At 56.5% G+C, this 55,972-nt stretch carries 59 protein-coding genes and 1 tRNA gene (1 of these 60 cut by a window edge); 30 read left to right on the top strand and 30 right to left on the bottom strand.

Translation table 11 applies throughout. The annotated features are described in order from the left end of the window. The 10 genes from JJO78_RS15770 to rluB form a co-directional block, all read left to right on the top strand. Positions 1–445, top strand: partial view of a succinate dehydrogenase iron-sulfur subunit gene (locus JJO78_RS15770; RefSeq protein WP_036208067.1) — the 3' portion only. It extends 260 nt beyond the left edge of the window; the window shows 445 of its 705 coding nt (coding positions 261–705); its start codon lies beyond the left edge, outside the window; its stop codon occupies positions 443–445. A 307-nt stretch (positions 446–752) separates the two neighbouring features. Continuing rightward, entirely contained in the window at positions 753–3,590 is a 2,838-nt protein-coding gene (locus tag JJO78_RS15765) for a 2-oxoglutarate dehydrogenase E1 component (RefSeq protein WP_036208482.1), read from the top strand. A gap of 25 nt (positions 3,591–3,615) precedes the next feature. Then, positions 3,616–4,866 (top strand): 2-oxoglutarate dehydrogenase complex dihydrolipoyllysine-residue succinyltransferase, encoded by a 1,251-nt coding sequence (gene odhB / locus JJO78_RS15760; RefSeq protein ID WP_091642055.1) that lies wholly within the window; start codon positions 3,616–3,618, stop codon positions 4,864–4,866. 35 nt (positions 4,867–4,901) lie between these two features. Beyond that, complete coding sequence (gene lpdA / locus JJO78_RS15755; RefSeq protein ID WP_036208061.1) at positions 4,902–6,341, top strand: dihydrolipoyl dehydrogenase; 1,440 nt, start codon at positions 4,902–4,904, stop codon at positions 6,339–6,341. Between the two features lie 175 nt (positions 6,342–6,516). Beyond that, positions 6,517–7,683: an ADP-forming succinate--CoA ligase subunit beta gene (sucC, locus tag JJO78_RS15750; RefSeq protein WP_085680833.1), complete on the top strand. Its 1,167-nt coding sequence runs from the start codon at positions 6,517–6,519 to the stop codon at positions 7,681–7,683. Continuing rightward, positions 7,683–8,555 carry a succinate--CoA ligase subunit alpha gene (gene sucD / locus JJO78_RS15745; protein ID WP_036208055.1) on the top strand — a complete coding sequence of 291 codons (873 nt, stop codon included), beginning with the start codon at positions 7,683–7,685 and terminating at the stop codon, positions 8,553–8,555. Before sucC ends, sucD begins: the two co-directional genes overlap by 1 nt. A gap of 179 nt (positions 8,556–8,734) precedes the next feature. Then, the gene (locus tag JJO78_RS15740) at positions 8,735–9,949 is read left to right on the top strand and encodes a tryptophan--tRNA ligase (RefSeq protein ID WP_174447630.1); all 1,215 of its coding nucleotides are present in this window, start codon (positions 8,735–8,737) and stop codon (positions 9,947–9,949) included. Between the two features lie 29 nt (positions 9,950–9,978). Beyond that, the gene (locus JJO78_RS15735; RefSeq protein WP_269399990.1) at positions 9,979–10,812 is read left to right on the top strand and encodes a segregation and condensation protein A; all 834 of its coding nucleotides are present in this window, start codon (positions 9,979–9,981) and stop codon (positions 10,810–10,812) included. Further along, positions 10,809–11,471, top strand: coding sequence for an SMC-Scp complex subunit ScpB (scpB, locus tag JJO78_RS15730; RefSeq protein ID WP_041333225.1), 663 nt, complete (start codon positions 10,809–10,811; stop codon positions 11,469–11,471). Before JJO78_RS15735 ends, scpB begins: the two co-directional genes overlap by 4 nt. 36 nt (positions 11,472–11,507) lie before the next feature. Further along, the gene (rluB, locus tag JJO78_RS15725) at positions 11,508–12,482 is read left to right on the top strand and encodes a 23S rRNA pseudouridine(2605) synthase RluB (RefSeq protein ID WP_041333228.1); all 975 of its coding nucleotides are present in this window, start codon (positions 11,508–11,510) and stop codon (positions 12,480–12,482) included. Here the strand turns inward: rluB and JJO78_RS15720 are convergent, their stop codons facing one another. After that, positions 12,483–13,412: a GGDEF domain-containing protein gene (locus JJO78_RS15720; protein ID WP_036208043.1), complete on the bottom strand. Its 930-nt coding sequence runs from the start codon at positions 13,410–13,412 to the stop codon at positions 12,483–12,485. Between the two features lie 271 nt (positions 13,413–13,683). Between JJO78_RS15720 and JJO78_RS15715 the strand changes: the two genes are divergently transcribed. The 5 genes from JJO78_RS15715 to JJO78_RS15695 all read left to right on the top strand — a co-directional run bounded on the left by JJO78_RS15715 (position 13,684) and on the right by JJO78_RS15695 (position 23,938). Continuing rightward, positions 13,684–14,367 carry a GntR family transcriptional regulator gene (locus tag JJO78_RS15715; protein WP_273624063.1) on the top strand — a complete coding sequence of 228 codons (684 nt, stop codon included), beginning with the start codon at positions 13,684–13,686 and terminating at the stop codon, positions 14,365–14,367. Between the two features lies 1 nt (position 14,368). Then, entirely contained in the window at positions 14,369–17,863 is a 3,495-nt protein-coding gene (smc, locus tag JJO78_RS15710; protein WP_273624062.1) for a chromosome segregation protein SMC, read from the top strand. A 141-nt stretch (positions 17,864–18,004) separates the two neighbouring features. Beyond that, positions 18,005–19,009 (top strand): cell division protein ZipA, encoded by a 1,005-nt coding sequence (zipA, locus tag JJO78_RS15705; protein WP_273624061.1) that lies wholly within the window; start codon positions 18,005–18,007, stop codon positions 19,007–19,009. Then, positions 19,006–21,036 (top strand): NAD-dependent DNA ligase LigA, encoded by a 2,031-nt coding sequence (gene ligA, locus JJO78_RS15700; protein WP_273624059.1) that lies wholly within the window; start codon positions 19,006–19,008, stop codon positions 21,034–21,036. The genes zipA and ligA overlap by 4 nt, the downstream gene beginning before the upstream one ends. 151 nt (positions 21,037–21,187) lie before the next feature. Beyond that, a complete protein-coding gene (locus tag JJO78_RS15695) occupies positions 21,188–23,938 on the top strand; it encodes a hypothetical protein (RefSeq protein ID WP_273624058.1) in 2,751 nt (916 codons plus the stop codon). Between the two features lie 25 nt (positions 23,939–23,963). Here JJO78_RS15695 and JJO78_RS15690 read toward each other — a convergent pair whose 3' ends face one another. Genes JJO78_RS15690 through JJO78_RS15680 form a run of 3 tightly spaced genes read right to left on the bottom strand, consistent with a single transcriptional unit; the run spans position 23,964 to position 27,217 of the window. Beyond that, positions 23,964–24,596 carry a CBS domain-containing protein gene (locus JJO78_RS15690; RefSeq protein WP_036208023.1) on the bottom strand — a complete coding sequence of 211 codons (633 nt, stop codon included), beginning with the start codon at positions 24,594–24,596 and terminating at the stop codon, positions 23,964–23,966. Between the two features lie 60 nt (positions 24,597–24,656). Continuing rightward, positions 24,657–26,570, bottom strand: a complete 1,914-nt coding sequence (gene mnmC, locus JJO78_RS15685; RefSeq protein WP_443094034.1) for a bifunctional tRNA (5-methylaminomethyl-2-thiouridine)(34)-methyltransferase MnmD/FAD-dependent 5-carboxymethylaminomethyl-2-thiouridine(34) oxidoreductase MnmC — start codon at positions 26,568–26,570, stop codon at positions 24,657–24,659. A 29-nt stretch (positions 26,571–26,599) separates the two neighbouring features. Then, positions 26,600–27,217 carry a peptidylprolyl isomerase gene (locus tag JJO78_RS15680; RefSeq protein ID WP_443094033.1) on the bottom strand — a complete coding sequence of 206 codons (618 nt, stop codon included), beginning with the start codon at positions 27,215–27,217 and terminating at the stop codon, positions 26,600–26,602. Positions 27,218–27,458: 241 nt separating this feature from the next. Here JJO78_RS15680 and JJO78_RS15675 point away from each other — a divergent pair, with 241 nt between their 5' ends. Next, positions 27,459–28,196 (top strand): hypothetical protein, encoded by a 738-nt coding sequence (locus JJO78_RS15675; protein WP_036208013.1) that lies wholly within the window; start codon positions 27,459–27,461, stop codon positions 28,194–28,196. A gap of 42 nt (positions 28,197–28,238) precedes the next feature. Here JJO78_RS15675 and JJO78_RS15670 read toward each other — a convergent pair whose 3' ends face one another. The 3 genes from JJO78_RS15670 to flgA all read right to left on the bottom strand — a co-directional run bounded on the left by JJO78_RS15670 (position 28,239) and on the right by flgA (position 29,928). Continuing rightward, positions 28,239–28,709, bottom strand: coding sequence for a flagella synthesis protein FlgN (locus JJO78_RS15670; RefSeq protein WP_036208010.1), 471 nt, complete (start codon positions 28,707–28,709; stop codon positions 28,239–28,241). Positions 28,710–28,716: 7 nt separating this feature from the next. Then, the gene (gene flgM, locus JJO78_RS15665; RefSeq protein ID WP_036208006.1) at positions 28,717–29,043 is read right to left on the bottom strand and encodes a flagellar biosynthesis anti-sigma factor FlgM; all 327 of its coding nucleotides are present in this window, start codon (positions 29,041–29,043) and stop codon (positions 28,717–28,719) included. Between the two features lie 180 nt (positions 29,044–29,223). Continuing rightward, positions 29,224–29,928 (bottom strand): flagellar basal body P-ring formation chaperone FlgA, encoded by a 705-nt coding sequence (gene flgA / locus JJO78_RS15660; protein WP_036208003.1) that lies wholly within the window; start codon positions 29,926–29,928, stop codon positions 29,224–29,226. Positions 29,929–30,126: 198 nt separating this feature from the next. Between flgA and JJO78_RS15655 the strand changes: the two genes are divergently transcribed. The 3 genes from JJO78_RS15655 to JJO78_RS15645 are packed head-to-tail and all read left to right on the top strand — an operon-like array spanning position 30,127 to position 33,128. Next, complete coding sequence (locus tag JJO78_RS15655; protein ID WP_036207999.1) at positions 30,127–31,059, top strand: chemotaxis protein CheV; 933 nt, start codon at positions 30,127–30,129, stop codon at positions 31,057–31,059. A gap of 41 nt (positions 31,060–31,100) precedes the next feature. After that, complete coding sequence (locus tag JJO78_RS15650) at positions 31,101–31,928, top strand: CheR family methyltransferase (RefSeq protein ID WP_036207996.1); 828 nt, start codon at positions 31,101–31,103, stop codon at positions 31,926–31,928. Between the two features lie 9 nt (positions 31,929–31,937). Then, positions 31,938–33,128: an MFS transporter gene (locus tag JJO78_RS15645; protein ID WP_273624050.1), complete on the top strand. Its 1,191-nt coding sequence runs from the start codon at positions 31,938–31,940 to the stop codon at positions 33,126–33,128. A 4-nt stretch (positions 33,129–33,132) separates the two neighbouring features. Here JJO78_RS15645 and JJO78_RS15640 read toward each other — a convergent pair whose 3' ends face one another. From JJO78_RS15640 to JJO78_RS15630, 3 genes are all read right to left on the bottom strand, one after another. Further along, complete coding sequence (locus JJO78_RS15640) at positions 33,133–34,539, bottom strand: sodium-dependent transporter (RefSeq protein WP_036207990.1); 1,407 nt, start codon at positions 34,537–34,539, stop codon at positions 33,133–33,135. A gap of 61 nt (positions 34,540–34,600) precedes the next feature. Further along, positions 34,601–35,662 carry a Glu/Leu/Phe/Val family dehydrogenase gene (locus tag JJO78_RS15635; protein ID WP_075196818.1) on the bottom strand — a complete coding sequence of 354 codons (1,062 nt, stop codon included), beginning with the start codon at positions 35,660–35,662 and terminating at the stop codon, positions 34,601–34,603. 614 nt (positions 35,663–36,276) lie between these two features. Then, positions 36,277–36,807: an isochorismatase family protein gene (locus JJO78_RS15630; protein ID WP_036207985.1), complete on the bottom strand. Its 531-nt coding sequence runs from the start codon at positions 36,805–36,807 to the stop codon at positions 36,277–36,279. A gap of 205 nt (positions 36,808–37,012) precedes the next feature. On the opposite strand from JJO78_RS15630, the gene JJO78_RS15625 reads away from it, so the two are divergent. Beyond that, positions 37,013–37,103: transfer RNA gene (locus JJO78_RS15625), tRNA-Ser, on the top strand. A gap of 40 nt (positions 37,104–37,143) precedes the next feature. On the opposite strand, the gene JJO78_RS15620 is transcribed toward JJO78_RS15625, so the two are convergent. The 6 genes from JJO78_RS15620 to JJO78_RS15595 form a co-directional block, all read right to left on the bottom strand. Continuing rightward, entirely contained in the window at positions 37,144–38,424 is a 1,281-nt protein-coding gene (locus JJO78_RS15620) for an Arm DNA-binding domain-containing protein (RefSeq protein WP_273624045.1), read from the bottom strand. Then, the gene (locus JJO78_RS15615) at positions 38,421–38,639 is read right to left on the bottom strand and encodes a DNA-binding protein (protein WP_273624044.1); all 219 of its coding nucleotides are present in this window, start codon (positions 38,637–38,639) and stop codon (positions 38,421–38,423) included. The genes JJO78_RS15620 and JJO78_RS15615 overlap by 4 nt, the downstream gene beginning before the upstream one ends. Positions 38,640–38,644: 5 nt before the next feature. Then, on the bottom strand, positions 38,645–38,917 hold the full coding sequence (locus JJO78_RS15610; protein WP_273624043.1) for a hypothetical protein: 273 nt from the start codon (positions 38,915–38,917) through the stop codon (positions 38,645–38,647). A 73-nt stretch (positions 38,918–38,990) separates the two neighbouring features. After that, on the bottom strand, positions 38,991–39,692 hold the full coding sequence (locus JJO78_RS15605) for a hypothetical protein (protein WP_273624042.1): 702 nt from the start codon (positions 39,690–39,692) through the stop codon (positions 38,991–38,993). After that, positions 39,685–40,443: a dATP/dGTP pyrophosphohydrolase domain-containing protein gene (locus tag JJO78_RS15600; protein WP_273624041.1), complete on the bottom strand. Its 759-nt coding sequence runs from the start codon at positions 40,441–40,443 to the stop codon at positions 39,685–39,687. The genes JJO78_RS15605 and JJO78_RS15600 overlap by 8 nt, the downstream gene beginning before the upstream one ends. Beyond that, a complete protein-coding gene (locus JJO78_RS15595; protein ID WP_273624039.1) occupies positions 40,433–40,717 on the bottom strand; it encodes a hypothetical protein in 285 nt (94 codons plus the stop codon). The genes JJO78_RS15600 and JJO78_RS15595 overlap by 11 nt, the downstream gene beginning before the upstream one ends. Before the next feature lie 74 nt (positions 40,718–40,791). Here JJO78_RS15595 and JJO78_RS15590 point away from each other — a divergent pair, with 74 nt between their 5' ends. Beyond that, positions 40,792–41,457 (top strand): SOS response-associated peptidase family protein, encoded by a 666-nt coding sequence (locus JJO78_RS15590; RefSeq protein ID WP_273624038.1) that lies wholly within the window; start codon positions 40,792–40,794, stop codon positions 41,455–41,457. Positions 41,458–41,642: 185 nt separating this feature from the next. Here the strand turns inward: JJO78_RS15590 and JJO78_RS15585 are convergent, their stop codons facing one another. From JJO78_RS15585 to JJO78_RS20610, 13 genes are all read right to left on the bottom strand, one after another. Then, entirely contained in the window at positions 41,643–42,677 is a 1,035-nt protein-coding gene (locus tag JJO78_RS15585) for a DUF5131 family protein (protein ID WP_273624036.1), read from the bottom strand. A gap of 315 nt (positions 42,678–42,992) precedes the next feature. Then, on the bottom strand, positions 42,993–44,705 hold the full coding sequence (locus tag JJO78_RS15580) for a DNA cytosine methyltransferase (protein ID WP_273624034.1): 1,713 nt from the start codon (positions 44,703–44,705) through the stop codon (positions 42,993–42,995). Continuing rightward, positions 44,702–45,097 (bottom strand): DUF7673 family protein, encoded by a 396-nt coding sequence (locus tag JJO78_RS15575; protein ID WP_273624032.1) that lies wholly within the window; start codon positions 45,095–45,097, stop codon positions 44,702–44,704. Before JJO78_RS15575 ends, JJO78_RS15580 begins: the two co-directional genes overlap by 4 nt. 81 nt (positions 45,098–45,178) lie before the next feature. Further along, positions 45,179–46,042, bottom strand: a complete 864-nt coding sequence (locus JJO78_RS15570) for a DUF2303 family protein (RefSeq protein WP_273624031.1) — start codon at positions 46,040–46,042, stop codon at positions 45,179–45,181. A 3-nt stretch (positions 46,043–46,045) separates the two neighbouring features. Continuing rightward, positions 46,046–46,411 carry a hypothetical protein gene (locus tag JJO78_RS15565; protein ID WP_273624030.1) on the bottom strand — a complete coding sequence of 122 codons (366 nt, stop codon included), beginning with the start codon at positions 46,409–46,411 and terminating at the stop codon, positions 46,046–46,048. Then, positions 46,408–46,653, bottom strand: a complete 246-nt coding sequence (locus JJO78_RS15560; protein ID WP_273624028.1) for a hypothetical protein — start codon at positions 46,651–46,653, stop codon at positions 46,408–46,410. Before JJO78_RS15560 ends, JJO78_RS15565 begins: the two co-directional genes overlap by 4 nt. Then, a complete protein-coding gene (locus JJO78_RS15555; protein WP_273624026.1) occupies positions 46,653–46,946 on the bottom strand; it encodes a hypothetical protein in 294 nt (97 codons plus the stop codon). The genes JJO78_RS15560 and JJO78_RS15555 overlap by 1 nt, the downstream gene beginning before the upstream one ends. Beyond that, a complete protein-coding gene (locus JJO78_RS15550; RefSeq protein WP_273624024.1) occupies positions 46,943–47,374 on the bottom strand; it encodes a DUF7673 family protein in 432 nt (143 codons plus the stop codon). Before JJO78_RS15550 ends, JJO78_RS15555 begins: the two co-directional genes overlap by 4 nt. Before the next feature lie 95 nt (positions 47,375–47,469). Beyond that, positions 47,470–47,718, bottom strand: a complete 249-nt coding sequence (locus tag JJO78_RS15545; RefSeq protein WP_273624022.1) for a hypothetical protein — start codon at positions 47,716–47,718, stop codon at positions 47,470–47,472. Continuing rightward, positions 47,718–48,017, bottom strand: a complete 300-nt coding sequence (locus JJO78_RS15540) for a phage antirepressor KilAC domain-containing protein (RefSeq protein ID WP_273624020.1) — start codon at positions 48,015–48,017, stop codon at positions 47,718–47,720. Before JJO78_RS15540 ends, JJO78_RS15545 begins: the two co-directional genes overlap by 1 nt. Further along, a complete protein-coding gene (locus JJO78_RS15535) occupies positions 48,014–48,436 on the bottom strand; it encodes a helix-turn-helix transcriptional regulator (protein ID WP_273624019.1) in 423 nt (140 codons plus the stop codon). The genes JJO78_RS15540 and JJO78_RS15535 overlap by 4 nt, the downstream gene beginning before the upstream one ends. A gap of 93 nt (positions 48,437–48,529) precedes the next feature. Then, positions 48,530–49,333 carry a hypothetical protein gene (locus JJO78_RS15530; RefSeq protein ID WP_273624018.1) on the bottom strand — a complete coding sequence of 268 codons (804 nt, stop codon included), beginning with the start codon at positions 49,331–49,333 and terminating at the stop codon, positions 48,530–48,532. Positions 49,334–49,361: 28 nt separating this feature from the next. Further along, positions 49,362–49,778: a hypothetical protein gene (locus tag JJO78_RS20610; RefSeq protein WP_443094032.1), complete on the bottom strand. Its 417-nt coding sequence runs from the start codon at positions 49,776–49,778 to the stop codon at positions 49,362–49,364. An 87-nt stretch (positions 49,779–49,865) separates the two neighbouring features. On the opposite strand from JJO78_RS20610, the gene JJO78_RS20605 reads away from it, so the two are divergent. From JJO78_RS20605 to JJO78_RS15515, 3 genes are all read left to right on the top strand, one after another. Then, positions 49,866–50,102 (top strand): YdaS family helix-turn-helix protein, encoded by a 237-nt coding sequence (locus JJO78_RS20605; RefSeq protein WP_443094031.1) that lies wholly within the window; start codon positions 49,866–49,868, stop codon positions 50,100–50,102. Positions 50,103–50,213: 111 nt separating this feature from the next. Beyond that, positions 50,214–52,400, top strand: a complete 2,187-nt coding sequence (locus JJO78_RS15520; protein WP_273624016.1) for a VapE domain-containing protein — start codon at positions 50,214–50,216, stop codon at positions 52,398–52,400. A 264-nt stretch (positions 52,401–52,664) separates the two neighbouring features. Further along, a complete protein-coding gene (locus JJO78_RS15515; RefSeq protein WP_273624015.1) occupies positions 52,665–53,015 on the top strand; it encodes an antiterminator Q family protein in 351 nt (116 codons plus the stop codon). Positions 53,016–53,161: 146 nt separating this feature from the next. Here JJO78_RS15515 and JJO78_RS15510 read toward each other — a convergent pair whose 3' ends face one another. Continuing rightward, on the bottom strand, positions 53,162–53,314 hold the full coding sequence (locus tag JJO78_RS15510; RefSeq protein WP_273624014.1) for a hypothetical protein: 153 nt from the start codon (positions 53,312–53,314) through the stop codon (positions 53,162–53,164). Positions 53,315–53,443: 129 nt separating this feature from the next. Here JJO78_RS15510 and JJO78_RS15505 point away from each other — a divergent pair, with 129 nt between their 5' ends. The 6 genes from JJO78_RS15505 to JJO78_RS15480 form a co-directional block, all read left to right on the top strand. Further along, positions 53,444–53,833 (top strand): M15 family metallopeptidase, encoded by a 390-nt coding sequence (locus tag JJO78_RS15505; RefSeq protein ID WP_151982419.1) that lies wholly within the window; start codon positions 53,444–53,446, stop codon positions 53,831–53,833. A 30-nt stretch (positions 53,834–53,863) separates the two neighbouring features. After that, complete coding sequence (locus tag JJO78_RS15500) at positions 53,864–54,187, top strand: phage holin family protein (protein WP_159265622.1); 324 nt, start codon at positions 53,864–53,866, stop codon at positions 54,185–54,187. Further along, positions 54,184–54,606 (top strand): hypothetical protein, encoded by a 423-nt coding sequence (locus JJO78_RS15495; RefSeq protein WP_273624013.1) that lies wholly within the window; start codon positions 54,184–54,186, stop codon positions 54,604–54,606. The genes JJO78_RS15500 and JJO78_RS15495 overlap by 4 nt, the downstream gene beginning before the upstream one ends. Then, complete coding sequence (locus JJO78_RS15490; protein WP_273624012.1) at positions 54,590–54,757, top strand: hypothetical protein; 168 nt, start codon at positions 54,590–54,592, stop codon at positions 54,755–54,757. The genes JJO78_RS15495 and JJO78_RS15490 overlap by 17 nt, the downstream gene beginning before the upstream one ends. Further along, entirely contained in the window at positions 54,757–55,593 is an 837-nt protein-coding gene (locus JJO78_RS15485) for a hypothetical protein (RefSeq protein WP_273624010.1), read from the top strand. The genes JJO78_RS15490 and JJO78_RS15485 overlap by 1 nt, the downstream gene beginning before the upstream one ends. Beyond that, positions 55,581–55,972: hypothetical protein (locus JJO78_RS15480; RefSeq protein WP_273624009.1), on the top strand; the 392-nt coding region annotated here is incomplete at its 3' end. The genes JJO78_RS15485 and JJO78_RS15480, both read left to right, overlap by 13 nt.

The raw sequence follows: 55,972 nt of genomic DNA, 5'->3' as shown, positions 1-55,972 counted from the left end.
TGTTCGCCCACTTCCGGGCCTGCCGGTGATTCGTGACCTGGTTGTGGACATGAGCCTGTTCTACAAGCAGTACGAGAAGGTTATGCCGTACCTGGTCAACGACAATCCGGCGCCCGCCATTGAGCGTTACCAGTCACCGGAAGACCGGGAAAAGCTGGACGGCCTGTACGAGTGTATTCTCTGTGCCTGCTGTTCCACGGCTTGCCCCTCATTCTGGTGGAATCCGGACAAGTTCGTTGGCCCGGCCGGATTGCTGCAAGCCTACCGGTTCCTGGCCGACAGCCGGGATACTGCACAGGAGGAGCGTCTTGCCAATCTGGATGATCCGTTCAGCGTATTCCGCTGTCGGGGCATCATGAACTGTGTCAGCGTTTGTCCGAAAGGCCTTAACCCAACACGGGCGATCGGCCACATTCGGAACCTTCTGCTTCAGCGGGCGACGTAAGCAGAATCTGAAACAAACGCTATACTGTGCTGACAAGGCTCGCACCCGGAAGGGCCCGCAACGACGCGGGCCCTTCAACCAAAGGCTTATAGTCAAAAGTCTTAGCAGGGTGCACACTACGCAGGCCGTCACGGGAGCTTAAAAGGTTCCTGACGGATTGCTGAGTATAATAACCACCGGGGAACGGAAAACATCCTTGTTGGATGTGGTGGCCAAAGTCGATCCCGTAAAAACCCGTATTGACTCAGATATACCCCTGGCCGACCATAGCCAGCTCCCCGCACCAGCCCAAGGTGAGCTATTCAAAATGCACGAAAGCATAATGGAGCAGTTGTGGCAGACTTCCCACCTACAAGGAGGGAATCTCGCCTATGTTGAACAGCTTTTCGAAACCTACCTGACAGACCCCAATGCCGTTCCCGAAGAATGGCGCAGCTATTTCGATAAACTTCCCAGTGTGGATGGCTACAAAGGCCGTGATATAGATCATTCGTCCATCCGCCAGCAGTTTGAACACATATCCCGTAACCAGCGCTTTCTAGCCAGCAGCGGCGTACCTGCCAGTGCAACGGTTGATGCCGACAAAAAGCAGATCCGTGTCCTCCAGTTGATCAATGCCTTCCGTTTTCGTGGCCACCAGGAAGCAAAGCTGGATCCCCTCGGTGTATGGAACCGTCCACAGGTTGAAGATCTCGATCCATCCTTTCACGAACTATCGGAAGCGGACTACGACCTCGAGTTTCAGACCGGCTCGCTGAACTTTGGCTCCGAGACAATGAAGCTTCGGGACATCGTTGGTGGTCTTCGGCAGACGTACTGTGAAAGCATCGGTGCGGAATATATGCACGTTGTGGACACTCGTATCAAACGCTGGTTCCAGCAACGCATGGAGCCGGTACGCTCGCGTCCCAACTACGAGTCTGGAACCCGTAAGCATTTGCTGGAACGGTTAACCGCAGCGGAAGGCCTCGAAAAGTATCTGGGTTCCCGCTATCCGGGCGTAAAACGGTTTGGGCTTGAAGGTGGCGAGAGCCTGATTCCCTGTCTGGATGAGCTGATCCAGCGGGCAGGCAGCTACGGCGCGAAGGAAATCGTGTTGGGCATGGCCCACCGGGGCAGGTTGAATGTTCTGGTTAATACACTCGGCAAGAACCCGAAAGAACTGTTTGACGAGTTTGAAGGCAAGAAACTCGCTGATTCCGGTTCTGGTGACGTTAAATACCATCAGGGTTTCTCTTCCAACGTGATGACCGAAGGTGGCGAAATCCACCTTGCGCTGGCGTTTAACCCGTCGCACCTTGAGATCGTGTCTCCGGTGGTTGAAGGCTCAGTCCGTGCCCGCCAGACCCGGCGCAACGACCCTAACGGCACCCAGTGTGTGCCCATCATCATGCACGGTGACGCAGCGTTCGCCGGGCAGGGTGTGGTTATGGAAACCTTCCAGATGTCCCAGACCCGGGGCTATGGTGTTGGCGGTACTATTCATATCGTCATCAACAACCAGGTCGGTTTTACCACCAGCAAGCAGGAAGATGCCCGTTCCACGGAATACTGCACCGATGTGGCCAAGATGATTCAGGCCCCGATCCTGCACGTGAACGCGGACGATCCCGAGGCGGTCATGTTCGTGACCCAGATGGCCATGGATTACCGCCACGAGTTCAAGAACGATGTGGTGATCGATCTGGTGTGCTATCGCCGCCGCGGACACAATGAGGCAGATGAGCCGGCCGCAACACAGCCGGTGATGTACGAAAAGATTCGCAAGCTGACAACCACCCGCAACCTCTATGCGGAAAAACTGGTTGCTGACGGTGTGATCACTGAGGACGAAGCCAAACAGATCGAACTGGACTACCGGGACGAGTTGGATAAGGGCGACCACGTGGTCAAGTCCCTGGTCAAGGAGCCCAACAAGGATCTGTATGTCGACTGGACGCCGTACCTGGGGCATGAGTGGACTGCCAAGTGCAAATCCAGTGTCGCCCTCAAGACGATCCAGAAACTGGGTAAGAAACTGACTCACGTGCCGGAAGGCTTCAGTGTTCAACGCCAGGTGTCCAAGATTGTCAGCGACCGGGAAAAAATGACCGCCGGCGCGCTACCGATCAACTGGGGCTACGGTGAAGTGATGGCCTACGCCACGCTTCTGAACGAAGGGCACCCCATCCGGATTACCGGCCAGGACGTTGGTCGCGGCACCTTCTCTCACCGCCACGCGGTACTGCACAACCAGAAGGACGGTGCCCACCATATTGCGCTGGAGCACATTGCCGAGAACCAGCCGAAGTTTGAAATCTACGACTCACTGCTCTCAGAAGAGGCGGTGATGGCGTTCGAGTATGGTTATTCCACCACGGCGCCCAATGGTCTTGTGGTCTGGGAAGCCCAGTTTGGTGACTTCGCCAATGGCGCCCAGGTGGTGATTGACCAGTTCCTGACCAGTGGTGAGCACAAGTGGGGGCGTCTGTGCGGCCTCACGCTGCTGTTGCCTCATGGCTATGAAGGCCAGGGTCCGGAGCACAGTTCGGCAAGGTTGGAGCGTTTCCTGCAGTTGTCCGCGGAACACAACATCCAGGTTTGCGTGCCAACCACGCCATCCCAGGTGTTCCACATGCTGCGTCGTCAGGTCAAGCGTCCGCTGCGTAAACCTTTGGTTGCGATTACGCCAAAGAGCCTGTTGCGTCATAAGGAAGCTACCTCGGAACTGGACGACCTGACATCGGGTACCTTCAAGACGGTACTGCCGGAGAAAGAACCCTCCGACCCGAAAAAGGTCACTCGTCTGATTCTGTGCAGCGGTAAGGTCTACTTCGACCTGTTGGAGCGCAAGAAAGCGGACGAGCGGGATGACGTTGCTATTGTTCGTATCGAACAGCTATACCCATTCCCGGGTGACGATCTGGACGAGCTCCTGAGCCAGCACAGCAAGCTCAAGCACGTGGTCTGGTGCCAGGAAGAGCCCATGAACCAGGGGGCCTGGTATTGCAGCCAGCATCATATGCGTAATGCGCTGCATCGTCATAATCCCAAGCTGTATCTTCAGTATGCCGGTCGTGACGCCTCCGCTGCTCCGGCTTGTGGCCATATGTCGGTTCACATTGAAGAGCAGAAAAAACTGGTTAACGACGCGTTTGAAATCTGACGAGCTACCGAACTAAGGATCCGAGATGTCAACTGAAATAAAAGCCCCCGTATTCCCAGAGTCGGTCGCAGAAGGGACAGTCGCGACCTGGCATAAGCAGCCTGGCGAAGCCTGTTCACGTGACGAACTGATTGTCGATATTGAAACCGACAAGGTCGTACTCGAGGTGGTAGCTCCGGCGGATGGTGTTATCGAGGAAGTACTCAAGGGCGAAGGCGACACCGTAGAAAGTGGTGAAGTCGTCGGTAAGTTCAAGGAAGGCGCGGCTGGTGATTCCAAGCCTGCAGCCAAAGATGACAGCAAGAAAGAAGAAAGTAAGCCCGAAGCGACTTCGGAAAAGTCCTCCGAAGCACCAGCCAGGTCATCTGGCGAAGCCATCCTCAGCCCGGCAGCGCGGAAGCTGGCGGAAGAGAATAGCGTTGATCCAGACGCCGTCGAAGGTACCGGAAAAGACGGTCGTGTAACAAAAGAAGATGTTCAAAATCATATAGATGCTGGTAAATCTTCAGGGTCTTCTTCAACTCCTGCATCGAAGCCGGCCGGCGATATGCCGCAGGTGGATGTTGGTTCCGGCGAGCGTCCGGAGAAGCGGGTTCCCATGACGCGTCTGCGTGCCAGTATCGCGAAACGACTGGTCAATGCTCAGCAGACCGCGGCCATGCTCACCACGTTCAACGAAGTGAACATGGGGCCGGTCATGGAGCTGCGCAAGCAATACAAGGAAAGCTTCGAGAAGCGCCATGGGGTCAAGCTCGGTTTCATGTCCTTCTTTACCAAGGCAGCGACCGAAGCGCTGAAACGCTTCCCTGCGGTTAACGCCTCCATCGACGGTAACGACATGGTTTACCATGGTTACCAGGATATCGGTATTGCTGTGTCAAGTGATCGCGGCCTCGTTGTGCCTGTGGTTCGTGACACCGACGCGCTCGGCCTGGCCGACATTGAGAAGAAGATCGTCGAGTACGGAACCAAGGCCAAAGACGGCAAGCTCGGTATCGAGGATATGACCGGTGGCACCTTTACCATCACCAACGGTGGTATCTTCGGTTCACTGATCTCCACGCCGATCCTTAACCCGCCACAGACGGCCATTCTGGGTATGCACAAGATCCAGGAGCGTCCGATGGCAGTGAACGGCAAGGTCGAGATTCAGCCGATGATGTATCTGGCGCTTTCCTACGACCACCGCATGATCGATGGCAAGGAAGCAGTGCAGTTCCTGGTGGCTATCAAGGAAATGCTTGAAGACCCAGCGCGCATTCTGCTGGACGTCTGAGCTGACACTTAACGAATTGGAAAACGGGATAAAACATGTCTGACAAGTACGACGTAATCGTCATTGGCGCTGGCCCGGGCGGCTATGTTGCCGCCATCAAAGCGGCTCAGCTGGGCCTGAAAACCGCGTGCATCGAGTCCTGGACCGATAAAGAAGGCAAGAACCGTCTAGGCGGTACCTGCCTGAATGTGGGCTGCATTCCATCCAAGGCGTTGCTGGAGATTTCCCATAAATATGAGGAAGCCAGCCACGATTTTGCCGAGCAGGGCATTATCGCCAAGGAAGTCGGCTTCGACATCGCCAAGATGATGAAGCGCAAAGAAGGCATCGTGGACCAGTTGACCGGTGGCATCGGCGGCCTGTTCAAGTCTAATGGCGTTACACCGATCTATGGCCACGGGAAACTGTTGGCCAACCGTAACGTGGAAGTGACCGACAAGGATGGCAAGAAAAAAACCTACGAGGCGGAGAACGTGATTATCGCCACGGGTTCACGTCCCATCCAGATTCCACCTGCGCCGTTCGATGGCACGCACATCGTGGACTCTGAGGGCGCTCTGGAATTCACTGAGGTTCCCAAGCGTCTCGGCGTTATCGGGGCAGGTGTTATCGGTCTCGAACTGGGCAGCGTATGGGCTCGCCTGGGGGCAGAGGTAACCGTACTTGAAGCGGTTGACACCTTCCTGCCAGTCGTTGACCAGCAGGTTGCCAAGGATGCACTGAAACAGTTCCAGAAGCAGGGGCTTAACGTTGTGCTGGGCGCACGTATGACCGGTGCGGAAGTCAAGCGCAAACTGGTTAATGTGACCTATGAAGATTCGAAGGGTAAGCAGGAAGCCAAGTTTGACAAGCTGATCGTCGCCGTTGGCCGTCGCCCATATACCGATAACCTGCTGTCTGAAGACTCCGGTGTTAAGTTGGACGAACGCGGTTTCATCTTCGTGGATGACAACTGCAAAACCGAAGCGCCCGGTGTCTGGGCGGTTGGTGACGTGGTTCGTGGTCCGATGCTGGCCCACAAGGCGTCCGAAGAAGGCGTTATGGTTGCTGAGCGTATTGCCGGGCACAAGCCGCAGGTTAACTACGACTGCATCCCGAACGTGATCTACACGTCGCCGGAAGTTGCCTGGGTCGGGAAGACCGAGCAGGAGATGAAAGCGGAAGGTGAGGAGTACAATGTGGGTACTTTCCCATTCGCCGCCAATGGTCGAGCCATGGCAGCGAATGCGGCGTCCGGCATGGTCAAGATCATCGCCGACGCGAAAACCGACCGTATTGTCGGTTTCCACGTGGTGGGTCCCCAGGCCTCTGAAATCGTTGCTCAGGGCGTCATCGCCATGGAGTTTGGTTCCAGTGCCGAAGATCTCGCCCTGACCTGTTTTGCACATCCGACTCTGTCCGAGTCCGTGCATGAAGCGGCTCTGGGTGTTGCCGGCGGAGCGATTCACATCGCCAACCGTCGCAAAAAGAAGTAACGCGAGCCAGGAAACAGGGGCGCCAATGACGGCGCCCCGCTGCTATTAAAACGGCTGGTTTTCGGTCGCGTTAAGGATGCGCTGAGGTGATCCCCGGCGCATCAAACCGAATTCGCACTGCGCGGGTTCAATTTCCGTATGTGGTTATCCTCCATCAGAAAGCGGGACATTAACTATGAATTTGCATGAATATCAGGGCAAACAGCTTTTCGCTGAATATGGCCTGCCAGTATCCAAGGGCATTGCCTGCGATACCCCCAAAGACGCAGTGGCCGCTGCTGACGAAATCGGCGGCGACGCCTGGGTAGTAAAAGCTCAGGTTCACGCTGGTGGCCGCGGCAAGGCCGGCGGTGTAAAACTGGTCAAGAGCAAGGACGATATCCGCGCCTTCGCTGAGAACTGGCTTGGCAAGAATCTGGTGACCTACCAGACCGACGAAAACGGCCAGCCAGTCAGCAAGATTCTTGTTGAGTCCCTTACCGATATCGACCAGGAACTCTACCTGGGCGCGGTTGTTGATCGCGGTACTCGTCGTATCGTGTTCATGGCTTCCACCGAAGGTGGTGTTGAAATCGAAAAGGTTGCCGAAGAAACTCCTGAGAAAATTCTCAAGGCCGAAGTCGACCCGCTGGTTGGCGCACAGCCATACCAGGGCCGTGAGCTGGCGTTCAAGCTCGGTCTGGAAGGCAAGCAGATTGGTCAGTTCACCAAGATTTTCCTGGGCCTGGCGAAACTGTTCGAGGAGTGCGATCTGGCGCTGGTTGAGATTAACCCGCTGGTTATCACTCCAGCCGGTGACCTGCACTGCCTGGACGCCAAGATTGGCGTTGATGGTAACGCGCTGTACCGTCAGAAGAAGATCCACGAGATGCACGATCCCTCCCAGGAAGATTCCCGGGAAGCGGAAGCTGCCAAGTGGGAGCTCAACTACGTGGCGCTGGATGGCAACATCGGCTGCATGGTAAATGGCGCTGGATTGGCCATGGGTACCATGGACATCATCAAGCTGTCCGGTGGCCAGCCTGCGAACTTCCTGGACGTTGGCGGCGGTGCCACCAAGGAACGTGTTTCCGAAGCGTTCAAGATCATCCTGTCTGACGACAACGTGAAAGCGGTACTGGTCAATATCTTCGGCGGCATTGTTCGCTGTGACATGATTGCCGAAGGCATCATCGGCGCCGTAAAAGATGTTGGCGTCAAGGTTCCTGTGGTTGTGCGTCTGGAAGGCAACAACGCCGAGAAGGGCACTAAAGTACTCGCTGACAGTGGCCTGAACATCATTGCCGCCACCAGTCTGTCGAATGCGGCAGAGCAAGTCGTTAAAGCCGCGGGGGGTAAATAATGAGCATCCTGATCAACAAAGACACCAAGGTTATCTGCCAGGGCTTTACCGGCGCACAGGGTACGTTCCACTCTGAGCAGGCCATCGAATATGGCACCAAAATGGTTGGTGGCGTAAGCCCCGGTAAGGGCGGCACCGAACACCTGGGCCTGCCGGTGTTCAACACCGTGCGTGAAGCGGTCGAGAAGACGGGCGCCGAAGCCACCGTAATCTATGTTCCTGCGCCGTTCTGTAAAGACGCCATCGTTGAAGCCGCTGACGCTGGTATCCAACTGATCGTCTGCATCACCGAAGGCATCCCGACCATCGACATGCTCTATGCGAAAGAGTACGTCGATCGCAAGGGTGTTCGCATGATCGGGCCGAACTGCCCGGGTGTGATCACGCCAGGCGAGAGCAAAATCGGTATCATGCCGGGCCACATCCACAAGCCGGGCAAAGTGGGCATCGTGTCCCGCTCTGGTACCCTGACGTACGAAGCGGTCAAGCAAACCACCGACTTCGGTTACGGCCAGTCTACCTGCGTTGGCATCGGTGGTGACCCGATTCCGGGCTCCAACTTCATCGATATCCTGCAGCTGCTACAGGACGATCCGCAGACAGAAGCCATCGTGATGATCGGCGAGATCGGCGGAACCGCTGAGGAAGAAGCGGCTGCGTTCATCAAGGACAACGTCAGCAAGCCGGTGGTGTCTTACATCGCGGGTGTGACGGCGCCTCCTGGTAAGCGTATGGGCCACGCCGGTGCGATTATCTCCGGTGGTAAGGGTACGGCGGATGAGAAATTCGCGGCTCTGAACGACGCCGGTGTCAAAACTGTGCGCAGCCTGGCTGAAATCGGCAAGGCGCTGAAGGAAGTGACTGGCTGGTAAACTACCGCCGGTGAATGAAAGCCCCCGGGTCTGTTTTGCGGACTGCCGGGGGCTTTTTGTTTTCTGGCGTCAGCGCAGGTTTTTCAATGCCTTCTTAACGCGGGCCACACATAAGACTATAATGCCCGGTCAGCCTGCAATATGATGGCTGTTCCCTATAAATAAAAGGAGTTCATGCTTTGAGTTCTGTCGATTCCCAGCAACGGATTTTGTCCGGCATGCGTCCCACCGGCAAGTTGCACCTCGGCCATTATCACGGTGTTCTGAAGAACTGGGTGAAACTCCAGCATGAATTCGAATGCTTCTTCTTCGTTGCCGACTGGCACGCGTTAACCACCAACTATGATGATCCCAGCGGCATTGAGGATAGCGTCTGGGATATGGTGATCGACTGGCTCGCGGCAGGCGTCAATCCCGGGTCCTCAACGATGTTCATCCAGTCCAAGGTGCCGGAACACGCGGAGCTTCATCTTTTACTGTCGATGATTACCCCATTGGGCTGGCTTGAGCGTGTACCCACGTACAAGGATCAGCAGGAAAAACTCCGCGAGAAAGACCTGGCTACCTACGGCTTTCTCGGCTATCCGCTGCTGCAGAGCGCGGACATTCTGATGTATCGGGCCGGTCGGGTACCCGTGGGTGCAGACCAGGTGTCCCACGTGGAAATCACGCGCGAAGTCGCTCGCCGCTTCAATCACATCTACGGCCGTGAGCCGGGATTTGAAGAGCAGGCAGAGGGCGCCATCGTCAAGATGGGCAAGAAAAACGCAAAGCTTTACCGCACCCTGAAGAAGCGTTACCAGGAAGAGGGCGATATGGAAGCCCTGGAAACGGCGCGGGCATTGCTTAAGGAGCAGCAGAACATCTCCCTGGGCGATCGTGAGCGGCTGTACGGTTATATCGAAGGTGGCGGTAAGGTGATCCTTCCAGAGCCCCAGCCCCTGTTGACTCCGGAATCGAAGATGCCAGGACTGGACGGCCAGAAAATGTCCAAGTCCTACAACAACTATATCGGTTTGCGCGAAGAGCCTGACAGCGTCGCCCAGAAAATCCGCACCATGCAGACCGACCCCCAGCGGGTACGGCGTACCGATCCGGGCGAACCGGAGAAGTGTCCGGTTTGGGGGCTTCATCAGGTTTATTCCGATGCGGATACCCAGGAATGGGTGCAAACCGGCTGCCGCTCGGCGGGCATTGGTTGCCTGGAATGCAAGAAGCCGCTGATTGACTCGATTATTGAAGAGCAGCGGCCCCTGCATGAACGTGCTCGTGAATATGAAGGCAATCCGGACCTGGTTCACGCCATTATTGAAGAAGGCTGCGAGCATGCCAGGGATGCCGCGAGGGATACCCTTGAGGAAGTTCGGACAGCCATGGGCCTGAACTACCGCTGAGCCCCGACGCTGACAATTCCGGAGAGACCATGACAGAGGACACCACAGGCAATACGACGGCGGATGAGGGGGCTGAGGCGCCCGTTGAGCAGGCGCCACTTGCCCGTGTCTCCGGTAAGCCGGTGGTTGATCTGCCTCGTGACCTGTATATACCTCCCGATGCTCTTGCGGTCTTCCTTGAGGCCTTTGAGGGGCCATTGGATCTGTTGCTGTATCTGATCCGACGTCAGAACATGGACATCCTCGACATTGATGTCAGTGAGATTACCAAGCAGTACATGGATTACATCGGCGCCGTTGAAGCCATGCGGTTCGAGCTGGCCGCAGAGTATCTGGTTATGGCAGCGACCCTGGCGGAGATAAAATCCAGGATGCTGCTGCCGCGACAGGAATCCGAGGACGAAGAGGACATCGATCCGCGAGCGGAGCTGATACGCAGGCTCCAGCAGTATGAGCGCTTCAAGCAGGCCGCGGAAGATATTGACGACTTGCCACGGCTTGAACGGGACAATTTCGTTGCCTCTGCAGCGTTGCCCCGGATGCCTTCCAGTCAGCCCCATCCGGACGTGGAACTGCGGGAAATACTGTTTGCGTTGCAGGGCGTGCTCAAGCGTGCAGACCTGTTTACCAGCCACCACGTGGAGAGGGAGCGTTTATCCACCCGTGAACGTATGTCGGCAATATTGTCGGTCCTGCGGGATGACCAGTTCGTGACATTCGAAAGTCTGTTCACTCCAGAGGAGGGACGATTGGGGGTCGTGGTGAGTTTTCTGGCGACCCTGGAACTGGTCAAGGAGCAATTGATCGAAGTGGTCCAGGCCGAGGTGCTGGGGCCGATCCATGTCAGGGCGAGAGCGGTATGAACGAGGACAATCTCCGGAAAATACAGGCCATAACCGAAGCTGCATTGCTGGCAGCGGGAAAACCCTTATCGGTCGACCAGTTACGGGATCTTTTCGAAGAAGGTGAGCGCCCGGCCCGTCAGATAATGGAGCATGTACTGGTCTTGCTGGAGCAGTCTTGCCAGGGGCGGGGATTCGAGCTGAAGAAAACCGCCAGTGGTTACCGTCTTCAGGTGCGGGAAGAGTTTGCTCCGTGGGTGGGGCGTTTATTCGAAGAAAAGCCCCAGAGGTACTCCCGAGCACTGCTGGAGACGTTGGCGCTGGTTGCCTATCGCCAGCCCATAACCCGCGGTGAGATTGAGGATATTCGGGGCGTCACCGTCAGCAGCAACATTGTCCGTACGCTGCTTGAGCGGGAGTGGGTGAGGGTAGTCGGGCACCGCGACGTGCCGGGTAGGCCTGCTATGTATGCCACCACCCGTCAGTTTCTGGACTATTTCAATCTGGAAGGTCTGGACCAGATGCCGCCCTTGTCAGAAATCCGGGATCTGGAAGAGATCGGTCGGGAAATCGAAAAGAACATGCAGGCCGAGATCGAATTTGAATCTCCGGCCCGGAATACTGGTGACGATGGGGATGACTCAAATCCCGATAACGCGCCAGGACAAACACTTCACTGATGCCACCGGCGTCAGTCACTCTTTAAGGATAGATCCATGGCGGCCAATCGCCCCAGAAAACCCGAACAGCGGCAGCCGGATGAAACCACCGTTTCCGGCCCGGAGCGCATACAGAAGCTACTGGCACGAGCCGGTGTGGGATCGCGTCGGGAAGTCGAGTCCTGGATCGAAGCCGGTCGCCTGAGCATCAATGGGAATCCGGTTGAGCCGGGGCAGAAAGTCACGGTTGATGATCGCATTGAGCTGGATGGCAAGCGCCTGGACATTGCGGCCGGGGCCGAGGTGGTCAGGCGTGTACTCATCTACAACAAACCGGAAGGTGAGGTTACCACGCGACGCGACCCGGAAGGACGACCGACGGTATTCGACAGTCTTCCCCGGCTCCGCGATCACCGTTGGATTGCCATTGGGCGACTCGACATCAATACCACCGGTCTGGTGCTGTTCACCACCGACGGGGAACTTGCCAACCGTCTGATGCATCCGTCGCGCCAGATTGATCGAGAGTACGCGGTCAGGGTATTTGGCGAAGTGGATGAGGCGATGATCAAAAGATTGTCTGAGGGCGTGCTGCTCGACGACGGTATGGCGAAGTTTTCGGACATCAGCGAGGCCGGAGGAAAGGGAATCAACCAATGGTTCCATGTGACGCTTCTGGAAGGCCGTAATCGTGAAGTACGCAGGCTTTGGGAATCCCAGGGTGTGAGGGTCAGCCGCTTGAAGCGTGTGCGCTACGGGCCGATTTTCCTGCCAAGCCGCCTGACGGTTGGTAAGTGGGAAGAGCTGGATCAGAAAGCCGTGGATTCGCTGAGCAAAGCCGTCGATTTGAAGCCTGTGGACATTCCGGCCAAGACGCCGTCTGAGCAAAAGACCCTTGATCGTAAGCGTCGTAAGCAGGCCGGGGCAGGTCCGCGTAAATCAGGCGGCGCGCGATGGCAGGTTGATAGTACTGGCCCGTCGACGGGCCGGAAGTCATCAGGCAAGCCACCGGCAAAGTCTGGAAAACGCTGATCAGTTGCTGATAGCGGCGAAAACCCGTGTGCAATTGCGGCCATGGGCTTTCGCCCGATACAACGCTTCGTCGGCGCGGGCGAGCCACTGGTCGGCGGTCTCGTCTGCCAGTCTCATGGCTACGCCGCAGCTCGCTGTAACCGTTACATTGGTATCCCCGCAGTTCACCACAATGGTGTTGATGAATTCGCGAATACGGTCGCCAACGTCACGAGCGTTCGCCTCGTCGGTATGGGCCAGCAGGATGGCGAACTCTTCCCCACCAAAGCGGTACACACTGTCGGAGTTTCTGACAGCCTTCTCGAGTTCGGCGGCCGCCAGTTTCAGCATGTGATCACCCACGACATGGCCGTACTGGTCATTCACCTGCTTGAAATGATCCAGATCGCACAGGATCAGTGAATACTGCTCTCCATGCCTGTCGCCAAGACAACTGGCACGGGACAGCGCCTCGTCCATAGCACGCTTGTTGGGAACACCGGTCAGGCAATCCGTCAGTGACGCCTGTTCGATGGCAATAAACTGGCAGGCATTGCGAATGGGGCAGATGGTGGCCGCAAGCATCAGCTCTATGCCTTCGAGCTCCTGTTCCGTGAATTTCTGTCGACGGCTGAGAGAGAGCGTGCCATAGAAACCGCCTTCGAGATTGAGCCGATAATCACAGCTGTGGGGGCCGCCTTTGCCAGTCACATAGACAAAATCCCTTGAACCGATGGTATGCCGATAAGTCAGGCAGTCGTAAGGAACTACGCTGGCGATCTCTTCAGCCAGAATCGCCAGTTGGGTTTCCAGGCTGAGTGTCGTGGACAGTCTTCGGGTCAGCCTTGTGAGCACATCCGGAGATTCATTCCAGTCGCGATGCGCCTGTCTCAGGGCCGCGAGTTTTTGAGGTTGTGGTCCAGACTTGTTGATCGACGGAATCTGTTTCACTTAAAGCTGCCTGTAAAGGTATTTTCTCTGGTTAAGCATAATTGGGGCCAAAAATAAATTAGTGCCCAATAACAGTCAGATATAGCGATTTTGTTCTCGATTTTCCAAGGATTAAAACAGACTTGATGGCGAGCACGTCAAATTTCCGGCATACGTTTGCCGGCATGACCAGATCGTTAAAATGTCCGACAAGGGGATTGGGCTCACGGGTGCCTGTGGTAAACTTCTGCGCTTATTCTTTGCTGCCAGTAGCGAGTGAGCGACCAACTTTATGAGGTTTCAGGCCCCCGAAAGTCTTTCCGAACAGATAGCCCAGCACCTGGGGCAGCGCATTGTGACCGGCGACCTGAGGCCGGGCGAGCGGATCCAGGAACTCAAGGTTGCCGGTGAGCTGAATGTCAGTCGCGGTTCCGTGCGCGAGGCGTTGTTGATTCTCCAACGCCGTCATCTGGTGGATATCTTTCCTCGGCGTGGTGCCGTGGTGTCCCGTTTGACTCCGGAGCTGGTCAACAGCCTCTATGATATCTACATTGATTTGCTGTGCATGCTAGGGCGGAAGGTACTTGAGCGTTGGTCCGGCAGTGAACTGTCTGGCGTTATGGGTCAGGTGCAGGAGCTTCAGGCGGTCATTGATGCACTCAATTCCTCCGGCGGAGATGCTGCCGAGCAGGTCATTGATGCCGGATTCGGAGTAATGCGCTACGCCTATGGGTTGGTGAAAAATCCGTTCCTTGAGGAAACCCTGGAAAACTTCCGGCCTGCGATCAGCCGGACCTATTTCGTCGCACTGGAGAACTTCCGCGATGAACTGGCGGAAACCGGGCGGTTTTTCCGGCAACTTGCGGACGCAGCGGTGCGTGACGACGCCGCCGGCCTTGAAACCGCCATCTGTGAGTTTGGCGAACATCAGCGTGAACAGGTACTGAGTATTCTCAGGGAAGAGGTGAGCGCCTGATATGCGCCTGAAGTCCATCAAGTTATCCGGTTTCAAATCTTTCGTTGACCCGACCACGGTGCCGTTTCCCTCTAACATGACGGCGGTCGTGGGCCCTAACGGTTGTGGCAAGTCCAATATCATCGATGCGGTTCGCTGGGTGATGGGGGAAAGCTCGGCCAAGTATCTGCGTGGCGAGTCCATGTCGGACGTTATCTTCAACGGTTCCAGTGCGCGTAAACCGGTTGGCCAGGCCTCCATAGAACTGGTGTTCGACAACAGCGACGGTTCGGCGCCCGGCGAGTTCGTACGTTTCAATGAAATTTCGGTACGCCGCCGTGTTTCCCGCGAGGGGCAGTCGGAATACTTCCTGAACGGCTCCAAATGCCGGCGCCGTGACATTACCGATCTTTTCCTCGGGACCGGGCTGGGCCCCCGCAGCTACGCCATCATCGAGCAGGGGATGATCTCGCGGTTGATCGAGGCCAAGCCGGAAGAGTTGCGGGTGTATATCGAGGAAGCGGCGGGTATCTCCAAGTACAAGGAGCGCCGCAAGGAAACCGAAAGCCGCATCCGCCGGACCCAGGAGAATCTGGAACGCCTGACGGATCTTCGGGACGAACTTGGCAGGCAGCTGCAACACCTTGAGCGTCAGGCTCAGTCGGCGGAAAAGTACAAAGCCTACAAACAGGAAGAGCGCCAGAAAAAGGCCGAGCTGACGGTGTTGCGCTGGCAGTCCCTGGACACCGATCTTCAGACTTGGCGCACTCGCATCCGGGATACCGAGCTCGAGCTCGAGAAGCAGCTGTCTGAACGTGTCAGCCTGGAAACAGCTCTGGAATCCCTGCGGGACGGGCATCAGGAACGTAACGAACATTTCAATCGGGCGCAGGCGCGTTACTACGAAGCCGGTGCCGATATTGCCCGCATTGAGCAGAGCCTTGAGCACCAACGAGAGCGCAGCCGCCAGACGGCCGCGGAACTGGACCAGGCCATGGCCAATCAGCGCGAACTGGCTCGGGAACTGGAACAGGATGAAGAGAAACTGGCGGGCATTCAGGAAGAACTGGATATGTTGGAGCCCGAACAGGAGGCGCTGGTCCTGAAATCGGAGGAATCCGGAGAAAAGCTCCAGAGTGCCGAGGATGCCATGAGCGAATGGCAGCACAACTGGGAGGATTTCAGTTCCCGTTCAGCGGATGCGCGCCGACAGGCGGAACTGGCCCAGTCCAGTATCCGTTCCCAGGAAAATGCCATTGAACAACTGCGCACCCGTCAACAACGGCTTCGTGAAGAACAGGATTTGCTTGAAGGGCAGGTTGATCGGGCGGAACTGGACGACCTGCTGGAGCAGCAGGAAACCCTGGAGCTTCAGAGGGAGGAAGCCTCGGAGCGAATCAACGTTGTCCAGGACGAACTCCAGGAGGCACGCCACCACCAGCGGGACGCAGAGCAGGCTGCCACAGAGGCGCGCCAGCAGGTCCAGAGTCTGAGGGCTTCGCTTGAATCCCAGCAGGCCTTGTTGGATGAACAGATGGGCAGCCAGGACGACACCCTGCAGGCGTTTCTCAGTGAATACAGCCTTAGCGACAGCCCACGACTGGCCACGCAGCTTCGTATCGACGATGGCTGGGAATTTGCGGTAGAGCAGGTAATTGGGCGTTTCAGCCAGGGGCTGAGCGTACCGGGGCTGGGAGCAGTGCATGCCAACATGGCTGATGCTCCCCGAGGTTTGGCCCTGGTGAATAGTGACTCCAGCGCCAATGGTCCATCAACGGGGCTCGCAAGCAAAGTATCCGGTGCCGGGGGCATGGCATCCTTACTGGCGCTTGTTGATACCGCGGAGTCCATGGAGGACGCGCTGGAACGGCGGAAAGGTTTGGCGCCGGGCAGGAGTGTCATTACCCCCGCGGGTGCCTGGTTGTCCGCTGACTGGGTGTTGATGCCCGATTCCGACGCGGCCCAGATTGGCGTAATCGAACGCCAGAAGAAAGTCACCGCACTGACAGCAGAGCTGGAGCAGGCGGAAGCCTCCCTGGAAGCCGCCACCGATAATCTGGACCGGTTGCTGGAACAGTCAGAACGGGCGGAAGCTGCCAGGGACGATGCCCAGGGCCGGCTGGCGGATGCTGATCGGGAACTCGCCACCCTGTCATCCAAGATCAGTGGTCTGAAGGCGCGTGCGGAACAGATTGATGCGAGGCTTCAACGCATTCGTGACGATCTTGCTGACGTGTCCATGAATCTCGAGGAGCAGCAGGGACAACTGCTGGAAACCCGCGAGGAGTGGCAGCAGGCCCTGGCATCGACGGAAGACAGCGATGAAGAGAAGGAGCGGCTGCTTGAGCGTCGGGACGTGTTGCGTGAAAACCTTGACCGGCTTCGCCAGGAGGCTCGGCACGATCGCGATCACGCCCACCAGTTACAACTCCAGCTTCAGTCTTTGAACAGCCAGCGCGATGGCTTGCGCCAGACCATTGATCGAATGCAATTGCAGAAAGAGCGTCTGGACGAGCGACTCGACATTCTCCGTGAAAGCCGCGAAAACGCCGAAGAGCCTATCGAAGATCTGAAAATGCAGCTGGAAGGCCTGCTGGACAGGCGCTTGGCTGAAGAGGAAAAGTTGGGTGCTGCCCGAGACGCGCTTGAAGAAATTGATCAGGAGGTGCGTGATCGGGAGCAAAGTCGCAGCCGCATAGAACATACCATCCAGGACGTCCGTGCCAGCCTCGAGAAGCTGAAAATGGAATCCCAGGCACTGGAGATTCGCGCAGGCAATCATCTGGAGCAGCTCGAGGAACTGGATGTCCGCCTGCAGGAAGTGCTGTCCACGTTGCCTGAAGATGCCAGCGAGCAAGCCTGGGCCGAAGACCTCGAGAAAATCGGGTCCCGGATTCAGCGTCTGGGTGCCATCAACCTTGCGGCCATCGAGGAGTATCAGGTTCAGAGTGAGCGTAAGACCTATCTGGACAGTCAGCATGAAGATCTGATGGAAGCGCTGGAGACCCTGGATAACGCCATACGCAAGATCGATCGCGAAACCCGGCAGCGCTTCAAGGAGACGTTCGATCAGGTCAATGGGGGGCTTCAGGCGCTGTTCCCGAAAGTGTTCGGCGGCGGCAATGCGTACCTTGAACTTACGGGTGAGGACCTGCTGGAAACAGGGGTTGCCATCATGGCAAGGCCGCCGGGCAAGAAAAACAGCACCATTCATTTGCTCTCCGGCGGGGAGAAAGCACTGACGGCCATTGCATTAGTGTTCTCCATCTTCCAGCTTAATCCGGCCCCGTTCTGTATGCTGGATGAGGTGGATGCTCCGTTGGACGACGCCAACGTGGGGCGGTACGCCAACATGGTCAAGGAAATGTCAAAACAGGTACAGTTCATCTACATTACCCACAACAAGATCGCCATGGAAATGGCCGACCAACTGATGGGGGTCACGATGCATGAGCCAGGATGCTCACGGCTGGTATCGGTAGATGTTGACGAGGCTGCCGCGTTGGCTGAAGCATGATGACATGTCGCTGGCGGACAGGCGGTCAAGGTTCGTGCAAAAATGACAAAACTGCCATCTGGCCTGTGTTTGCGTTGTATTCATTACAGGCTTTTCTTAGAGTAGCAACGATATCTGATCTGCAAACAGGACAGCACCACTATGTCTCTTAGGGAATGGTTAATTGCCATCGGTACCCTGGTTATACTCGGTATTGTGATTGATGGCCTGCGCCGGATGAGGCGCGCCCGTAAGGAATCAATCGCGATATCCTCTGGCATGGGCGCGGACGATCTCGACGATTCCCCGTTGGACCAGGACTACAACCCTGAGCTCCCAAATGGTGGGGCGCGAACCATTTCACGGGACACGCTGGAAGAACGCGGCTACGTCAAACCGGAAAAGAGCCGTTTCGCCAAGCCCAAGCCCAAACCGACCAGGCCGGTGGTCAGCAGCGCGGCCGCGACGGCCAAGGATGACTCCGAAGAGCTGACTGCAGAACGTGAACCGGAACCGGAAAACCTGGCCGCCAGTGAACCCAGTGACGTTGACTACGATTCTGACATCGGTTGGGGGGCCGTAGACGAGGAGCCGGAAACCGACATAGCGGATTCTGGCCCGGACCACGAAGAGGTTCCCCCCACGGTAACCACCGAGGTCGAGGAAGACACGGCAAGGCGGGAAGCCACAGCACGGCAATCCGGGCAGCCCCTCGCCGGAGCCAACCGGCCGGAGGCCCGGGAAGTGGTGGTTATCAATGTGTTGGCGAAAAGTGAGCAGAATTTCGAGGGCACCAAACTCAAGGCGCTGTTCGAAGCTTGTGGCCTGGAACATGGCGACATGGATATCTACCATCGCCACGAACAGTCAGATACCACTAGCCCGGTGCAGTTCAGCGTGGCCAGTGCTGTTGAGCCCGGTACCTTCAAGCCCGAGGATATGCCAGCCCTGTCGACGCCGGGTATCAGCTTCTTTATGAGCATGCCCGGGCCTACCAATTCCATGCAGGCCTTTGAGTTCATGCTGGAAACGGCGCAGTGCGTGGTGCGCAATCTTGGCGGTGAACTGAAGGACGAGCGCCGCAGCGTGATGACCCCGCAAACCATTGAACACTGCCGCCAACGCATCCGCGAATTTGAACGTAAACAACGATCCCCCAGACAATGACCAAAGCCTCTCCCGACGTTATCAGCCGGGCCGGAGAACTCCGGGATATCATCACTGAGTATAACTATCAGTACTATGTTCTGGACGATCCCCGGGTTCCGGATGCCGAGTACGACCGCCTGTTTCGGGAATTACAGGACCTCGAAGCGCAATACCCCGATATTGTGACGCCTGATACCCCCACTCGCCGGGTGGGGGCATCGGTGGAAACCACCTTTGAGGAAGTTGTCCATCGTATCCCCATGCTTTCCCTGGACAACGCGTTCAGTGATGAAGAACTGAGGGACTTTGACCGCCGGGTGAGAGATCGGCTCAAGACCGAAGATGACATTGAGTATGTCTGCGAGCCCAAGCTGGATGGGCTGGCGGTTAGTCTTCATTACGAATCTGGCGTGCTGACCCGGGCCGCTACACGCGGTGATGGCTATACAGGTGAGGATATCACCGCCAACATCCGTACCATCCCGTCGGTGCCCCTGAGACTTCGTGGTGACAACGTCCCTGAGCTGGTGGAGGTCCGGGGAGAGGTGTATATGCCCCGGGAAGGGTTCGAAACCCTGAACAAACGTCTGGCGGACAAAGGAGAGAAGACGTTTGTTAACCCCCGTAATGCTGCCGCCGGCAGTCTGAGACAGAAAAAGCCCACCGTGACGGCCCGACGTCCACTCGAATTGTGCGCCTACAGTGTCGCGCTTGAGGACGAAAGCCGGCTGCCCGCCACCCATTGGGAAGGGCTGCAACAGGTTGGTGCCTGGGGTTTCCGGATCAACCCTGAGATGCGTCGGGCGACCGGCGCGGAGGACTGTCTGCAGGCTTACAATGAGCTGATGGATAAGCGTGCCAGCCTACCTTATGAAATCGATGGCATTGTCTTCAAGGTAAACAGCCTGGCATTGCAGCGGCAGTTGGGGTTTGTCTCCCGAGCCCCCCGATGGGCCATTGCCCAGAAATTTCCGGCGCAGGAAGAGCTGACGGTCATTGAAGACGTGGAATTTCAGGTCGGCCGTACCGGCGCGATTACGCCAGTCGCCCGGCTCAAGCCGGTATTTGTGGGAGGCGTCACCGTAAGCAATGCCACTTTGCATAATATGGACGAAATCCAACGACTGGGTGTCCGTATCGGAGACACCGTGTTCGTTCGACGGGCGGGGGATGTGATTCCCCAGGTGGTCAAGGTTGTGGCCGAACGTCGCCCTGACAATACCCGTGAAGTCCAGCTTCCGGACGCCTGCCCGGTATGCCAGTCTGACATTGTGCAGATCGAGGGCGAGGTAGTGGCCCGCTGTTCTGGCGGGCTGTTCTGTCCGGCACAGCGCAAGGAGGCCATCCGGCACTATGCATCCCGAAAGGCGCTTGACATAGAAGGGCTGGGGGACAAGTGGATTGATATTCTGGTGGACAGGGAACTGGTCACCACGGTTGCGGATCTGTACCTGTTAAAGAAAGCCGATTTGACGGGCCTTGAACGTATGGGTGATAAATCCGCGGGTAATCTGATCGATGCCATTGATCGCTCCCGCCACCCGGTCCTTTGGAAATTCCTGTATGCCCTTGGTATCCGGGAGGTGGGCGAGGCGACCGCCAAGGCCCTGGCCAGCCACTTTGGCACCCTGGAAGCCATTGGTGAGGCTGACGAGGATGCCCTGCAGTCGGTGTCTGACGTTGGGCCCATTGTCGCCGGCCACATTCGTAGTTTCTTCGACCAGACCCACAACCAGGAAACCATTCAGGCCCTGAAAGACGCTGGGGTTCAATGGCAGACCGAAGAGATCACCGCCAGTGAAAAGCCGCTGAAGGGAGAGACCTGGGTACTGACGGGGTCACTGTCCGACATGACGAGGGATGACGCCAAGGCAAAATTGGAGTCCCTTGGGGCCAAAGTAGCGGGAAGCGTCTCCGGCAAGACCTCCTGTGTTGTTGCCGGCGAAGCCGCCGGTTCGAAGCTGACGAAGGCCGAGAATTTAGGAGTCCCGGTGATGGACGAGTCCGCCTTCGTCGAATTTCTTGGCACCCACGGCCTGGAATAAACCTCTCGCCACGGCGCACACGATGGTTTGTCCGTGGCCAGAATCTGAGAACTCGCGCAGATCCTGCCTCCGTGAAATTGATTACCATGAGCTTGTTCTGTAACGGTGTGTAAAGCACCTATAAAAACAATGCTCTGAAACGGACTTTTTCATGCGCGCCGATTCGCTCTCTTGCCTTTCCTGTGCTCTTCGCTGTTTTCCTCGCGGGGGCTGTCTTGCCCTGCTGTCACTGATCCTGGTTGTCATTGGCGGTTGCAAGACCGAACAGGACGCCGAAGACCCCTACATTCTGGGAACACCGCCGGACGAAGCTTATCTGGGCGTTGAATACGCCTACAATTTTGGCGCTTTCGACAGCGACGATATTCTCGATTATTCACTCACCAATGCACCGTCCTGGCTGGCGCTGGAGGACACCAGCAACAAGGCACGCCAGGGCGTCATCATGCGGGGCGTTCCGGGGCTGACCGGTGGCTCGAGAGGCCGTGATGACCTCGGCACTACGGAGAACATCACTCTGGTTGGCAATGATGGCCGTGCGGCCGGTACACAGCCATTTGACATTGAGGTCCGGGAAAACGTGCTCAGCCTGGCCATCGACGATTTTACCGAGGGAGAGGCGTTCGAGGCGCCGGAGGAACGGGATAATCGGTGCGAGGCTCCGGAGATCGGAGAAATCGGTCGACAGACATATGAGGTGAACGAGTACGACGATGATGGCGCCGTCGTTAAAACCGTTCAACGCACCAGTGCCACCTATCCCGTTCTTGTGCGCGTGCTGCTTGATCAGCCTTCTGTCACCCGTGTGTCGGTGGCCTTTGAGCTGGACTCCAGCTTTAATCCACAACGCTGTGACGAGGATATTGATCCCCCTCATCAGCGTTGTGAAAATGGCGCCGCCAACGACAACGAGGCGATCATCGGCAAGGACATTGTGGGTTTGGGGACGCAGAGCGAACCGACCTTACCAGTGCCTTCCTATCTTCAGTATCAGCCAGACGATGATGGGTTCCTGTCCAAGGGGGTGATTACTCTGGAGCCCGGAATCACCGAATGTTACATCCGCCTGGAAGTTATCGAGGACACCGAGGCCGAACCCCTGGAAACCCTGAACATCCGACTGACCGAGGTGCGGTCCGGCCTCGCCGGGCTTGGCAGTTCCAATTCCGGTGTCAGGGAATTACTGCGGATTGCGGACAATGAGCCAACAGTGCGCCTGGAAACCGAGGCCGGCGGTACCCGCGATGCGCTTAATGTCGGCGATGTTCGCGAGTATGTTGCTTTAATCAGCGGTGAACGGGCCGGCGCTTATAGCGTGAAACTTGGAGAGGATGATGACTCCGATGTGATTCTGGGCGAGGATTTCCTTGTGGAAGTCCGGGACGGGGATGGCGAGTGGGTGGAAGGGGATCTTCTGACCTTTGCCGAGGGCGTTGAGGAAATGCGCTTTCGTATCCGCATTCCCGACGACTACACCAACGGCCAGCTGGAAAACGATCGTTTTCTTCTTTTGGGTCTGGACGAACGTTATCAGTCCGGAAGGGAGAATTTCGCGGCCTCTGCGGATGCCGACAAACTGCGGGTGAACATCAACGAACTGACTTCACCGATTGAGGTGGGCAACAGTGCGGCCTTTGTTCCCACTGACACGGCCTTCGGGCACAACGGTCGTCTTTTCATTGCAGGCTATCGTATCGATGATGGTGACCGTCCCTGGGTGCGTATCGTCACGCAGAAAGGGGAAGTAACGGAACAGCCGTTGTCAGAGGCCGCTATTGCCCAGGGTGGGGAACCGGTTATCGGTTTTGTCGAACGTAACTTTAAGGAAGGAGATGACGACGTTACCCGCTATGAATTCGTCGTGTCGTTCGGCAGTGAACAGACACCGGACGGTGCCCCTGGCGGCAACGGTGTGGATGTTCATACCCTGCTTTACTTCTTCGACACCGCTCAGGATCCGGACAGTTATGTACCGGTTTGGGGCATTGTGACCGGCACATCCGGTGATGATTTTCCCCGGTGGACCGGGATTGATGAGGACGGTGGTTACGTCGTGAACGCCGGGGAAACCGATGGCCAGTGGACGAACGAAAACGCTGCTGGTGGTGTGGACAGTTTTCTCCAGAGAATCGACACTACCGTTGACGGCAACTCGGTTGTGCCGGTGGTTGCCTGGATACGACAGGTCGGGTCAGCAGGGCATGATGAGTCGGTTGTAGGAGGCAGTACGTCCACCAGCAGTCCGTTGCTGATCGGGGATTCCTCAGGCGCGGTGAGTGGCCAACCCCAACTTGGCGGAAAAGACGCGTTCTTTTATATTGCCTCCAGCGCAGACAGTACAATTAACGTCAGGCAGCGTGGAACCGCTGGCAACGAAGATCTCTCCGACGGCATCTACGGGACCAACAATGTCTGGTTGGTGGGCCAGAGTACCGGCAACTATAGCGTCGAGTCTGGCGATGGAAACCGCTCACTGAAGCGCCGTCAGATCAACAGCCAGGCCGGGTTTGCATTGTCCTATACGGCGTTGGGAGATGTCACTCGCGCCTTTACGTTCAATGACTTGGATGATGCATCCACTGAGTCTCTACGTGCGGTGCGCACTTACGACCGGGACATTCTGGTTGCAGGAAGTACCAACGGTAATTTCAGCGAAAGCGAGGGAAACAGCCAGACTCATCCGATCCTGGCGAGAATTTCACTGGAAGAAAACAGCGATGATGACACTGACAGCAGCCGGGAATGGAGAACTCAGTTGCCACTGGTTGGTGCTGAGGGTGAAATAGAACGGCTGGAAAACTACCGCGATGACGAAATAACGGCCCTGGTCAAAATCGTCAGTGGTGCCTCTGAGACCTGGGAGGTTCGGCTGTTTACTGGAGAGGGGCTGCCGTTGCATTAATCGAATGCGGGCGATGTGCCCACTGCTATACGCTACCCTCGTGCCGGCTGGCGTTGGCGTACAACTTCAGGTAATCGGTGCTGGTGACGATACCTGCTGACTGGCCCCTCTCATCAACCACCAGGGCCGCATTCAGTTGGTGAGCGAGCATCAGCCTTGCCAACTGGTGGGCATCGGTCTCGGGCGACGAGGTCAGGAAGGCCGGTAGTTCGATATTCACGAAGCTCGCGCTCATGGCGTTTGCATCGGTCTCGTGGAGCCAGGCTAGCAACCAGCGTAGATCCACGAGCCCTGCTACGTTACCGTCTGCGGTAATCACGAGATGGTTGACGCCGTTTTCATCCATGGCTTCCATCGCGTCAGCAACGCTTGCGGTGGCTGGCAGAGAGTGCAGGGCGGGGGTGCAGATCTGGGATACCGGCAGGTAGGCCCGTCGCTCTTTGGGTTCACCGGACGCTGCGGCACCGTATTCCTCAATGGCACGCTGCCGTCCGGAGCGGGCGGCAAGCTGGAACTCGGCGTCGGTTGCCTCACTGTGCTGAACATCGATATTGTGGGATTCGCTCAGTTCTGTAACGTCACCTACGCGGCGGCCCCGGAATATCTCCGGCAGGCGTGTCCCAACGGGTCTGCCGGGTTCACTGACATGAATGGACATAATGATCTGCTCCGGTTACAACAGGGCCTTCTCCGGTTATCGGCAGACAATTGGATTTCTTCAGGCGCTAATAGTTTCCTGCTCCGTTATTTCCACGCGGTGGCAGCGGCCCGTCGCGACCCGTTTTGCCAGGGATCCGGGGAGGCAGACAGGCTGCCCGGAGAGCCGGTCGGCAAGGTACTCTGCGAGCAGGGGAGCGTAACTCAACCCCTTGCTGCCCAAGCCGGTAAACAGGTTGATGCCTTCCAGTGGTTGCCCATAAGCGTCCACTAGTGGACCAGCGACCGGCTGATAATCATGGGTTGTGCATCGAAACCCGACTTTGCCATCGAGTTTCGCCGGATCAACGTCGCCTGAATCCCTGTCTACCGAGCCTGGAACCATCGCATCCAGCATCGATAGGTTATCCCGGTGGCTTTCGGTGGAAAGGGTTGGCGATGAGTCATGAAGATCGAAGGTGGCACCCGCCAGTGTCATGCCACCGTGGGCGGGATTGAGATACCCTGATCCACATACCACTACATCAGGGCAATTCACCGCCTTCGCAGGCAAGTGGGTTACTTGCCCTCGAATCGCGCGAAAACGGAAGCTGCCCTTCAGCGGAATCAGGTCCGGTGTCTGATGGCCGGCGCATATCACCACCCTGTCGACCACAACATCCTGCTCGCCGTTACCTGCGATATGCCATTTGCCGTTGCAGGGAGTAAGTCGGTGGACGTCAAACCCAAAACATTGAAAAATCCGCTCGTGCTCTATCAATGCCCGGCAAAGGCCGCCGGGCTCAAGCCATCCACTGCGAGGGAACCAGAGACCTCCCCGAGTCAGGGGAATGCCGGCAAGCTCAGACGCCTGTTCCGGGCTGATCTGCTGCAATACGGCGCTTGGATAGTCGTTGCGGGCGATGAAGCGGTTCTGACGGTCTTGCTCGCTATCACTGTGCGCCAGTTGAACAAGCCCGGAAGGATGCCAGTGCTCCCCGCCGAACTGTTGATAGTAACGTTGACTGAACAGCAACGATGAGAGACCGAGCTTTGCCTGATCGTTGAACTCAATGCCCAGTTTGACATACAGCGCACCCTGGATATTGCCAGAGGCGGCTGTTCCAGCCTCTTGAGCCTGGTCAATCACCGTGACATGCAATCCCCGCTCCGCCAGATTCCGGGCGAGCAGGCTGCCGGCAACCCCGGCGCCGATGATGGCAATGGATTCAACATCATTCGCGGCTGGTGGTGTTCCGGGGCTGGTGGCATCACCCAGTGTGCCGGTCAACATGTCCCATTTCTGGCCAAATCCGGGTGCTTTTCGCATGGCGAAGCCAGCAGCAATCAGCCGTCTCCGCACCTCGCCAACGGATGTAAAGGTGGCGATCGTCGCGCCGGGCTTGCTGTGGCCCGGCATCGCGTCGATGATTTCACTCGTCCACATGCCCGGATTTTTAGCGGGCGCGAAACCGTCCAGGAACCAGGCATCGGCCTGAAAATCCAGCTCACGCCATGCATCGGCTACGTCGCCGAAAAACAGGGTCAGCCTGACGTGACCGCCGGCGAGTACCAGGCGATGGGTACCGGTGATGGGGGCAGGATACTGTTCAAGCAGTTGGTCAGCGTAGACCTTGAGCTCCGGCCACATCGTAAGTGCTCGGGCAAGGTCCTCCGGAGTCAACGGGTGGCGTTCGGCGGAGACGAAATGCAGGCAGCCGTTGCGTGGTGTGGCTGTCTCATTCCAGGCTTGCCAGGCTGCGAGGAAATTCAGGCCAGTGCCAAACCCAGTTTCCGCGATGACGAAGGAGGAGGCTGCGGGCAATAAGGAGAAACGTTCGCGAAGCCGGTTCTGGCCGATAAACACATACCGCGCTTCTTCAAGGCCGTTCTCGCTGCAGAAGTAAACATCGCCAAAGCGGCGACAGCGGGGTGCGCCACTGCTCCAATCAATGTCTGCGGTTTCAATGGACGGTAGCCTGGGGTCAGTCACAATCATCGTATCCGGTCAGTAGGCTTGATGGGCTACTCTGCCGCGGTATCGGTTTGCCGGACCGAAACGCTACGGATAATGACGGGTTCCTGGGGTACATCCGCCATGCCTCGGGATCTCACCGTTTTCTTGCTGGCGATGGCATCCACAACACCCATTCCCCCTGTCACCTTGCCAAATACCGCGTAGCCCGGGCCGCGGACACCTGCGTTCAGGAAATCGTTGTCGGTCAGGTTGATAAAAAACTGGGACGTGGCGGAGTCCGGTGAGCTTGTGCGGGCCATGGCGATGGTTCCGCGAAGGTTTTTGGCGGTTGGCCTGGCTTCGTTCCGGATGGGGCTACGGGTCTGCTTCTGGTTTAGATCCTGATCAAAACCGCCGCCCTGGATCATGAAACCTGGAATGACCCTATGGAACAGCGTTCCCTCGTAGAACCCGTTTTTGGCATAGGCAATAAAATTCTCAACGGTCTCGGGAGCGATGTCCGGGCGCAGAGTCACCTCAATGGCACCTTCGCTGGTTTCAATAATCACCTGGGGCAGCTCATTCTGTTGCCCTTCTGCCGCCAGGCAGTTGCCGATACCCAGCATGAAGGTTACAGATAGAGCGATTTGCATCACATAACGAAACGGTTTTACGAAATTTGTCATTCTATAATGGCTCACGTAGTTAGTTCAGGGAATAGTAGGTAGCTTCGGGAATGTTTGCTGCGATACTGTTCCCATGAATCCAGTCTGTTGCAGGATGTTAGCAGATAATACTTGTCAAGTCGGGCATATTCCCTGCGGAGTTCATGACTATCAGCTAACCTTTTATCGCATCAGTGGCATTGATGCACTCTGACCGGGCCAGGTTGTACGGCAATCACTGTGAAGCTATTGGAGGCATACCTTGAAAATCCGTCAGGGCTTCGAAGAAAAATCCCGTCTCGGTCGGTTGCTGATAAACCGGGGATACCTTTCCGAAATTCAGTTGGAAGAGGGCCTGCGCCTACAGCATGAGACCGGTCAGCGGCTCGGCGAGGTGTTTATACAGTCCGGCTGGATTACCGAGCGCGAGTTGCATCGGGTTCTCAAGCACCAATCCCGTTACCGCAACGCGGCTGCACTGGTCACTATGGCGGTATTGCCTTTTCAGCCATTGGTCAGTTTTGCCGCTGGCAGCACCACGAATGATTCACGAGACGTTACGGACGCCGCGCAATTGTACGAGCGTGCCGGTTTGGCGCCGCTTAATGACGACGAGATGGCCGGCGTGTCGGGGCAGGGTGATCAATCCTTGTTGGATCGTATCGCCACGGTATCTGCCATGACCGGAAGTAACGACGGGACAGGAGAGGTTGATCCGGATGTCATCGAAGGCCTGAAACTAACAGCGAACATTTTCGTGCCGGTGCTGAACTTCCTGGATTCTGATCTTACGATATCCGGTGTGCATTATCGGGATGATGTTCCCCGTTACACGGTTCGTGACGATGGCGGACTCACCCTGGCGTTCCCGGAAAGGATCGAACAGATCCGCATGGACAATATACGGGTCAGCGGCAGTCAGGGACCGTCCATGGGGAACATTGCCCTCGACAATATCCGCTTCCATCCCGATTCACAGATGACGATCTATACTCGCTGATGGGATGCGTTGGGCTCCGACGTTTGCGGAGCCCAGAAGCCGTCAGGCGCTCGCCAGAACGGTACGGTGTGATACGGCCTTTTGCTCGCCCTGAGCACCGTAGAGGGTCTGGTGCCCGGAAACGCCGCGGAATATATCAGTAAGACGTGAAAGGCGCTTCTGGAGGTGACTGACAACCCGCCCATTATTGCTATTCAACTGGTGACAGGTCTTAAGGCGTTCGTCGGCCTCCCGCCACAAGTCGTAAACATCTGACAGGCCGGCGCTGAGAATAAACCGTGAGGGTGCTCCGTTTTCAGGTCGAAACCCCATCGACACCAGAAGGCGGATTTTGAGTTTGGCCCGTTCACGAATCTGACCCAACAGAGTGTTTTTCTCGCCAGTCAGTGATTCGAGTTTACGGATATCAGATGTGGAAAGGCAGGCTTTTTCCTGCTGCAGGACGTCCGCCAGGGATTCGAGTTGACGGATATCCTGAGATAAAAGGTCTTTCAGTTCATCAATTGCGGCCATGATCTACTCACCCGAAAATGCTTTCATCCATCTCAAGCATTTTCTGGGCCAGTTTCTCCGCATCAACCTTGTAGGAGCCGCTTTCAAGGGCAGAGCGGATCTGCTCGATACGGTCATCGTCCATTTCCGGATAACTGCCGAGCTTTTGTTCGAGCTGTTTCAGGTTCTTCGCCTGGCTGCTCAAATTGACATTTTCGCCACGGGCGCCTTGCGCCTGGGTCTTTGCCTGCTCAGCTGTAGAGGGCTGAGTGCTCTGGGTAGCGGAAGATTTATCGGCCGTGGTTTTCTGGGTGTTGACCTGGCCTGGGCCTATTCCATTAAAGTCAACTGACATAACGTTACCTGCTTAACTGGTCGGCCGCGTTGGGCGGCTCCAAAATTTCATACCTGTCTATCGGCATGGCCTGACGTTTCTTTAGCGATTTTTGCAAGAGTTAAATGACACTCTTGTCATCTTTCAAAAAAAAACCGGCAACAGATTGCCGTTTCCGGTGAATCAATGCCGGGAACGAGGTTACATGGGAATCTCGACATGCCCGGGAGCAGTCACACGGGCACGCACGGTGCGGGAGGACGAGAGGTTCTCAACCAGAACCTGTTCTCCAATCCCGGCACTGGCCAGGGCTTTACCCCTTGAGTTTACCGAAAAATTGCCGCTGCGGGCGCTGATGATAACATGGTCTCCGCGTTCGATCGCTGCCGGAGCCAGCACCAAATCCGGTGTAAATACGGTACCGGCGTTCACGCCGCGGCGCATTTCCATGCCCACTAACTGGTCGACATTGGTTATTGCGCCCCGTCGAATCGAATTCACCACCACGTTATCCGACTGTATTGCCGCTTTCGTCAGTCGTTCGCCGCGCCCCAAGGGGCGGGCGGCGACCATGGCTTCACCGGTTATCGTGACGGATACCGGAAGGAACATGCGCCAGGGGCGCTCGCCCTCGCAGGAAACCAGTAGCGAGGGTTGGGTGGTCCTCCAGGGGTCGCCGCTGAACGATACGCTGAGTGGGGTATCACAGGTTGCGAGCGAGAGGCGTGCGTCGAGTTGGCCGGTATCGTGGGAAACCGTAAAGCCTTCGTTTGCCTGAGCCTCTGAAAATGCCTCCAGAAATTGTTCCGCGCTGCTTTGAATTTGTTCGGACGTGGTCGTGGAGGCCATTGCCGGGCCGGCTGTTACGGTGAATAACAATATGATGGCGAAATTGGTAATGCGCATACGCGGCAGTTTGTCCTATGCTGTCATTAACCGGGTAAAGCCCCGAGTTCAGGAATATCCTAATGATTTCCGGATTCGGCCGTTAAGCCTATCGAGTGAGTCAATAAACCGGCACATAGCCGGTTCCACGCGACTTTTTAGAATAACGCAGCAAGATGCGTGCCGGCAGCAAGACGTTTCGAGTGGGAGATATAAACGATGGCAGGGGTATTGGACAGTGTAAATCAGCGCACCCAGCTGGTGGGCCAGAATCGTCTGGAGCTTCTGTTATTTCGCCTTCGTGGCCGGCAGATGTACGGCATCAACGTCTTCAAGGTCAAGGAAGTGTTGCAGTGCCCCAGGCTGTCATCGTTGCCGAACAGTCGCCCTATGGTTCGGGGCGTGGCCCATATTCGTGGCGAGACTATCCCAATCATTGACCTAGGTATGTCAATCCGGCTTCCCGGTATTCCCAAGGAAGAGATGGCCACCAGCTTCGTGATCATTACTGAGTACAACCGAAAAACCCAGGGTTTCCTGGTGGCTGGTGTCGACCGCATCGTGAATATGAACTGGGAAGACATCCTGCCGCCACCCAAGGGTGCGGGCAAAGACGTTTACCTCACAGCGGTAACGCACTTTGAAGACAAGCTGATAGAGGTCATCGATGTTGAAAAGATCCTGTCTGAAGTGTCGCCGTTTGAGGAAGATGTCACCGAAGAGGTTCGCAATCGCAGTTCAGAGCGGGTGCCTGGCCATCTGCCGGTGCTGGTTGTAGACGATTCGGCTGTGGCGCGACGCCAGATTGAGCGATGTCTCACTGCCATTGGTATGGGAGTGGTGACCAAGAATGATGGCAGGCAGGCCCTGGATTATCTGAAAGAGATTACGGCAGATGGCTCTCGCGCCGCCGATCACCTGTGTTTGATCATATCCGATGTCGAAATGCCGGAAATGGACGGGTACACTCTGGTCACCAAGTGTAAAAATGAGCCTGCAATCAAGGATGTATTTATCATGCTGCACACGTCCCTGAGTGGCGTGTTTAACAAGGCGATGGTGCAGAAGGTGGGCGCTGACGATTTCATGGCTAAATTCAGCCCCGATGAGCTGGCTGAAAGAGTCATGGAAATTGTCGACCGCGAGCAGTGACGCTCCTCCGTTACTTCCGACTCACTCGATAATGAGATCCAATGAAAGCTGAAATAACGCCACAGGAATACGAGGCCTTTAAATCATTCCTGCAGGATGCGTGTGGCATTTTGCTCGGGGAGAACAAGCAGTATTTGGTAAAAAGCCGTTTGCGGCGGATCATGGAAGAGAACGAGCTGAGAACCCTGGGTGATTTGCTGGATCGCGTGAAGAGAACCGGTCGCAGCAGTTTGAAGGAAGTCGTGATCGACGCGATGACGACGAATGAAACCCTCTGGTTTCGGGACAATCACCCGTTCCGCATCCTGCAGGAAAAGCTGCTGCCGGAATTTGGCGACAGAAAATCAGCGCAGTCACTTCGTATCTGGTCTGCAGCCTGTTCGACAGGCCAGGAGCCCTATTCGGTAGCGATGATTATTGAAGAATTTCGTCGCCAGCGGCCGGGTAGGCTGCGGGATGTGAAGATCACCGCCACCGACATCTCCAAAAGCGTTCTAGAGGTTGCGCGCCGTGGCGAGTACGAGATGATTGCCATTGGCCGGGGCCTGTCACCCGAGCGGCAAAAGCAGTTTTTTACTCCTGCCATGAATGGCAGTTGGCAGATCCGACCGCAAATCAAGAGCATGGTGGAGTTCAGGGAGCTGAACCTGCTTGAACGCTACATGCTCGGGAAGTTTGACATTGTTATGTGCCGGAACGTACTGATCTACTTTTCGGCAGAGCTTAAAAAGGACATCCTGACCCGTATCCATGCCACTCTCAATCCCGGTGGTTACCTGATACTGGGAGCATCGGAATCGCTGAACGGGTTGCCTCATCTCTACGAAATGGTGCAGTGCCACCCAGGGATCATCTACCGCAAGAAATAGGCCCACCCAATGCCGATCAATGTATGGATACTGGTCGCCGCCCAGGCGCTTGCCATGTGTACAGCGCCTTTCATCGTCTTTATCGGAAGCATTCACGGACGTCTTCTGGCGCCATCACCTGAGTGGGCAACCTTGCCCGTGGGCCTTGTGGTAGTTGGAACGGTCCTGGCTATAAAGCCTGCTACGTGGCTGATGGAACGCCTGGGGCGCAAGCCGGTTATGTTGCTTGGCACGCTGGCGGGTGTGGTGTCCGGGTTGTTCGGTGCGTTGGCAGCCTGGAGTGCGAGTTTCCCGTTCTTGTGCGCTGCGGCGGTTGTGGGCGGAACCGGGCTGGCGGTGGTTCACCAATACCGCTTTGCGGCCATGGAGTCGGTAGCGCCCGAGATGGCTGGCTCCGCAGCAGCCAGGGTGCTTCTAGGCGGCCTCGTAGCGGCGTGGCTGGGGCCGGAAATTGCGCTTTTGGGAGGTGGAGGCCAAGCCGAGCACCCTTTCATGGGCGGCTGGCTTGCATTGAGTGCCGTGCAGGTGGTTGCCATGGTCGTACTGGTTTTCGGATACCGCGCCAGCGGGGAGCGAGTACGGGAAGCCTTGGGGGAGGGCGGTCGCCCGATGTCTGACATCCTGAGGCAACCGGTCATTTGGGCGGCGATCAGTTCCGCTGCCATCGGTTATGCCCTCATGAGCTTTATCATGACGGCAACACCACTGAGTATGACGGAAGTGGCCGACCACCCGCTTGAAGATGCCAAGTGGGTCATTCAGATTCACATCATGGCCATGTACTTGCCGTCGCTGATCAGTGGCTGGTTCATTCGTGTGGTGGGTATTCCAAGGATGATGGGCCTGGGATTGCTCGCCTATCTGGGGTGTGTGGCCCTGGCGTTCAGCGGTATCAGCTTTCACCACTACCTGTTTGCACTCATCCTGTTGGGAGTAGGCTGGAACTTCCTGTTTGTCGGCGGCACCACGCTATTACCGCAGGGATATCGCGATGAGGAGCGGTTCCGTGTTCAGGGGCTCAACGACCTGATGGTATTCGGCTCGCAGGCGACAGCTGCACTGAGTGCTGGTGCGGTATTGGCGGCGTTTGACTGGAATGGACTGTTGCTGATTGCCATACCGTTCCTGGTGTTACACGGTGTCTTGATGGCCGTTTGGCTGATGAGCCGGCCCCAGAACAGAGGCCGGCATCCCGCTTGAGTGTTTATACCAGGTTGTAGACGAAGACGATGGCTACAGCAACGGGTGTGAAGTAACGCAGTACGCGATACCAGAGCGAGAATGTGCCCGCTGACATGCCCAGTTCGCTTTCCAGCGCCTGTCGAGACATTGTCCAGCCGACAAACACGGCGACCAGCAGTCCGCCCAGGGGCAACAGGATATTAGCGGTCAGGAAGTCCAGAAGGTCGAAGATGGTTTTGCCTTCGAACATCGCAAACATGCCCAGCGGTGTCACGTCCGACCACAGGTTTAGCGAAAGCACGGAGGCCACACCCAATAACCAGCACACGATGCCTGCCCCGACGGTACTCACCGTGCGGTTCATACCTTTCTGTTCCTCAAGCCATTCAACAATCGGCTCCAGCAGGGAAATGCCGGATGTCCAGGCGGCAAAGATCAGCAACACGAAGAACAGGGTACCGAAGAGGCTGCCCATGGGCATTTGGCCGAACGCCAGTGGCAGGGTTTGGAAAATCAGGCCGGGGCCGGCGCCTGGCTCAAGGCCATTGGCGAATACGATCGGGAAGATAGCCAGCCCGGCTAACAAGGCCACGGCGGTATCCATGATCGAGACGGTCACGGAGGTTTTGGCGATGGAGATGTTTTTGGGCAGATAGGAGCCGTAGGCCATCATGACACCCATGCCGAGGCTGAGCGTGAAAAACGCGTGGCCCAGGGCAACCAAAACGCCCGAAGTGGTGAGCTTTGAGAAGTCAGGCTGGAACAGGAAGGCGACGGCCTGACCAAAGTGGCCAGTGGTCATCGCATAGCCCACGACAATCAGCAGGAGCACGAACAGGGCTGGCATCAGAATACTGACAGCGCGTTCAAGCCCGGAACGTACGCCTCGTGCAACCACAATCATGACCAACGCCATGAACAGGGTGTGCCACAGAAGCAGCTTCATCGGGTCGCCCAACAGGCCGGAGAAGATGGCACCTATGGACTCTGCCGACTGGCCAGCCAACTGGCCCGTGGCGGCGGTGCCCACATAGGAAATCGCCCATCCGCCGATCACAGAATAGAACGATAGAATCAGGAACCCCGCCAGAACCCCGACGGCAGCCACCCAGCGCCAAGCGGGTTTCAGGCCTTCCTGGCTGGTTATGGCCCGCATGCTGTTGACGGGGCTGAGACCACCACGGCGACCGACTAGTACTTCAGCCATCATGATCGGAAGACCCACCGCCGCAATGCACAGCAGATAAACCAGAACAAAGGCACCACCGCCGTTTTCACCGGTGATGTATGGGAATTTCCAGATATTACCCAGGCCCACCGCTGAGCCTGTTGCGGCAAGTATGAATGCCAGGCGCGAGGACCACAGCCCACGCTTCGCTGTCGCCTGGCCCATGGCACCGCCTTCAGCGGATGAAGAAGCATTACTCATTGTATTCTCCTGCTTACTGTTTTTGTTTTCGGGGGAGTGAGTGGCGGCGGTTTAGCCACCATCAACGGGATTTATGCCGGAATCGCTCCTCTGCGAGTTGATCGGCGATCTGCCCGGTGGGCAGGCCATCGCGATCCGAGCGCTGGAAGATCTCCTCCAGGGTATTGGCTATGGAATCGACGTGTTTGCGAACGGCCTGGGGGTCGGGGCCCTTGCGCTCGTAACACACGTCGATAATGCCGCCAGCGTTGATTACAAAGTCTGGGGCATAGAGCACTCCACGTTCGAACAGTGCCTGATCATGAGCCGGGGTGGCCAACTGATTGTTAGCGGCGCCGGCCACGATGGTGGCCTGTAGCTTACGAATGGAGTGATCATTCAGGACGGCGCCCATGGCACAGGGCGCAACCACGTCTACCGGCAGGTAGAGGATTTCGTCGGCGGTAGCAGGCGTCGCGCCCAACTCGGCAACTGCGCGATCCATCTGATCCTGGTGGACGTCGTAGACCCAAAGCTTCGCGCCTGCTTCTTTGAGGTGTCGGGCCAGGCGGTAACCAACGTTGCCAATGCCCTGTACCGCCACATTCAACCCCTCCAGGTCGCTGCGGCCAAGCTTGTGCTTAACGGCAGCATTAATGCCCACGAAGGTGCCCCAGGCGGTAGCGGGAGAGGGGTCGCCGTTGCTGGGCCTGCCATCAAACCCCGGGCGTTCGCTGATACCAGCCACATTGGATGTTTTGCGGCCCATAACCTGGAGGTCGGCTACGCTGGTGCCCGAATCCTCGGCAGCGATATAAAGTCCGCCGAGCTGTTCCAGGAAGCGGCCCATGGATTCGAGCAAGGCTTCGGTTTTGTGCTGGCGTGGATCGCCGATGATGACGGACTTGCCGCCGCCGAGATCAAGGTTGGCCAGCGCCGACTTGTAGGTCATTCCTCGTGACAGGCGGAGCACGTCTGTCAGAGCCTCGTCGTCGCTGGCGTACGGATACATTCGGCATCCGCCTAGAGCGGGTCCACGAGAGGTATTGTGTACGGCGATAATGGCGCGCAGCCCGGTCTCCGGATCGCAGCAAAACGTCAGATGTTCGTGGTGGTCGAATTCAGGATGGGTAAATACAGTCATTGTTTGGATTCCTTTTGCTCCGGGTTGTTCTTGCACAGGGGGTCGCCCTTAGTTACGGAGGCCGGCGGGTAGATTGCGGGCGCTACCGAAACTCAATCGCTATCGGGTGTTGGACGCGATTAACTGCCGGTCAGATTTGGTAATTGCACGAGTGTGGATAGTCGTGAAAGATCCGGTCGGAGCGATCGGGATGCACAAAACGTCAGAGAAAGGAAAGGAGCTGTAGGGTGTTGCAGGGTGTGGGCGCATGGGCCCATGCTCAGGGACTGTTTTACCAGTGACATGCTGAAATCCTCTTCCACCAGGCCGGATCACGGCTTCCGTGGTCAATATTGTTGTTGTGCCCCGGCAGATAGGCCGGTTGGCATGATTTCATGTGTTGATACCCTTTTGGGGCTCAACGAGAGAAGACTAGATAGCTTTTACATCGTCGTCAATGGTTGAAATTCATGCATTTTTTGGTGATTTTGAAAATTCCAGCGGTAACAGGCAGATACATCTACTTTACGTAAACGTAAATATTTTGGGCGCCCCAATTCAGCAACAGTTTCCCTAATGTGTCTCACTGGAACCCTGATGTGATTCCAGTGATAGCATTGGTGACATTCGCTTCGTCACTTGATCAGTTTCTGAACTTCCCGGAAACGTGGGTGCTCGCAGTCCCGCATCCACTCAAAAGCCACCATCTCAAGCGTTACGATAACGGCCCCGGCCTGCTGCATTCGTTCCAGGGCAGCATCCCGGTCGTTGTCATGGCGTGAGCCGGTCGCGTTTTCCACCACCCATACACGAAAACCCGCAGCAAGGAGGGATAGGGCGGTTTGCAACAGGCATACATGCGCTTCGCAACCGCCAATAACCACCTGTTTCCGGTTATCGGCAATGGCCTCAACCAGCCCTCCACCGCAGGCATCAAAGTGAGTCTTGGATAAGGTTTGATCAGCTAGAGCACTGATTTGTTCGTCGTTGTGTCCAAGCTTCTCCGGGATCTGTTCCGTGGCAATCACCGGCACATCAAGCAGCTTGGCAATCTGCGCAAGTCTAACGCTCTCTGCCAGCATTAAATTTCCGTGGCTGATGACAGGCATGAGTTTTTTCTGGAGGTCAATCAGTACCAGCGTGGATTCGTCGGCTTTCATCATCATAACGGGTCGCCCCCGAGCGGTGTTTAGGGTATTGGGTAACTATGCCAGTATCGCACAGGCGGCCATCAGGTTTCTGTGGTCGCTGTGGTTGGTCAGAAAAGGATTTGAAAATTGGAGTTGCCAAACCGGAACAAAACCATTAGAGTTTGCGCCCTCAAATGAGCGACGACGTTGCTGATTTGGAACGAATTATTTAAAGAGTATTGGAGAGGTGGCCGAGTGGCTGAAGGCGCACGCCTGGAAAGTGTGTATACGTTAATAGCGTATCGAGGGTTCGAATCCCTCCCTCTCCGCCAATATAAAGCCCTGATTTTCTAGCAGAAGATCAGGGCTTTTTTATTTTTGGGGCAGAATTGGGGCAGAAATCGGGGTTTGTTGTCCGCTTTTGTCCGTGTTGTAACCGAGCATTTTGGACACCTGGTCCGCCATATTCGGGGTGTCGGAATGGATCCAGCGGCCGTAGTGCTTTTTCACCATGGTGGTGTCTGTGTGGCCGAGTTGGCGGGCTACCCATTCCAGGCTGACGAAGTTAGAGAGCATCTGGCTGGCAAAGGTGTGGCGGCATTGGTTGGGGCCACGGTGGCGGACCTTTGCGCGGAGAAGGTGGCCTTTGAACCAACGCCGCAGGCTGGCATCGCTCCAGGGCAGGTTGCTCAATCCATTCCGGAACACCAGGCGCAGTGTGTCTTCTTTCACGGTGACGTTGTCGCGCTGCTTTACCTGGATGATCACTGGCGGAAGTAGAAAGGTGGCGGCCTGCTGGCGTTTTAGCCAGGCCTTTGCCGGCTCGATCAATTCCACTCTCCGAATTCTCGCCCGCTCTTTGGGCACCTTATACTGCCCGCTCACGCGTGCGCGTCGCACGTGAATAACCCAGTCCACCGTATCCACGTCATCCCACGAAAGTGCAATCAGCTCCGAGAGCGACAGCCCGCACCAGCACGCGAACATCACCATGTTGATGTCCTGTTGGCGCATGGTCTTTACCGATTGAATCCTTTCCAGCTCTTTGACCGAGAAGGGGTCTGCGTAGTCGTACACCTGGTCCCGCTCGATGTTGGGGATTCTGTCCAGCGGGTTGGTGCGGATGACGCCATCATCGAATGCGGCGGACCACACGCCACGAACGATGGTGAATATGTCGTTCACCGACTTCGGGCTGAGCCCTTTCTGAAGCAGTCCGGCCTGGAAGAGTTCGATTTCAGATTTGCTGATATCCGTAATCCGCCGGCGGGGCCAGTGATCGGTGACGTGCTTGGACTTCGATTTGTAGATGCGAAAGGTACTTGTGGCTTTCTTCTTTTCCTGAACGGCCAGCCAGTTGGTGACTCCATCCGTGACCAGCCGGGCCATGTCTGGCCCACCCCAGCCGGAGAACAGAGCCGCATTGGATGAGTTGGGGAAGTGGCTGGCGTAGTCGAACCGGCCTTCCTTAATCTCCGTTAAGATTACCCGGCGCTTGTTCTCGGCATAGGTTATGTTGGCCTTGGTGATTCTGGCCACCCCTGGTACCGGTTCACGGCAGCGTTTGCCGGCGAACATGAAGGATATCCGTAGCTGCTTGCCGTGGATTTCAATGCCCCGCGGCAGCTGGTCAACGCCTTTTGGTAGTGTCACACCTTGCCCTCAAACCAGTTCTCGATTTCTGACGGGTTGTATACGACACGGCGGAGCGGGTCAAACCTCCAGTGTTTATCTTCCAGCCAGACGCCCCGTTCGCGGTACTTGCGGGCCATCTCAGGTGTGATTCCGAACAGCGGGAATAACAGGCGATCACGTACCCATTTACCGCGCTGGACGGGAATGTGTTGGAGTTTCTCTGCGGCGGCCATTTCGGTTACCTCGTGGTGTCGATGAAGCTGGACTCTAATCTGCCCTTCATAGGATTCAGCGCTTTCAGGATTCGATCACGTTGCTGGCTCAGATACTCCAGGCGCTGGGAAACTTCGCCGGGTGTAAGCTTCTGTCCGTTGACGGTCAGAACGCCACGATTGCCAGCACGCATCGTGGCGGTTATGGCTTCGTTGACCTGGTCCAGGCATTCATTGAGGCAGCGGGCCATCTCTTGCATCTCTATTCCCGACTGAATCAGGTAACCTGTGACCAACATGTATTGGTCCTCAGAGAGTGGCGCTCCGGCTCGATCAAGGCAGTCACTGAGCTGTCTTGAAAGTTTTGTGGAATCAATCATCATCACCATCCTGTTCAGGAGACTGCGGGCTTTCTACCCATCCATTCGCAACGCAAAGGGCCTCGTTGATCTGTTGAACAAGGGTCTTGTCGGCAGAGTCAGGCAATTCCAGATTGCCTACTTTATCTTGGCCAAGTTGAACCCAAGCGGCTCCGTTCTCCATACAGAGCGAAATCATCATGTTCTCAGGGATGTGTTCGCACACCCTCTCGGCTACTTCCTGCAGGCTGTTATCTCCAGGTTGGGGAGTGGTTGCGCCGATTAGCTGCTTACCGGCCCGGGCCAAATCTTCTGCGAATATCCCGATGCCATTTGGGTCTAGACGCTCTATTGTTTGCTCAGCCCAATCGATCAAATCACCATCCGGCCTCTCGGCGCTGGGGTTCTCGGCACTTGATGTAGCGTGGCCATTGCCAATTATTTTCTCTAAGTCGCTCAGTACTTGTTTAAAGGTTTCGTCTAAAGCCTCAACCATGGTCAGCTTGCAGCCAGGAATGTTAATCGTAGATTCCTTTTCGGTGTTCGAATCAACTTCGGTATGTTTTCCTTTCCATGCTCGAAGCGCACCGATGGTCAGTGTCGGATAAAATCCAGCCACATCCGATGGCCACGTTGGGATGATCTCTGAGTCTTTCATGCCTGTGGTATTAGCTACTGTCAGGGCGGCCTCGATCCACTTTTCAAGATCAGTCATGGCTATCAGCTCCTACGGTTTGCCCGTTGATAGTGAGGTCGATTGGAAGGCCTTTCTTCTCTGCCCATATGGCCAGGTCGGCAGGGGTGGCTGCTGTTACGTCGGATTCGTGGGCGCTCGCGTGACCTCCAAGCACGTGGGCGCCATATAGACGGTAGCTTTTGGATCTATCCCGGCGGCTGGTTTGTGCGTTGGTGCTCTGAACTCTGAATAGAGCGGTTACGCCTGGGCCATACCGCACGACCTTCCCCATCATTGGGTGGGCATTATCTTCCAGGTGCTCGATAGCCTGATTCGGGGAGGACTGGCGCCAGTCTGGCCAGGTTCTTGATTCATTCTTGCTCTGCTTGGCTTCCAGAGCGGCGGCGATTTGCTCCGGTGTGTGGCCGGCCCTCCATGCGCCGTCTAGCGCCAGTAGCACAATGTCGATCCACTCGGTTACGTCGCTTGGGTTTTTGTAAACCTCCGTGACTTCCTTGCTGATGTGATCCAGAAGGCCCCTGGTACGAACACCGGGGCCAAAGGTCCTTTCTGAAAAGGCTTTCTGGCGGTGCAGGTGCTTGATCAAATCATAGGTTGTGGGTGGAATCCGGAGGGATTCGTTTGGCAGGAGATGTGGCACCTCAACAGCGTCAGAAGTGTCAGACTTCAACCAGTCTTGAATCGCCCGAAGGCTCCGCATGGATGCCAGATTCAGATCCTCTATCCGGAGGACGTGTTCGATATCCTGCCTTGCTGTTTTAGCGTCCATTCTGGATCTCCAATTCAAATTCGGGGTTGATGGCATACCGGTCCATCGCCACTTCATGGATGACACCTTCCTTGGCCAGTCGCATGCAGCGGTGGGCGCTGATGGTGCGGCCATTGCGGCTGTCCTTATCTGACAGCCCCTCGATGGCGGCCCGGCGGACCTTGGTGTGGATTCGCAGATAGGCGCCGTCCTGCAGGGCGCTGATGACGTCTCTCATGGCCTTGTCATCTGAGCGCCTGCTGATGGCTTGGGGGCTTTCGCCGATGTCGTTCATAGGTGTGCTCCTGGTACGCCCATGGCTATACTGATCTCGTCTATTACCCTTTGAAGAAACCGGTGGTATTCGTTATGTGTGGGCGGTTCAATGTGTCTGATGACCCTCTGGTGCAGGGGCTTTTGGAAGGCCTGGGGATGCCTGGCCTTTACCCCCGGCCACAGCGCAACGTAGCGCCTGGTGGGGTGGCGGAGTTCGTGCTGGATACCGGCGATGGCCGGCAGCTGGTGGACGGTCTTTGGTCGCTGCTGATTGAGCCCCGGCCAGATGGCACGGGCTACCGACCGAACCCCAAATTCAAAACGTTCAACGCACGCTCTGACCGGCTGACGAGCAGCCCGCTTTGGAAGCGTGTGTATCCGAAGCAGCGCTGTATCGTGCCTATGTCGGCGTTTCACGAATGGCGCAATGGGCAGGTGTACAACATTCACCCGGAGGGTGAGGCCATTGCGATGGCGGGCCTGTGGCAGCGGTACCGGAACGGTGACGATGAGGTGTTGGCCTTTACGACGATCACACTGCCGCCCCATGAGCGCTTTGCCCATATCCACGATAAGAGCATTCCGCTGATGTTGCGGCCGGCGGATTTCGATGCGTGGCTGGATCCGCACTTTCATAACGTGGATGCGTTTCAGGGGCTGATGCGCAGCCACATTCCGGCGCCGTTGGTTTGTCAGCCGGTGCGGAGCCCGAAGGACCTGGAGCCGTTTGGGGAGGCTGAGGTTATTCCCGCCGATTAAGTACCGGGCAAACAGGTTCCAGGCCAGCTTGAAGCGCACACGTTTGATTTCCTCCCACACCGCAAGGCGGGTTTTGTGGCACATGCGAAAGGCTGGGCCGTGGAGGGCTTTGCCCTGGTTGGCTTTGCCGACGAGGGCGCAGGCCTGTTGGTGGGCGCGGACCAGGTTGTTTAGGCGGGTGGTTATCATTTTGCCGCCTCCGGGTATTGGTCCCAGGTGCGGCCGTCCAGTTCGCGACCATTTACCTTTTTGCCGCGAGGGTAGACATAGTGAAGGCGGGCTCGCTCGTGCCCTTTAGCCAATGCCTCCGATCGACGATCACCTTCTGGATATGCAAGGCTGCCTGGCTCATACAACGTGCCGTCATTAGCCAAAACCATGGCACCGAAGAAGTTAAACTGGCCAGAGGAATTCAGCCCACATTTTGGCCCCCACTCTCCCCACTGCTTGAATAGGAAAGGTATTCGAGTCGCCAGACACTGGTCACGAAGAGTTCTAGGCCAGTCCGGGTGCATCGGCCTGGCGCCAAACCCAGACTCGCCACCTGCAACAACCCAGTTAATATTGCCTTTAACCCTACAGGGGTACGGCAACGTGGATAGGTCAATAGGACCAAGCAACGGCTCCGCACTGATCCACCTTATGGCAGCCTGTGTATCCAGTAGTACTGGGATTCTCTCGTTGGCTGTCGCCTGATTTTCAACGCTTACCCCAATCCATACGTTGTCTAAAGGCATTGTTCGGTGTCTGGGCCCTAAGTAGGGGGCCGCACGCAGCGAACCGACGTTTTCATAGATTTCGTATTCAGCCCATCCAATCCGCTCAGCAAGATCATTGCTCATCAGGTATTGGTGCATCCGTTCTGGCCGTTTCGTTAGAATCTGAAAAGTATGTCGTGGTGCCAGAGCCATGATGGCGAACACCTTGTCAATCACACTTTCTGGAACGTTGGGGTGAAATAGGTCGCTCATGCTGTTCACAAAGATCATGCGTGGCTTAGTCCACCGCAGCGGCTCATACATCTTGTGATCAACCACCGTCACCGTGCCATTCCATTGGCCACCCTTGGCGATCAGCCCTTCATAGGGTTCTCCTGGGCCCTTGAATCGATTGGCCACTGTTTCTGCGTAGCAGTTTCTGCAACCCTCGCTAACCCGTGAGCAGCCTCTGATCGGGTTCCAGGTGGATTCGGTCCACTCAATTCCAGTTCTAATCCCCATTGGCGCAGGCTCCATTGATGACCTCTAAGCCAAGCAACTCCTGAATCGCGCACCGGGGCGCCGGTCGATTCCGAACCGGTACCGGTGAGATAAGAGGGTCACACTCGTAGCTGTTACAGATCTCTGTAGCGAATACCTCAGAACAATGAAGCGCGCACGATCCGAAAGGTGTGCGGTTCTTCTTGGTGTGTGAGTACGGGTCCGGTTCGAATGGGCAATGCTCGTCGTAGTCAAAGCCGATCCCCGTAAAATTCACGCAGCTCACGCAGGCCTGGGGCATGGTCATGAAAGGTTCGAGTTGAAATGGACTGTGATTCACGCCGTGGCCTCCAGGTGCTTCTGGTCAACGGACAAGGCAACGCGGATCGGCTGGACCCAAACCTTCTCCGGACTGAGCACGAAGGTTTCACCAGTCCAGGCAAGCAACAGGGTTTCGCCCATGGTCTCTCCGATGGCTGCCGCAGCATTGGCAGGAACTGCATTGCCGATCTGTTCCCGCCAGGTGCTGTCCGATCTGCCGTGGAGGGCCAGGTATTCCTCTGGCTCGATGATGGATTGCAGGGCGGCCAGTTCGAGCGTGGTGAATGGCCGGTGCCAGGTGCCATCCAGTGAGGTGATCTCGGCAACCAGGCGTTCAGTGGGTGCGGGTAGACCTGGTTCGGGATTCGGTACCGCATCTGTGGTGCGTGGATCGGCAACGGTCCAGCGTCCGTTGTCGTGGCCAGCCGCTGCTGAAACGGCGCCGGCTGGAGAGTTCCAGGGCACAACGCCATAGTGGCCGGCTGTCAGGTAGTGGTCACCTTTCTTGCGAACAAAGCCCGGGCGGGGATCCGCGACTGCGAAAGCGCCTTCACCGGTAGTGCTGGCTGCGATAACAGAACCGCTGGATTCGTCGTATCTGGTTACCCGGTATTTGCTTCGGGCAGCTGGCTGACCACCACGGCGAGGATCCGCAACACTGAACCGGCCCTGGCCAGGTGATCGCTGGCCGGTGACAACGCCCGCTGTCTCGTCCCAGCGGAGCACGCCGAACTGGCTGTACTGCTGGCCTTCGTATCGTGGGTCGGCAACGCTGAAGGCGCCGTTTGTGGGGCTGCTGCGGCCCGCTATGGTGCCTGTGGGTTCGTCCCATTGGCGAACACCCATGTAGCCTGGGCGATACTCTGGAACAACCAGGTAGTCGCGTAGGTAGCCGTTTTCAATCTCCAGCCGGTTCAGGCTTCTCCAGTCTTTACCCGCCTCAACGAAGGCCAGGCGCACCCATGTCTTCCATTGCAGGCTGGGTATGCGGTGCATGGGGCCGGCAGATTCCAGGCCTGGTAACGGCATGGCACCCAGTATGTCGCCGACAGCGCGAAGCGTTTTCTTCGGGGGTTCGTAGAGGAAGGGCGGCACCTTCTCTTCGTGCCTGGCGACCAGCAGGAACCGGCGCCGGCTTTGTGCCAGGCCGCCGATTTCTCCGCAGTCGTGGGTTGTTTCGGCCACCGCGTATCCGTAGGACCTCAGCAGCTGGGTGATCTGGTCCAGAAGGTGGCGGCCACGGTTGGCTATGCGCGGCACGTTCTCGAAGATCATCAGTTCTGCCGGGTCATCCTTCCAGGCTTCCAGCGACAGCCAGATGCCACGCAAGGTGAGTTCGTTCAGGGCCTGGTACTTGGCGCTGTTGCTCAGGTTCTGCGATAGCAGGCCGCTGAATCCTTTGCAGGGTGCTGACAGGAAGACGATGTGGGGCCGTTGGCCGCCGGCAGCGTTCTGGATATCTGCCGGGGTGGCTTCCTGCCAGCCTTCTGGTGGTGGACAACCATGGAACGCCTGGTACTGTTCGGCGCTCATCAGATCCCTGACTGTGCCCGGGCAACCGGTCAATGACTCAAAGTTGGCGATGGCCACCGCATCGATATCGATGCCGCCGATGCAGCTGAATTCACCTTCCATGCTGCCAACGCGAGGATTGGCCTTGTTGAAGCCTTTGGCGCCACTGCCGAGGCCGCAGAACAGGTGAAAGTGCCGGATCTCAACGCGGGTCATTTGCGGCTCCTTTCGTGGGTGGAGCCCCATACGTCGATGATCTCAATGATCTGTTCCTGGGTGAGGTAGCGTTCCAGGTGGTGGCCTGGCCCCAGAGTTCCGAGAAGCGCGATAACAGCTTCACTGTTGTCGATATCAATGCTGCAGATCACATCGCGCATGTTGCAGACGAAGTTGTTGTTCCAGAGGGACAGCAGGAGGGCGCTGGCCGCACGGCCACCGCCGGTGTCGCCCCGGGCGATCTGGTAGAGTTTGGTTGCGTCGGCCTGGGGATTGTTCTGGTACCGGGCGGCGGCTCTCTGGCGTTTCTTGTCCTCAATGGCCTGGAGCTCTTCCAAGGTGCAGCGAACGGTAACGTTGCCCTCGTAGATTGGATCCTGAATTGTTTCCATGGTGCTGTTCTCCTCGTTGGCATCTGGCAGGGCTCTGGTTAAAAGCCCTCTCAGATGCGCCCCGTGGGGCGCGTTGTGGGTTTATTTCGGGTCGAACATGCCGACATAGGTTTTCACTGGCGTATCTTCGAAGCCGGTGCGGAGCTTCTCTTCAAGCTCTTTGGCCATTTCTTCCTGCTGGGTTTCCAGGCGGACGATGCGCAGTGCGATCTTCGGGGTTTCGCCGGTGATCAGGCTGAGGCGCAACGTAAAGGGCCGTTCTGTCAGGCCGTGGTAGGGCTCGCAATCGAACTTGAGAAAGCCTGGCAGGTTGTCCCGGTTCTTTGCTTCCACCTCTGCCATGGCGCTTTTGCGTTGGCTGAAGGTCTGGGTTTCCGAGGTGGCTTCGGCGTTGGTTCCGATGGTGATTTTGCGGATGGATGACACAGCTGGGCCGATGGGGATAATGACTGAACCATCTTCGGACAGCGCTTCCAGGTGGTCGCGCCAGTCTTCCATCCATTCGGCCAGGGTTTTCTGGTCCAGCTGCTTGCCATTGATTTGCAGCAGTTCGCGGAAGGCTTCGGTTTGCTGAAGCTCAAGCTTGGCGGTGTGATCGCCGTGGCCAGGCTCGACGATGTCACCCAGGTTGAAGAAAACCTTGGCTGTCATCTCCTCTGCGTTCACGAAGCAAGGCACGTTATCCAGCTGCTTCTCCTGGCTGTACTGCTCTGTTGTCGCGGTTGCGAACTCGACGAATTCGGCGATCAGTTTGGTGGCCATGCTGCCCCGGTACCGGCGGCGTTGTTCCAGGTACTGTTCCAGATCAGCAATTTTCACCCCCTCAGGAATGGCGACCACTGAGCCATCAGCCTGAGCGTTCAGCAGCTCCTGGATCTGCTCGCACTGCACGATCTTGGTGTATTCGTGCAGAGCACTGTTGTCTTGCATTACATCCGATGACATGGCTTATTCCTTCTCATCCTGTGGGTTTGGGATTTCTCCGCGCTTGGTGAACATCTGCCCCTGGTTCTCCGGGAACTGGGTGATGCGGCCACCGGGGTTCACGTGCATGACGCTTTCGGTGGTGTTCTCCTGGCTGTAGCTGCCGTTCATTTCCGGCACCTTGTAGCTCAGCTTGTGCTTGATCTGGACACGCGGGGTGTTACCCACCTTGCCCATGGTGAATTTGAGGGTGACTTCGCCGGCCTTGTTCTGGTCGACAACGCCGGCCGCCACATCGCCCAGTGCTCGGGCGACCTTCTCGGCGAACACGCCGGCGTCCAGGTCGTGGATGAATTCGGGCAGGTCTGTGCCCCTGTTCTGGTTGCTCACTGGATTTTCTCCGGTTGGTTGGCGATGATCAGGCCGATGCGTTCGACCTCTTTACCCACCAGGCGAGTGAGGCCACGGCGGGTTGGGTAAAGGCTTTCTGCGTTCAATAGTTCGTGACACAGGTGCAGCGCCTGCAGCGGGTTGGCTGCGGTGGCGTTGGTGATCTCCAGCCGCAGTTCCAGATCGGACAGGGCCATGAGCGGTGCCAGTTGGTGCGTTTTGGTCATGCAGGCGCGTGGCATTAGTGGTGCTCCTGTTCGGCCATCAGTTCATCCGCGCTATTCTCGAAGGCTCGGCGGCGCAGATCCTTGATGATCAGGCACAGTTCCTGGTGGCTGATGCCTGGAGCCGTAGCGCCGGCGGCCTTGCGGATATCCTTCAGCCAGCGGAGCGCTTCAGCGTGCGCCGATCCCTGCTTGGCGATCAGCCGCGTGGCCTCTTCCAAGTGGCGAACGGTTTTGTCGAAGTGCACCGTCAGTTCACCAAGGGCCTGTTCGAGCTCTTCCACGGTGGCACTGGGCTTGAGGGCGTTCATTCCTGCTTGCCTCCCCATGCAGCGATCACCGGCGCCATCTGGCTGTAGGTGACGATTTCGCGGATGTTTACCTGGCAGGCCACGATGAAGTTGGCCAGGTGCCGAACGGCGAAGTTGGTTTCGCGCTCGAGGAAGCCCAGTTCATTCAGGTCCAGGTGATACTGGCTCGGGCTCCATAGGGACAGCAGAAAGTTGCCTACCCGTGCTGCGTCGTTGGTTTCCTGCATGGCCACGGAAAACAGGTGCTGCAGAGCACGATGGACGGTGGTTGCGCGGGTGTTCAGGTCCAGCCATGCCAGGCGGCCGTCCAGGGCCTGCTGGTTCGATCCATTGGCTGTCGTGGAGGCAAAGCCTGGCTGTTGCCCCGGCGAACCTGACGACAAAGTAGGTGCGGTTTTGTTGGCGGCGGATGCTTGCTGTGTGTTCATTGGTTTGCGTCCTTTCGATGGTTGCGGTTTTGGTCAGCCAGATGACGAGCAGGCTGCAGATCAGTAACGCGAGTGTTGCTGCCATTGGTGTCCTCCTATGCGCTGCGCAGGGTGTGTTTGGTGCGGTTGATGATGTTGCGCACCTGAGCCGGTTCGTTCTGGTACTGAGCCACGGTGCGCTCGGCACGGATGCGCGCCTCTGCCTGGTTGCCGGCAGGAAACAGCTTGGCGTGGCTGTTCAGGGCCTGTTTGAGCTCGCCGGGTTTGCCGTTCAGCAGGCGTGTCCAGATGAGTTGCCAGCTGATAAGCAGTTCGGCGGCGGTTGGTTTGGCTTGGTTTTGCATCAGTGCGAGGCTCCATTAGCAGCACAGTTGTTGGCGGTTTCGCGGGTTATTTGCACTTCAAATTCGTCGGCCAGCCACTTCAGACCCTGCTGGGTGACGTGGGCCCTGGCGTATATCTGCGGGCCCAGCGTTGGGTGCTTGAATTCCTTGAGCTCAGTGGTGAACAGGCCCTGGTCCACGTATTGGCGGTAAGGCAGGTTCTGCTTGGTCAGCACCTTGCGGTGACGAAGGGCTGAGAACAGCTTCTGTGGCCCAAGGTTGAGCATTCGAGCGGCTTCGTAGAGCGGTGTGGTTTTCATGCAGCCCCCAGCCAGTCGTTCAGATCCATTTCGAGCCGGCCAGGCCCGCGAGGGCCGAGGCGGACGGACGTGCTGCGGTTGGCCCCACGGCGGTAAACGTCGGAATCGGGCAGGGTGGTGCTTACCCAGCTGCTGGCGAGTATGAGAAAGGCTGCGGCGATGTGGCGGGACTTAGCCGCAGCTACAACAAAACCATCCCTGCAGGCACGAGCAATGGCCAGGCACCGGGAGTTGGCGTTGAACTTGAGCATGACGTTGGATACAAGCTTTTTGGCGCCAGGTGTGCCGTGGCCACGCAGGATACCTATGGCCGCGTTCTCTTTGCCTTCACTCATCCACGCGAGGGTTTCGAGCTCTGCCGGGGTCAGGCGGCCGTCTTTGTTGACGGCGGTGAATTCAATTGCGGTGAAGGTCTGCATTTAGATCGCCTTAATTAGATTAAGATTAAGGCAAACTTAACCCCGGTTGTGGGAATAGTCAAGGGAATTTAGAAAAACTTAATCCGGGTTGGGTTAAGCCTTTTCGAGGTCGGGTTTTATGGCGAGGATGGTATCAACGAGATCATCTGGCGATATATCGGTAATCTTTTGCCCGTCGCTGGTGTGTTTCGCGATGGCCTGGCGGATAATGGCGATACTGGGTTTCTTTAGGTCGTAGCAATCCCGGAAGTCTTTGTCCTGGAGTTCTTCAAGTATTTCAGAGTAGGCATACCATTCCTCCTCTTCCTCTTCAGTCATCTCGTGGCTTGCTATCGCGCTGTTGGCTTCTGGAGCAGTGATTCCTTTAGGGACTGATAAACCGAAGTAGCGGAAGAATTCTTTCTGGATTTGTGTGGCTGGCCGCTTAGCCCACTGATCAGCTTTCTCAGGATCTTTAAGCAGCCGTTCTATTTCAATCAACGCAATGGACTGGTGTTTAAGGGGTAAGCCTGAAACTTTGAAAAACCTCAGAATCTCAAGCTCTTTAGGTTCGGGAAGCTCTGAAAGACCGATAAGACTGGATGCCTGGCCCTTTGTTATAGATCGGCCGGGCATCCTTGTACCATCATCCTTTAGCCGCTTTAGTTGGGCATCTGTTACGGGATCGTGGTACCAGGAAGGCACCGGAATGTCACCTTTTTCAACCTGCTTCCAGTGTTCATATAGGAAGTTGTATGGGTCTGGTTTAGGGTCGCGGCTGTTTTTTCGCTTGGCTGAAGTCGATGTTGTCGCGATTCTATTGGACGAACTCCTATGCTTTCGGCGACTTTTGCCTTTTCCAGAACCGAAAAGGGCCACGAGAACAATCAGGATTATCAACGGGATTAAAAGGTCCATTTTCCTTACCGCCCTTGTTTGCCAGATATCAGCGCCTGTTATTGAGCGTTCTTATAAAACTGGTGAGGTGGGATATGGCTTGGTCGGTGAGAACCTTATTTGCATGGGCTTTCCGAATAGCCTCAACCAGTTGCTCTATATCATCTGAATCCTCAGTGTCTCGAGCATAATAAACTTTCGTATTCTCTGACTTCATGTACTCATTTCGGTTCTCAGTCACAGATGAGATACGTTTTCCGCCTTCACCACTTTTTATCCAGAGGTAGCGATACCCACTGATTTCACTCAGCGCGAAGAGGTTGTCTTTACTGATCTGGCCTGAACGTTTCCACCTGGCTACAGCTTGTTCCGACACGTCGCAATATTCCGCTATGCGAACCTGCTTTGCGTCGCCGTCCTTGATGGCCTCATTAAGCCGATTAAGAAAATCTTCATGTTTGTCCATGGCGCAAAAGTAAATTCTTACCTTGTCAATGCACAGCAACGGGGTTAAGCTCGACTTAATTAAATTAAGTAATGTGAGACCGGGCCGATGCACCTGAACACGATCTTCGAAAAACTCAAAGCCCACCCAAACATAAAAACTAAGCGCAAAGTTGCTGAAATCTGTGGCATTTCTCCGCCTGCATTGAACTACTGGAAGCGGGTCCCTTCCGAACATTGCATCGAATTGGAGCGCGCATCCGATGGTGCCGTTACCCGTTATCAAATGCGGCCAGATGTGTTCGGTGTTGCCCCTGATCATTCCAAAGAAAACTCTGTCGCATAAGTAACCATATAGTTAGTGCTGAGGGGCTCTTTGCATGTCGTATTCTCGTTACTTCCCTGGGCCTTTTGAGCTCTCGAATACCTTTGTTACCCCTTCTCTTGAGGGGCGGCTATGACGCTTGATGATCTGATCTCCCAGTTTTCAGAGCTTGGCCTGCAGTGCACCGCCATTGAGCGGTTTGGCGACCTGGTGCGATGTAAGGCAGACGGTGACAAGGGTAAGGCTAAATCTGGCTGGTATTTGGTATTTGAGAATTTCCGCCACGATGGCAGCGTTTTCTATACGGGTGTTGTGGGCAACTTCCGGTTGGGGGAGAAGCGCAACCTGAAGCCCCAGGGCATTCGGCTATCTCCTGAAGAACAACAGGCTCTGAAGAAACAACGCCGGGAGGCGGAAGCCCAGCGCAAACGCCAGCAGAAGTGGGACGCCGACAAGGCCGCGACCAAAGCGCAGCGGGCCTGGCAACGGCTGAGCCCCACGGGGGAATCTCCATACCTGGAGCGCAAGGGGCTGAAGGGCGTTGGCGTTCGCTACGGCAAAGGCGGCGCATTCGTTGTGCCAATGGTGAACATGGCCGGCGAGCTTCGGGCCCTACAGGTTATCTATCCGGAGAAGCACCCGGAGAAGGGAAGGGATAAGGATTACTGGCCTTATGGAATGCAGAAAGAGGGCTTGTTTCACCAGATCGGTGATGTGAAGCGCTCGAAGAACCGGCCTATCGCCATTGTTGAGGGATACGCCACCGGTGAGTCCGTCCACGAAGCCACCGGTTATCCTGTTTTTGTGGCGTTCGACACGGGCAACTTACTGCCTGTCGCGCAAGCGGTTCGCGGGGTGTATGCCCGCAATCCCATCGTGTTCTGCGCTGACGATGACCATAAAACAAAGCGCCCCAATGGTGACCCATGGAACCCAGGCGTTGAGAAGGCCCGTGAGGCAGCACTGAAGCTCAATGGGTATGTGGTCAAGCCCGTTTTCAAGGATGAGGAAAAGCGCGGTACCGACTTTGATGACCTACGGCAGGCGGAAGGTGTGTCTGCGGTGCGCAGCCAGGTTCGGGGGGTGTTGGCGGCGTGCGATAAGGTGGACTGGCGCAGCGAATTCCTCTTTACCCGTGACGGTACCCTCAAACCTGACATCTTCAACGTCTCCCTGATCCTGCAGCATGACCAGGCCTGGGAGGGCGTGCTGGGCTACTGTGATTTTTCCTACCGGATAGTGAAGCGCAAGGCGCCGCCGTTTGACCAGGGGCGCTCTGGTGAGTGGACGGATTCCGATACGGCCCAGCTGCGGATCTGGCTGGCTCAGAACTACCAATTAACCCCGCGTTCCGCTGACGCGCACGATGCTGTTCTGGTTGCGGCCAAGATGCGGAGCTTTCACCCGGTTCGGGAATACCTTGAATCCTTGGAATGGGATGGCCAGCGACGGCTGGGCACCTGGTTGCAGGATTACTTGGGCGTTGTTGATACGGACTATGCCACGGCGGTTGGGGTGAAGTTTCTGATTGCTGCGGTAGCTCGGGTGATGCGACCACCAGTGAAGGCGGATTGTGTGCTGATCCTTGAGGGTGACCAGGGCCTTGGGAAGTCTACCGCTTTGAGTGTGCTGGGGGGAGAGTGGTTCAGTGATTCGCCCTTCGGGATCGGTGACAAGGACGGTTTCACGTTGCTGCAGGGGGTGTGGATCTGTGAGTTGGCGGAGCTCGATAGCTTCAACAAAGTAGAGAGTACGCGAGCGAAGCAGTTCTTCGGCAGCATGGAGGACCGCTTCAGGCCGGCATATGGCCGATGTGCCGAGACGTTCCCTAGGCAGTGTGTCTTCAGCGGTACCACGAATCAGGACAGCTACCTGAGAGATGCCACGGGTAACCGGCGCTACTGGCCGGTGAAGGCCACACGCATTGAGGACCGGCATCTGAGGGAGGACCGGGATCAGATATGGGCGGAAGCGATGGTGATGTACCAGCGCGGCGTTCCCTGGTGGCCGGCTGACGATGAAAAGCACCTGTTCGAAGCGGAGCAGGAGGACCGGTTTGACAGCGATGTTTGGGAGGACACCATCTATGCGTGGTTGAAGGACCCAGTGAGAACCAACCATGTGCGGCTGGTGGAGGTGATGGAACAGGCTCTCCAGTTGGAACCGGCACAACAGAAGCCGCCAGAGCAAAGGCGGGTTGCCAACATCCTGACGAGGCTGGGGTGGCGAAAAACACGGCCAAGGATCAATGGGGAGCGGAGGCCTGTCTACGAAATGCCGGATAAATGGCGTAATTCGCGGGAGAAAGAGCCTTTTTAGCCTGAATTTACGTGGGGTGGTCATACCGGTCACCCCACTTTCTTTGTGGGGTGACCAGCTGAAAGCCTTGTCATTACTGGGCTGGTCACCCCGGTCATACCGGTCACCCCTGTTCGCGCACACACGTGGGGGTTTTGTTTCCGGTTTCGGTATTCCCCCTATGAGTCTTTACCAAGTGGGGTGACCGGTATGACCAGTATGACCAGGCCAGTGATAGTGCGGAGTTTGAGCGGTCACCCCACCTTGTATGTGGGGTGACCAGGGATGACCAGTAACCAACGGGGTGATAACAAGATGCTGGAGGATACGAAAACACGGCTTGCAGAGTGGGGTGCCTGGGTGCGCAGCGGCGGTGCCAGTACCGGTTACGCGAAACTGGACCTGACTGCAAAACCGGGGGGCTGTGATGTGCCGGATGATGAGGCCCTGGCCGTTGACCGGGCGGTGGCGTGCCTGAAGCAGAAGGAACCGGAGATGGGGCGGGCCCTGGTGGGCTACTACGTGAGGCGATGGGATTATTCGATGGTGGGTGTGGATCTGGGGCAGGGGCGCGAGAAGGTGAGGGTGATCCTGCGTAGCGCGGAAGCCTGGATTGATGGGAGGCTTTTTGACTAAATCAGATGAAAGTTAAATCAATTAGGTTGACTTCGTGCATGCACGGATATAGTCTAAATCCCGTAAGGTCACAAAGTTGTGTCCATACCGAAAGAGCCCTGAAAAAACCCGGTCAGCGATGGCCGGGTTTTTTTATGGGCAGGTTTCTAGCCCAGGCGTTTGCAGTGGTCGCATTTGGACTTGCCGCCGGTTCCAGGGACCTTGTTCTCTTTCTCAATGTTGTTGCCTTCTGTGCACTTGTTGTTGTCGTGATAGACGGTAGTGCCGGGTTTCTTCGAGTGGAATGGATTTACTCTCATATCAAGCTCCTTTTGGGATGATGTCATGTCGTTGTACATGACACTTTGAGCGTAGTAGTGAATCCCGGTTCTGACCATTGTTGTTGCGATTGGCCCGCCAAGTTTGGCGGGCTTTTTTTTGGAGGTGGCATGGCTTACAAACTTGGTTCCCGTTCTCTGAGCCGGCTGGCCGGCCTCCACGATGACCTGGTTTCAGTGGTTGAGCGTGCGATTCAGATCACGAAAGTCGACTTCACTGTTCTGGAAGGCCAGCGCACCAAATCCCGCCAGAAAGAACTGTTCGAATCGGGTGCATCCAGCACGATGAACAGCCGGCACCTGACCGGCCACGCGGTGGACCTGGGTGCCTGGGTAACCGGTGGTGTGCGCTGGGACTGGCCGCTGTACCACAAGATTGCAGATGCCATGAAGCAGGCTGCGGATGAACTTGGAGTACCCATTGAGTGGGGCGGTGACTGGGAGTCGTTCCCCGATGGCCCGCATTTTCAGTTGCCCTGGAAAGAATATCCCTCTTCCTGACCGTGAACCCTGAAAGCTATGGATAGAAAAATGCTTGAGAAAAACATCGCAATTTTGCTCTCCAAGATCGTGGAGTACTGGGACGCAATTCTGGCGGTGTTTGCCGGGATCGTGGGTGGTGGGCTTGCTTACCTTGCGGAGGTTAAGAACGGCACTCAAAAGTGGGATATCTGCGCATTCCTGCTTGCGATCGCGTCTGCTGGTTTCTTCGCGTTTGTGACCTACATGATCTGCATCGAGCTCTTCACATGGTCGCCAGGTTTGAGCGTTGCTGCATCGGGAATGATTGCCCACCTTGGCGCGGAGAAGGTGAAGCAGCTGCTGACCCAGTTCTTCACCAGTAAGCTGAAATGATCTTTGAAGCCGCCAGAGCCAAGGTAACCGCCTACGCCATGCCCATCATCGGCACTCTGTTGGTGGTGGCCGGCCTGGCCTTCTGGTGGTTGTGGGCTGACCGTGAGTCCCTGCTGGAAAAGAACGCAGCCCAGGCACAGGCCCTGAGTAACGCCGCACACGCCAACCGGGAGAACCTGAGCACGATTAAGGCGCAGAAGAAAGATCTTGATTGGCGATCGCAAAAGGCCATTGAGCGCCAGGAGAGGGCACAACAGCGTGACGAGCAGCTGGCCCAAACCCAATCCGAACTTGAGAAGGCGATGAAAGATGCTCCGGACTGCGTTGATCAGCCTTGGCCTGATGCTGTTTTTAACATCATGCGCCGAAACACGGTATCTGACCCGGACAGAGAGGGTGCTGGTGAAAGTGCCCGCTGAATACCTGGTGGATACGCAGATCCCGGGCCCGCCTCGGCTTATCGAGGAATGCCCTGCCTATGTTGAGGTCCTGAAGGACACCATTGGTGAATGCAACGACGATAAGGCCGATGCGCGGGACCATAACGCGAAGGCTGAGGCCGCTGAATAATGCCCAATAATCAGGCGCACGATCCAAGGGTGGTAGACCCGCTTGATAGGGTGGCTGCGGCTGTTGGGTTGAGTGTGGCTGCACTGGAGTCATCGCAGCAAGTTACGATTCTTGAGCAAAGTAATTTTGACGGTGGTGTGCCTAACAATTGGCTTGTATCCACAGAGAAGGGTGGATCAATAGATTTTTCTCAAGGTTTCGCGAGGGCTCAATACCCTATTACAGCGGGGAACTCTGGTAATCACGTAAACATCTCAGTTCCTGTTCCATACGGCATCTACGAGTTGTATATACGTGGAATTTTCAGAATGCCGGGGAACATGGGTGGCTGTAAGTTCGTAAAGCCACAAGGTATTGATAATGACCCTGCCGGCTACGCCAATACGACATTTGGTACACAAAACAATACTGGTTTAATGGCTGCCGTAACCTATGGAGACGGCACTACAACCGGCAATGATGTAGCTCAGACTATTGAATTTGATGGGCCCCCACACTCTCTGGGTAGGAACACTGAAGCAACCATACTTACTCCTCAAAACGCGGCCTTTGGAGGTGCAGCTGGGTGGGGTTCTGACTGGCATTTCATGGAGTTTTATATTCTTTACAATTCCGGAACGACGGCTCAGAACGAAACCCCTAATGGAAAATATTTGGTCAGGATTGACGGGGATGTATACGTAGACGCCTCCGGCCTTTTCAACCGACATTACAACAACGGCCCGATCGACAAAGTGGTTATGTTCAACGCAGCCCAGAATGACAACAACCCGTTTACTGTTGACTGCAAGTTCTTCGCGCTATCCACAGGAGGTTTCGCGCCATGGCCATCGTAAAAGGCACTGGCGGCTTTCTGGACCTAGCAGCGAATCTGATTCCTGATGGTACCTACACAGTCGCGGTTTGGTACAAAACCGCTAATGCTGCTGGGTTTGAGAGCTTTTTCTATTACGCAAACACAGCCTCTAACACTGTGAGGATTGACAACTGGGGCGGGACAATCCGCCACAGGGTTGATCAGGCGTTTGGGTCTGGCGCTGAAGAAGCTGCCGGCTCAGTAGCTGACACTTGGCAGTGCGTTATTGGCTCGATGTCGGTTTCTGACGGCGTACCACGTTTGGTAACTGATTCCGCCGCTGTAGATGCCGGGGGTGGTACTGGGGCATTTCAAACACCAGCGTCACCGGCTCTTCGCATTTTTGGCCGCCTTGATGG

It is taken from the genome of Marinobacter sp. DS40M6 (assembly GCF_028581595.1).
In the GTDB taxonomy this organism is placed as follows: domain Bacteria; phylum Pseudomonadota; class Gammaproteobacteria; order Pseudomonadales; family Oleiphilaceae; genus Marinobacter; species Marinobacter salarius.
Note: the sequence above shows the minus strand (reverse complement) of the source record. Positions and strands in the feature narration are given on the sequence as shown.

Coding starts and splice junctions, on each gene's coding strand:
- JJO78_RS20610 (WP_443094032.1), bottom strand. CDS start 49,778: ATGGACAAACATGAAGATTTTCTTAATCGGCTTAATGAGGCCATCAAG.
- JJO78_RS15520 (WP_273624016.1), top strand. CDS start 50,214: ATGACGCTTGATGATCTGATCTCCCAGTTTTCAGAGCTTGGCCTGCAG.
- JJO78_RS15695 (WP_273624058.1), top strand. CDS start 21,188: ATGCGCGCCGATTCGCTCTCTTGCCTTTCCTGTGCTCTTCGCTGTTTT.
- JJO78_RS15735 (WP_269399990.1), top strand. CDS start 9,979: ATGACAGAGGACACCACAGGCAATACGACGGCGGATGAGGGGGCTGAG.
- JJO78_RS15560 (WP_273624028.1), bottom strand. CDS start 46,653: ATGCCACGCGCCTGCATGACCAAAACGCACCAACTGGCACCGCTCATG.
- JJO78_RS15515 (WP_273624015.1), top strand. CDS start 52,665: ATGACCAGTAACCAACGGGGTGATAACAAGATGCTGGAGGATACGAAA.
- JJO78_RS15645 (WP_273624050.1), top strand. CDS start 31,938: ATGCCGATCAATGTATGGATACTGGTCGCCGCCCAGGCGCTTGCCATG.
- JJO78_RS15600 (WP_273624041.1), bottom strand. CDS start 40,443: ATGGACGCTAAAACAGCAAGGCAGGATATCGAACACGTCCTCCGGATA.
- JJO78_RS15505 (WP_151982419.1), top strand. CDS start 53,444: ATGGCTTACAAACTTGGTTCCCGTTCTCTGAGCCGGCTGGCCGGCCTC.
- JJO78_RS15585 (WP_273624036.1), bottom strand. CDS start 42,677: ATGGGGATTAGAACTGGAATTGAGTGGACCGAATCCACCTGGAACCCG.
- JJO78_RS15650 (WP_036207996.1), top strand. CDS start 31,101: ATGAAAGCTGAAATAACGCCACAGGAATACGAGGCCTTTAAATCATTC.
- JJO78_RS15765 (WP_036208482.1), top strand. CDS start 753: ATGCACGAAAGCATAATGGAGCAGTTGTGGCAGACTTCCCACCTACAA.
- JJO78_RS15640 (WP_036207990.1), bottom strand. CDS start 34,539: ATGAGTAATGCTTCTTCATCCGCTGAAGGCGGTGCCATGGGCCAGGCG.
- JJO78_RS15595 (WP_273624039.1), bottom strand. CDS start 40,717: ATGAACGACATCGGCGAAAGCCCCCAAGCCATCAGCAGGCGCTCAGAT.
- lpdA (WP_036208061.1), top strand. CDS start 4,902: ATGTCTGACAAGTACGACGTAATCGTCATTGGCGCTGGCCCGGGCGGC.
- JJO78_RS15530 (WP_273624018.1), bottom strand. CDS start 49,333: ATGGACCTTTTAATCCCGTTGATAATCCTGATTGTTCTCGTGGCCCTT.
- JJO78_RS15535 (WP_273624019.1), bottom strand. CDS start 48,436: ATGCAGACCTTCACCGCAATTGAATTCACCGCCGTCAACAAAGACGGC.
- flgA (WP_036208003.1), bottom strand. CDS start 29,928: ATGCGCATTACCAATTTCGCCATCATATTGTTATTCACCGTAACAGCC.
- JJO78_RS20605 (WP_443094031.1), top strand. CDS start 49,866: ATGCACCTGAACACGATCTTCGAAAAACTCAAAGCCCACCCAAACATA.
- ligA (WP_273624059.1), top strand. CDS start 19,006: ATGACCAAAGCCTCTCCCGACGTTATCAGCCGGGCCGGAGAACTCCGG.
- odhB (WP_091642055.1), top strand. CDS start 3,616: ATGTCAACTGAAATAAAAGCCCCCGTATTCCCAGAGTCGGTCGCAGAA.
- JJO78_RS15605 (WP_273624042.1), bottom strand. CDS start 39,692: ATGACTGATCTTGAAAAGTGGATCGAGGCCGCCCTGACAGTAGCTAAT.
- JJO78_RS15610 (WP_273624043.1), bottom strand. CDS start 38,917: ATGTTGGTCACAGGTTACCTGATTCAGTCGGGAATAGAGATGCAAGAG.
- JJO78_RS15580 (WP_273624034.1), bottom strand. CDS start 44,705: ATGACCCGCGTTGAGATCCGGCACTTTCACCTGTTCTGCGGCCTCGGC.
- scpB (WP_041333225.1), top strand. CDS start 10,809: ATGAACGAGGACAATCTCCGGAAAATACAGGCCATAACCGAAGCTGCA.
- JJO78_RS15630 (WP_036207985.1), bottom strand. CDS start 36,807: ATGATGATGAAAGCCGACGAATCCACGCTGGTACTGATTGACCTCCAG.
- JJO78_RS15510 (WP_273624014.1), bottom strand. CDS start 53,314: ATGAGAGTAAATCCATTCCACTCGAAGAAACCCGGCACTACCGTCTAT.
- JJO78_RS15495 (WP_273624013.1), top strand. CDS start 54,184: ATGATCTTTGAAGCCGCCAGAGCCAAGGTAACCGCCTACGCCATGCCC.
- sucC (WP_085680833.1), top strand. CDS start 6,517: ATGAATTTGCATGAATATCAGGGCAAACAGCTTTTCGCTGAATATGGC.
- JJO78_RS15590 (WP_273624038.1), top strand. CDS start 40,792: ATGTGTGGGCGGTTCAATGTGTCTGATGACCCTCTGGTGCAGGGGCTT.
- JJO78_RS15550 (WP_273624024.1), bottom strand. CDS start 47,374: ATGAACACACAGCAAGCATCCGCCGCCAACAAAACCGCACCTACTTTG.
- JJO78_RS15500 (WP_159265622.1), top strand. CDS start 53,864: ATGCTTGAGAAAAACATCGCAATTTTGCTCTCCAAGATCGTGGAGTAC.
- smc (WP_273624062.1), top strand. CDS start 14,369: ATGCGCCTGAAGTCCATCAAGTTATCCGGTTTCAAATCTTTCGTTGAC.
- sucD (WP_036208055.1), top strand. CDS start 7,683: ATGAGCATCCTGATCAACAAAGACACCAAGGTTATCTGCCAGGGCTTT.
- JJO78_RS15690 (WP_036208023.1), bottom strand. CDS start 24,596: ATGTCCATTCATGTCAGTGAACCCGGCAGACCCGTTGGGACACGCCTG.
- zipA (WP_273624061.1), top strand. CDS start 18,005: ATGTCTCTTAGGGAATGGTTAATTGCCATCGGTACCCTGGTTATACTC.
- JJO78_RS15545 (WP_273624022.1), bottom strand. CDS start 47,718: ATGCAAAACCAAGCCAAACCAACCGCCGCCGAACTGCTTATCAGCTGG.
- JJO78_RS15655 (WP_036207999.1), top strand. CDS start 30,127: ATGGCAGGGGTATTGGACAGTGTAAATCAGCGCACCCAGCTGGTGGGC.
- JJO78_RS15680 (WP_443094033.1), bottom strand. CDS start 27,217: ATGACAAATTTCGTAAAACCGTTTCGTTATGTGATGCAAATCGCTCTA.
- JJO78_RS15570 (WP_273624031.1), bottom strand. CDS start 46,042: ATGTCATCGGATGTAATGCAAGACAACAGTGCTCTGCACGAATACACC.
- JJO78_RS15540 (WP_273624020.1), bottom strand. CDS start 48,017: ATGAAAACCACACCGCTCTACGAAGCCGCTCGAATGCTCAACCTTGGG.
- JJO78_RS15555 (WP_273624026.1), bottom strand. CDS start 46,946: ATGAACGCCCTCAAGCCCAGTGCCACCGTGGAAGAGCTCGAACAGGCC.
- JJO78_RS15670 (WP_036208010.1), bottom strand. CDS start 28,709: ATGGCCGCAATTGATGAACTGAAAGACCTTTTATCTCAGGATATCCGT.
- flgM (WP_036208006.1), bottom strand. CDS start 29,043: ATGTCAGTTGACTTTAATGGAATAGGCCCAGGCCAGGTCAACACCCAG.
- JJO78_RS15635 (WP_075196818.1), bottom strand. CDS start 35,662: ATGACTGTATTTACCCATCCTGAATTCGACCACCACGAACATCTGACG.
- JJO78_RS15575 (WP_273624032.1), bottom strand. CDS start 45,097: ATGGAAACAATTCAGGATCCAATCTACGAGGGCAACGTTACCGTTCGC.
- JJO78_RS15615 (WP_273624044.1), bottom strand. CDS start 38,639: ATGGCCGCCGCAGAGAAACTCCAACACATTCCCGTCCAGCGCGGTAAA.
- rluB (WP_041333228.1), top strand. CDS start 11,508: ATGGCGGCCAATCGCCCCAGAAAACCCGAACAGCGGCAGCCGGATGAA.
- JJO78_RS15715 (WP_273624063.1), top strand. CDS start 13,684: ATGAGGTTTCAGGCCCCCGAAAGTCTTTCCGAACAGATAGCCCAGCAC.
- JJO78_RS15485 (WP_273624010.1), top strand. CDS start 54,757: ATGCCCAATAATCAGGCGCACGATCCAAGGGTGGTAGACCCGCTTGAT.